Annotated in this window: 45 protein-coding genes; 23 read left to right on the top strand and 22 right to left on the bottom strand. The window is 68.7% G+C overall.

Features of this window, described 5'->3' with window-relative positions:
• Window positions 1–17: 17 nt before the first annotated feature.
• A complete protein-coding gene (locus ACZ3HV_RS22540) occupies window positions 18–740 on the bottom strand; it encodes a LysR family substrate-binding domain-containing protein (protein ID WP_465686939.1) in 723 nt (240 codons plus the stop codon).
• Between the two features lie 32 nt (window positions 741–772).
• Between ACZ3HV_RS22540 and ACZ3HV_RS22535 the strand changes: the two genes are divergently transcribed.
• Entirely contained in the window at window positions 773–1,147 is a 375-nt protein-coding gene (locus tag ACZ3HV_RS22535; RefSeq protein WP_465686938.1) for a DUF5997 family protein, read from the top strand.
• 8 nt (window positions 1,148–1,155) lie between these two features.
• On the opposite strand, the gene ACZ3HV_RS22530 is transcribed toward ACZ3HV_RS22535, so the two are convergent.
• Both ACZ3HV_RS22530 and ACZ3HV_RS22525 read right to left on the bottom strand, forming a co-directional pair.
• Complete coding sequence (locus ACZ3HV_RS22530) at window positions 1,156–1,896, bottom strand: alanyl-tRNA editing protein (protein WP_465686937.1); 741 nt, start codon at window positions 1,894–1,896, stop codon at window positions 1,156–1,158.
• A 75-nt stretch (window positions 1,897–1,971) separates the two neighbouring features.
• The gene (locus tag ACZ3HV_RS22525) at window positions 1,972–3,138 is read right to left on the bottom strand and encodes an ROK family transcriptional regulator (protein WP_465686936.1); all 1,167 of its coding nucleotides are present in this window, start codon (window positions 3,136–3,138) and stop codon (window positions 1,972–1,974) included.
• 281 nt (window positions 3,139–3,419) lie between these two features.
• Here ACZ3HV_RS22525 and ACZ3HV_RS22520 point away from each other — a divergent pair, with 281 nt between their 5' ends.
• From ACZ3HV_RS22520 to ACZ3HV_RS22500, 5 genes are read left to right on the top strand one after another with little or no spacing between them, the layout of a single operon-like run.
• Complete coding sequence (locus ACZ3HV_RS22520) at window positions 3,420–4,526, top strand: extracellular solute-binding protein (protein WP_465686935.1); 1,107 nt, start codon at window positions 3,420–3,422, stop codon at window positions 4,524–4,526.
• A gap of 4 nt (window positions 4,527–4,530) precedes the next feature.
• Window positions 4,531–5,208 carry an amidohydrolase family protein gene (locus ACZ3HV_RS22515; protein WP_465686934.1) on the top strand — a complete coding sequence of 226 codons (678 nt, stop codon included), beginning with the start codon at window positions 4,531–4,533 and terminating at the stop codon, window positions 5,206–5,208.
• The gene (locus ACZ3HV_RS22510) at window positions 5,205–5,954 is read left to right on the top strand and encodes an amidohydrolase family protein (RefSeq protein ID WP_465686933.1); all 750 of its coding nucleotides are present in this window, start codon (window positions 5,205–5,207) and stop codon (window positions 5,952–5,954) included. Before ACZ3HV_RS22515 ends, ACZ3HV_RS22510 begins: the two co-directional genes overlap by 4 nt.
• Window positions 5,951–7,096: a DegT/DnrJ/EryC1/StrS family aminotransferase gene (locus ACZ3HV_RS22505; protein ID WP_465686932.1), complete on the top strand. Its 1,146-nt coding sequence runs from the start codon at window positions 5,951–5,953 to the stop codon at window positions 7,094–7,096. Before ACZ3HV_RS22510 ends, ACZ3HV_RS22505 begins: the two co-directional genes overlap by 4 nt.
• Window positions 7,097–7,106: 10 nt before the next feature.
• Window positions 7,107–8,447, top strand: coding sequence for a sulfatase-like hydrolase/transferase (locus ACZ3HV_RS22500; protein WP_465686931.1), 1,341 nt, complete (start codon window positions 7,107–7,109; stop codon window positions 8,445–8,447).
• Window positions 8,448–8,484: 37 nt separating this feature from the next.
• Here ACZ3HV_RS22500 and ACZ3HV_RS22495 read toward each other — a convergent pair whose 3' ends face one another.
• Window positions 8,485–9,642 carry a pyridoxal phosphate-dependent aminotransferase gene (locus ACZ3HV_RS22495; protein WP_465686930.1) on the bottom strand — a complete coding sequence of 386 codons (1,158 nt, stop codon included), beginning with the start codon at window positions 9,640–9,642 and terminating at the stop codon, window positions 8,485–8,487.
• 23 nt (window positions 9,643–9,665) lie between these two features.
• Between ACZ3HV_RS22495 and ACZ3HV_RS22490 the strand changes: the two genes are divergently transcribed.
• Window positions 9,666–10,517, top strand: a complete 852-nt coding sequence (locus ACZ3HV_RS22490; protein ID WP_465686929.1) for an NAD-dependent epimerase/dehydratase family protein — start codon at window positions 9,666–9,668, stop codon at window positions 10,515–10,517.
• Here ACZ3HV_RS22490 and ACZ3HV_RS22485 read toward each other — a convergent pair.
• Window positions 10,510–11,868 carry an FAD-binding oxidoreductase gene (locus tag ACZ3HV_RS22485; RefSeq protein WP_465686928.1) on the bottom strand — a complete coding sequence of 453 codons (1,359 nt, stop codon included), beginning with the start codon at window positions 11,866–11,868 and terminating at the stop codon, window positions 10,510–10,512. The genes ACZ3HV_RS22490 and ACZ3HV_RS22485 overlap by 8 nt on opposite strands.
• Window positions 11,869–12,051: 183 nt before the next feature.
• Here ACZ3HV_RS22485 and ACZ3HV_RS22480 point away from each other — a divergent pair, with 183 nt between their 5' ends.
• Entirely contained in the window at window positions 12,052–17,568 is a 5,517-nt protein-coding gene (locus ACZ3HV_RS22480) for an ATP-binding protein (protein WP_465686927.1), read from the top strand.
• A gap of 10 nt (window positions 17,569–17,578) precedes the next feature.
• Window positions 17,579–19,702, top strand: a complete 2,124-nt coding sequence (locus tag ACZ3HV_RS22475; RefSeq protein ID WP_465686926.1) for a transglycosylase domain-containing protein — start codon at window positions 17,579–17,581, stop codon at window positions 19,700–19,702.
• A gap of 2 nt (window positions 19,703–19,704) precedes the next feature.
• On the opposite strand, the gene ACZ3HV_RS22470 is transcribed toward ACZ3HV_RS22475, so the two are convergent.
• Complete coding sequence (locus ACZ3HV_RS22470; RefSeq protein WP_465686925.1) at window positions 19,705–21,618, bottom strand: primary-amine oxidase; 1,914 nt, start codon at window positions 21,616–21,618, stop codon at window positions 19,705–19,707.
• A gap of 76 nt (window positions 21,619–21,694) precedes the next feature.
• On the opposite strand from ACZ3HV_RS22470, the gene ACZ3HV_RS22465 reads away from it, so the two are divergent.
• A complete protein-coding gene (locus tag ACZ3HV_RS22465; RefSeq protein WP_465686924.1) occupies window positions 21,695–23,140 on the top strand; it encodes a gamma-aminobutyraldehyde dehydrogenase in 1,446 nt (481 codons plus the stop codon).
• Between the two features lie 4 nt (window positions 23,141–23,144).
• Here the strand turns inward: ACZ3HV_RS22465 and lysA are convergent, their stop codons facing one another.
• The 6 genes from lysA to ACZ3HV_RS22435 all read right to left on the bottom strand — a co-directional run bounded on the left by lysA (window position 23,145) and on the right by ACZ3HV_RS22435 (window position 30,476).
• Entirely contained in the window at window positions 23,145–24,392 is a 1,248-nt protein-coding gene (lysA, locus tag ACZ3HV_RS22460; RefSeq protein WP_465686923.1) for a diaminopimelate decarboxylase, read from the bottom strand.
• Complete coding sequence (locus ACZ3HV_RS22455; RefSeq protein WP_465686922.1) at window positions 24,389–25,744, bottom strand: pyridoxal phosphate-dependent decarboxylase family protein; 1,356 nt, start codon at window positions 25,742–25,744, stop codon at window positions 24,389–24,391. The genes lysA and ACZ3HV_RS22455 overlap by 4 nt, the downstream gene beginning before the upstream one ends.
• Window positions 25,745–25,746: 2 nt before the next feature.
• The gene (locus ACZ3HV_RS22450) at window positions 25,747–26,667 is read right to left on the bottom strand and encodes a universal stress protein (protein WP_465686921.1); all 921 of its coding nucleotides are present in this window, start codon (window positions 26,665–26,667) and stop codon (window positions 25,747–25,749) included.
• On the bottom strand, window positions 26,664–28,121 hold the full coding sequence (locus ACZ3HV_RS22445; protein ID WP_465686920.1) for an amino acid permease: 1,458 nt from the start codon (window positions 28,119–28,121) through the stop codon (window positions 26,664–26,666). Before ACZ3HV_RS22445 ends, ACZ3HV_RS22450 begins: the two co-directional genes overlap by 4 nt.
• A gap of 111 nt (window positions 28,122–28,232) precedes the next feature.
• Window positions 28,233–29,258: an agmatinase gene (gene speB, locus ACZ3HV_RS22440; RefSeq protein WP_465686919.1), complete on the bottom strand. Its 1,026-nt coding sequence runs from the start codon at window positions 29,256–29,258 to the stop codon at window positions 28,233–28,235.
• A 24-nt stretch (window positions 29,259–29,282) separates the two neighbouring features.
• On the bottom strand, window positions 29,283–30,476 hold the full coding sequence (locus ACZ3HV_RS22435) for a serine hydrolase domain-containing protein (RefSeq protein ID WP_465686918.1): 1,194 nt from the start codon (window positions 30,474–30,476) through the stop codon (window positions 29,283–29,285).
• Between the two features lie 17 nt (window positions 30,477–30,493).
• Between ACZ3HV_RS22435 and ACZ3HV_RS22430 the strand changes: the two genes are divergently transcribed.
• Entirely contained in the window at window positions 30,494–31,540 is a 1,047-nt protein-coding gene (locus tag ACZ3HV_RS22430) for a serine hydrolase domain-containing protein (protein WP_465686917.1), read from the top strand.
• A 13-nt stretch (window positions 31,541–31,553) separates the two neighbouring features.
• Here the strand turns inward: ACZ3HV_RS22430 and ACZ3HV_RS22425 are convergent, their stop codons facing one another.
• A complete protein-coding gene (locus tag ACZ3HV_RS22425; protein ID WP_465686916.1) occupies window positions 31,554–32,456 on the bottom strand; it encodes a serine hydrolase domain-containing protein in 903 nt (300 codons plus the stop codon).
• 87 nt (window positions 32,457–32,543) lie between these two features.
• On the opposite strand from ACZ3HV_RS22425, the gene ACZ3HV_RS22420 reads away from it, so the two are divergent.
• Window positions 32,544–33,983 carry a biotin carboxylase gene (locus tag ACZ3HV_RS22420; RefSeq protein ID WP_465686915.1) on the top strand — a complete coding sequence of 480 codons (1,440 nt, stop codon included), beginning with the start codon at window positions 32,544–32,546 and terminating at the stop codon, window positions 33,981–33,983.
• Between the two features lies 1 nt (window position 33,984).
• Here ACZ3HV_RS22420 and ACZ3HV_RS22415 read toward each other — a convergent pair whose 3' ends face one another.
• Together ACZ3HV_RS22415 and ACZ3HV_RS22410 are read right to left on the bottom strand one after the other, a co-directional pair.
• Entirely contained in the window at window positions 33,985–34,320 is a 336-nt protein-coding gene (locus ACZ3HV_RS22415) for a hypothetical protein (protein ID WP_465686914.1), read from the bottom strand.
• A 97-nt stretch (window positions 34,321–34,417) separates the two neighbouring features.
• On the bottom strand, window positions 34,418–36,385 hold the full coding sequence (locus ACZ3HV_RS22410) for a hypothetical protein (RefSeq protein WP_465686913.1): 1,968 nt from the start codon (window positions 36,383–36,385) through the stop codon (window positions 34,418–34,420).
• 234 nt (window positions 36,386–36,619) lie between these two features.
• On the opposite strand from ACZ3HV_RS22410, the gene ACZ3HV_RS22405 reads away from it, so the two are divergent.
• The gene (locus ACZ3HV_RS22405) at window positions 36,620–40,051 is read left to right on the top strand and encodes an error-prone DNA polymerase (protein WP_465686912.1); all 3,432 of its coding nucleotides are present in this window, start codon (window positions 36,620–36,622) and stop codon (window positions 40,049–40,051) included.
• A gap of 244 nt (window positions 40,052–40,295) precedes the next feature.
• Here the strand turns inward: ACZ3HV_RS22405 and ACZ3HV_RS22400 are convergent, their stop codons facing one another.
• A complete protein-coding gene (locus ACZ3HV_RS22400; RefSeq protein WP_465686911.1) occupies window positions 40,296–40,463 on the bottom strand; it encodes a hypothetical protein in 168 nt (55 codons plus the stop codon).
• Here ACZ3HV_RS22400 and ACZ3HV_RS22395 point away from each other — a divergent pair.
• Window positions 40,441–40,941: a hypothetical protein gene (locus ACZ3HV_RS22395; RefSeq protein ID WP_465686910.1), complete on the top strand. Its 501-nt coding sequence runs from the start codon at window positions 40,441–40,443 to the stop codon at window positions 40,939–40,941. The two genes, ACZ3HV_RS22400 and ACZ3HV_RS22395, sit on opposite strands and share 23 nt — an antisense overlap.
• Window positions 40,942–41,233: 292 nt before the next feature.
• On the opposite strand, the gene ACZ3HV_RS22390 is transcribed toward ACZ3HV_RS22395, so the two are convergent.
• Window positions 41,234–41,815 (bottom strand): GNAT family N-acetyltransferase, encoded by a 582-nt coding sequence (locus ACZ3HV_RS22390; RefSeq protein WP_465686909.1) that lies wholly within the window; start codon window positions 41,813–41,815, stop codon window positions 41,234–41,236.
• Between the two features lie 163 nt (window positions 41,816–41,978).
• Window positions 41,979–42,797, bottom strand: a complete 819-nt coding sequence (locus ACZ3HV_RS22385) for an LLM class flavin-dependent oxidoreductase (protein WP_465686908.1) — start codon at window positions 42,795–42,797, stop codon at window positions 41,979–41,981.
• A gap of 191 nt (window positions 42,798–42,988) precedes the next feature.
• Here ACZ3HV_RS22385 and ACZ3HV_RS22380 point away from each other — a divergent pair, with 191 nt between their 5' ends.
• The gene (locus ACZ3HV_RS22380; protein ID WP_465686907.1) at window positions 42,989–43,429 is read left to right on the top strand and encodes an SRPBCC family protein; all 441 of its coding nucleotides are present in this window, start codon (window positions 42,989–42,991) and stop codon (window positions 43,427–43,429) included.
• 5 nt (window positions 43,430–43,434) lie between these two features.
• On the opposite strand, the gene ACZ3HV_RS22375 is transcribed toward ACZ3HV_RS22380, so the two are convergent.
• On the bottom strand, window positions 43,435–44,211 hold the full coding sequence (locus tag ACZ3HV_RS22375) for an inositol monophosphatase family protein (protein ID WP_465686906.1): 777 nt from the start codon (window positions 44,209–44,211) through the stop codon (window positions 43,435–43,437).
• A gap of 124 nt (window positions 44,212–44,335) precedes the next feature.
• Here ACZ3HV_RS22375 and ACZ3HV_RS22370 point away from each other — a divergent pair, with 124 nt between their 5' ends.
• The gene (locus tag ACZ3HV_RS22370) at window positions 44,336–45,094 is read left to right on the top strand and encodes an SDR family oxidoreductase (RefSeq protein ID WP_465686905.1); all 759 of its coding nucleotides are present in this window, start codon (window positions 44,336–44,338) and stop codon (window positions 45,092–45,094) included.
• Between the two features lie 56 nt (window positions 45,095–45,150).
• On the opposite strand, the gene ACZ3HV_RS22365 is transcribed toward ACZ3HV_RS22370, so the two are convergent.
• Entirely contained in the window at window positions 45,151–45,633 is a 483-nt protein-coding gene (locus ACZ3HV_RS22365) for a MarR family winged helix-turn-helix transcriptional regulator (protein WP_360380052.1), read from the bottom strand.
• A 96-nt stretch (window positions 45,634–45,729) separates the two neighbouring features.
• On the opposite strand from ACZ3HV_RS22365, the gene ACZ3HV_RS22360 reads away from it, so the two are divergent.
• From ACZ3HV_RS22360 to ACZ3HV_RS22345, 4 genes are all read left to right on the top strand, one after another.
• Window positions 45,730–46,302 carry an NADPH-dependent F420 reductase gene (locus ACZ3HV_RS22360; RefSeq protein WP_465686904.1) on the top strand — a complete coding sequence of 191 codons (573 nt, stop codon included), beginning with the start codon at window positions 45,730–45,732 and terminating at the stop codon, window positions 46,300–46,302.
• Between the two features lie 130 nt (window positions 46,303–46,432).
• The gene (locus tag ACZ3HV_RS22355; RefSeq protein WP_465686903.1) at window positions 46,433–49,513 is read left to right on the top strand and encodes a hypothetical protein; all 3,081 of its coding nucleotides are present in this window, start codon (window positions 46,433–46,435) and stop codon (window positions 49,511–49,513) included.
• Window positions 49,513–51,777 (top strand): hypothetical protein, encoded by a 2,265-nt coding sequence (locus ACZ3HV_RS22350; protein ID WP_465686902.1) that lies wholly within the window; start codon window positions 49,513–49,515, stop codon window positions 51,775–51,777. The genes ACZ3HV_RS22355 and ACZ3HV_RS22350 overlap by 1 nt, the downstream gene beginning before the upstream one ends.
• Window positions 51,778–51,787: 10 nt before the next feature.
• The gene (locus tag ACZ3HV_RS22345) at window positions 51,788–52,792 is read left to right on the top strand and encodes a DUF2278 family protein (RefSeq protein ID WP_465686901.1); all 1,005 of its coding nucleotides are present in this window, start codon (window positions 51,788–51,790) and stop codon (window positions 52,790–52,792) included.
• Here ACZ3HV_RS22345 and ACZ3HV_RS22340 read toward each other — a convergent pair.
• Complete coding sequence (locus ACZ3HV_RS22340) at window positions 52,789–53,421, bottom strand: LysE family translocator (protein ID WP_360380064.1); 633 nt, start codon at window positions 53,419–53,421, stop codon at window positions 52,789–52,791. The two genes, ACZ3HV_RS22345 and ACZ3HV_RS22340, sit on opposite strands and share 4 nt — an antisense overlap.
• A 93-nt stretch (window positions 53,422–53,514) precedes the next feature.
• On the opposite strand from ACZ3HV_RS22340, the gene ACZ3HV_RS22335 reads away from it, so the two are divergent.
• The gene (locus tag ACZ3HV_RS22335) at window positions 53,515–54,816 is read left to right on the top strand and encodes a BNR-4 repeat-containing protein (RefSeq protein WP_465686900.1); all 1,302 of its coding nucleotides are present in this window, start codon (window positions 53,515–53,517) and stop codon (window positions 54,814–54,816) included.
• A 23-nt stretch (window positions 54,817–54,839) separates the two neighbouring features.
• Window positions 54,840–55,976 (top strand): MFS transporter, encoded by a 1,137-nt coding sequence (locus ACZ3HV_RS22330; protein WP_465686899.1) that lies wholly within the window; start codon window positions 54,840–54,842, stop codon window positions 55,974–55,976.
• Here ACZ3HV_RS22330 and ACZ3HV_RS22325 read toward each other — a convergent pair.
• Window positions 55,945–56,526: a TetR/AcrR family transcriptional regulator gene (locus ACZ3HV_RS22325; RefSeq protein ID WP_465686898.1), complete on the bottom strand. Its 582-nt coding sequence runs from the start codon at window positions 56,524–56,526 to the stop codon at window positions 55,945–55,947. The genes ACZ3HV_RS22330 and ACZ3HV_RS22325 overlap by 32 nt on opposite strands.
• 81 nt (window positions 56,527–56,607) lie before the next feature.
• Between ACZ3HV_RS22325 and ACZ3HV_RS22320 the strand changes: the two genes are divergently transcribed.
• Window positions 56,608–57,671: serine hydrolase domain-containing protein (locus ACZ3HV_RS22320; RefSeq protein ID WP_465686897.1), on the top strand; the 1,064-nt coding region annotated here is incomplete at its 3' end.

Raw genomic sequence — 57,671 nt, 5'->3', positions numbered from 1 at the left:
GAAGACTCAACCGAATGCTAGCGCCGGCGCGAAGGCTTCCGCCGCCCGCCGCCCGGAGCCTGCTTCCCCGACTTCGGCTGACTCTTGTCCGGGGTCTTCCTGGTCGCCTTCTTGGGGGTCGTCGTGGCCGGCTTCTCAGCCGGTCCGCGAGTGCTGTTCACCGTCCGTCCGCGGACGATGCCGATGAACTGCTCCATCAGCTCCGACGGCTCGCCCTCCGGCCAGGTCAGCGCGACCTGCGACTCCGGGGCGTCGGTGAGCGGCCGGTAGGTGAGGTCCTTGCGGTGGTGCAGCCGCGCCAGCGACTGCGGTACGACGAGCAACCCGGTGCCCATGGCAACCAAAGCGACCGCATCGGCGGTGCTGCCCGGTCGCTCGTCGATCACCCGTCCCGGTGGGCGATCCCAATCGAGTACGTCGTCCTGTGGGTACAGCATGAGCTCGTCGGCGAGATCCTCGGTGGTGACCTCGTCGGCCGCCGTGACCAAATGATCCTTCGGGATCACGACGACCGTCTGCTCGACGTACAGCGGAATGGCGTGGAGGCCGTCGCGGTCGATCGGCAGGCGGAGCAGGGCGGCGTCGGCCTGGCCGGCACGGATCAAGGCGGGTGCGTCGGCGGCGGTGACCTGGATCAGCTCCAGTGGGACCCGGGGCAACCGCTCGGTCCAGATCCGCACCCACTTGGCGGGTGTCACGCCGGGCACGTAGCCCAGCCGGAAGGAGCGTTGTCCGGTCACCCAGTCAGGTTACCGGGCGTTACGCTGCTCCCATGACGGCGCGCAAGACTCCCCAGACCATGAAGCCCGCGACGGCGGCGAAGAAGCTGGACGTGTACCTCCAGGCGACTCCGGAGGAGTTCCAGGCGGGCATGGTGTCGCGCGACGAACTGAACGCGCTGCAGTCCGACCCGCCCGAGTGGCTGCGCGAGCTCCGGCGGACCGGTCCGCACCCGCGGTCGGTCGTGGCGGCGCGGCTGGGCGTGTCGATCAGCGGCCTGGCCCGGGCGGGCATCACCGAGGCACTGACCACGGACGAGATCGAGGAGATCCGATCGGAGAACCCCGACTGGCTGGAGCGTGAGCGCGCCACCCAGGCCGAGGTCCGCCGTCAGGAGGCCGAGCTCAAGAACAAGTCACGCTCCTGAGCTGACCTTCAGCTGAGGCGGACCCGGAGGCGGCGGAAGCCCCGGCCCTTGCTCTCCATCTTGACCACGTCCATCCGGCCGATCAGGGCCGTCGAGGCGACGTGCGTACCGCCGTCGGCCTGGGTGTCCAGGCCGGCGATGTCGACGATCCGGACCACCTCGATATCGGGTGGGAGCAGGTTCGTGGCGGTGCGGATGATGTCCGGGATCGCGAACGCCTCGTCCCGCGGCAGATTGCTCACGGTGATCCGGCGATCGGTCCGGATCTCCGCGTTCACCGCCTCGGCCACCCGATCCTTGAAGTCGGGCGGCACCTCGGCGAGATCGAAGTCCATCCGGGCGGTGAGCGGCTCCATGTTGCCGCCCGTCACCAGCGCGCCGAAGTCGCGGAACACCACCCCGGTCAGCACGTGCAGTCCGGAGTGCGTCCGCATCAACGCCGTACGGCGTTCGTCGTCCAACGCACCGCGGACGGCGGTGCCGGCCGGCGGCACCGGATCACCTTCCTCCGGCACCAGGTAGAGATCGTCACCCTTGACCGTCCCGGCGATCCGGGTCCGCACCCCGCCCCACAACAACACGCCCTGATCCGGCGGCTGCCCGCCACCGCCTGGATAGAAGGCCGACCGATCGAGCACGATCCCGCGCTCCGGATCGACGCCGACCACCGTCGCTTCCCACTCCCGCACCGACGCATCCTCGAGGTCCAGCCGATGCGTGTGCCCGTGCCGATTCATCTCGCCGCCCATGATCATCCGAATCTAGCAACCGGCCCTTACGTTTGTTAAGCCATCGAACGTGGCGTCGCGCCATGGTTGACCAGGTCAGGTCAGGCGGTCCAGTGCCCGGGTGATGGCGAGGTGAACGGCCCCGAGGACGGTGGCGTGCTCGCCCAGCGCGCCGACGGTGATCTCGGTGTCCCAGGCGAGCGCGGTCGTCGCCCGGCGGACGCCGGGAAGGAGCAGTTGGTTCTGGCCGACTCCACCGCCGAGCACGACCAGTCCGGGGTCGAGCACGCTCATCACCCCCACCGCCAGGCGGCCGATGTCGGTGGCGTGCTGATCGACGATCCGGCGCGCGGTGGACTGGCCTCGGGCCGCGGCCTGGAACAGTGCCTCCGCGTCCTTCGGCATCGGGCCGCTGCTCGCGTTCCAGCTCGCCGCGCAGCGGGCCATCAAGGCCTCGGAACCGAGGTACTCCTCGAGGCCGGCGCGGGCCGGTTGTTCACCCGGCGACCACGGGAACGGCATCATCGCCACCTCGCCGGACGCACCGTGCGCGCCGTGCATCAGCTTGCCGTCGATCACGATGCCGAGGCCGATCTTCACACCCACTTGGAGATACACGAAGGTGTCCTGGTTCTGCGCCGCGCCGAGACGGTGCTCGGCGATCGCGGCGCAGTTGACATTGTTCTCCACGATGACCGGTACGCCGTCCCGCACCGGCAGGGCGGCCGCGAGTTGCTCGACGCCATCGGGTTGCAGCCCGTCGGCGTTGTCGCTCGCCGGCGTGGTGGTCGGCTTGGTCGGTGCGGCCACGACGACGTCGCGCAGCGGGCCGTGATCGTCACCCACCTCGGCGAGTACCTTCTCGCACAGCTCCGTCGTGGCGGACACCGCCGCGTCGGTGGCGTTGCGCCGGCGGGCCGAGACACGCTCCTCGCGGGCCGCGATCTGCTCGCCGTCCAGCGAATGAACCACGACCCGCGCCCGGGTCGCACCGATCTCGACCCCGAGGACGTGACCGGCGCCGGCCGCGAGGGAGTACAGCACGGCGGCGCGACCGGTCGCGCCGCGCGAGGAACCGCTGTTGCTGACGAGATCGAGGTTCATCAAGTCGGGCATCACCGCCGACATCGTCGGCCGCGACAAGCCCAGCGCCTGAGCCAGTTGGGGGCGGGTCGCCGGTCCGTGCGTCGCCAGCCGTCGCAGCACACCGCGGGAGCTGTCCGGCAGGTCCAGTCGGCTCGGAGGCGTCGGCGCTGGGCTCACAACAGGCTCCTGACATCGAAACGTCCTCGCGCAATGCTGGTCCATATTAACGCAACCGTCGGCGATTGCTGGGCCTACGGGAGTTCGTTAAGCTACCGAACATTGCCCAGCTCTGTCGATCTTCACGTTGGCGCGGGAGGACTTCCCGGGTGTGCTGCGGCAGATCGGCGAAAGGGGGTACGCCGGCGTCGAGACGTTCGGCCTGCACTATCTCATGGCGCTCTCGAGTTGACTCCGGTATTTTCGGTCATGGCCGTAAAGGCTCAGCCCGAGGAGATCCGATGAAGGTCAGCCGGTTGGCAGGAGCACTTGCGGTGCTGGCGGTGGCGGCGGTGAGTGCTTGTGGGGGTTCGGGGGAGTCGTCGGCCAAGGCGGTCGTGACGGTGTGGATGTACCCGGTGATCTCCCAGGAGCAGGCGGCGACGGCGTACTGGACGCAGATCGAGAAGGACTTCGAGGCGGCCAAGGCCGGCATCGACAAGGTGCTGGAGGCTGACAAGGGCAAGTTCCTGCCCGGTGCGCTGGACGCGCTGACGGTCGACGGCAAGCTCTACGCGGCGCCGATCTATCACACCGTCACGACGACGATCTACAACAAGTCGCTGCTCGACAAGGCCGGGATCACCAAGCCGCCGGAGACCTGGGACGAGATGAAGGCGGCCGCGCCGAAGCTCAAGCGGGCCGGCGTCGCGACCCTGGACTACTCGGCCTCGCCGGAGACCTCGCTGAACCTCAGCTTCTACCCGCTGCTCTGGCAGGCCGGCGGCACGGTGTTCGCCGAGGACGGCAAGAAGGTCGCGTTCAACCAGGCGCCGGGTGTCGAGGCCCTCACCTTCCTCAAGACCCTGTACGACGCCGGCGCGATTCCGAAGAGTGCCTTGAGCAACGCGAACGTGGTCGCCGACCAGGCGCTCGGCAAACAGCAGGTGGCGATGGGCTTCACCAACACGCTGATCGACGCCAAGACGGTGACCGCCGGCTGGGGTGCCGCGAACGTGATCGTCGGCGTACCGTTGGAGAACAAGAAGCGTGTCGGATTCGGCCTGCCCGGTGGACTCGCGGTGAACGCCGGGTCGAAGGACGTCGGGGCCGCGGGGAAGTTCCTCACCTTCATGACGCAACCGAAGCAGGTCATCAGCCTCGGCACGGCGGCCAACTTCCTGTCGCCGCGGACCGACGCGCCGGTGCCGGCCACCGGCGAGCAGTCGAAGAAGTTCGAGGAGGCCTTGCAGTATGCGTACTCCGGTGAGGTCAACCCGGCGGCCCGGCAGGTGATGGCGCTGGTCGCGGTCGAGATCCAGGCGGTGCTGACCGGTAAGAAGACACCGCAGCACGCCCTCGACGACGCGGCCAAGCAGTCCGACGACCTGCTGTCCAGACAGCGCTGACCGCATGCGAGTGATCGACGTCAACCGCATCGTCGGTCCGGTGCCGACGGGCGACGTACCGAGTGCGGACGCGGCGGGGCTACTGGCCGAGCTCGACCGGTTGGCCATCGACACGGCCTGTGTCGTGCATTCGCACGACCTGTACTACGACCCGCTGGCACTCGCCGAACTCCCGGACGATCCACGGTTGGTCCGCGTGCCGGTCGTCGTGCCCGGGCCGTTGGGTACGGCGGTGCCGACGACGGCGAAGCTGGTCCGGTTGTGTCCGGCTGAGCACCGGTTCGTGTTCGCCGGGCCGCACGGGGTCGTCATGGCCCGGGAGTTGTCGGAGCGTGGCATCACAGCCCTGGTGGCATTGGAGGATCCGGGCGCGATCCGCCGGCTCGCGACCGAGGTGCCGGCGTTGCGGATCGTGCTGATCAACACCGGCTACCGCGCGCTGCGGGAGCTGGCTGAGCTGATGGACGTCCATTCCGGGATCAGAGTGGACACCGCGACGCTGTGCGGCCATCTGCAGGTCGAGTGGGTAGCCCAGCGGTACGGCGCTCACCGGGTGCTCTTCGGCACCGGGGCGCCGCTGACCGACGATGCCGGACCGCGGTTCCAGCTCGATCATCTGGAGCTCCCCGCGGCCGACGTCGAGTTGATTGCCGGTGGCAACGTGATGGAGTTGCTCGGATGATCATCGACGCCCACGGGCACCTCGGGGCGTGGTTCGCGTTCGCGATCCCGGACAGCTCGACGGCGAGCCTGGTCCGGGTGATGGACCGATGCGGCGTGGCAACGATGTGTGTATCGCACCTGCTCGCGATCGGCCCCGACTCACGGGCCGGGAATGCTTTGCTGCTTGACGAACTGGAGCAGTATCCCGGCCGCTTCCTCGGGTACGCCGTCTATGACCCGCACGACCCGGAGGCGTCAGTACGGGCGGCCGACCTGCTGGCGACACCGGGGATCGTCGGGCTCAAGCTGCACCCGGACACCCATGAGCATCCGTTGGACGGGCCGGGATACGAAGCGGCGTTCACAGTGGCGGCCGAGCACGACTGCCTTGTGCTCGCGCACGGGATGTTCTCGTCGCCGTGGTGCGGTCCGGATCGGTTCGCGACCGTCGCCGCACGGTATCCGTCGGTCGAGCTGCTGATGGGACATGCCGGGCTCTACCCGGCCGGCTTTCCCGCGGCGGCCGAGGTGGCGCTGAAGTACCCGAACGTGACGCTGGAGATCTGCGGCTCGCGGACGACCGCACGTCACGTCGCCTGGCTGGTCGAAGAGGTCGGTGCGGACCGGATGGCATTCGGCTCCGACGCACTCTTCCTCGATCTCCGCGTCGGCCTCGGCCGGGTGCAGCTCGCACCGATCTCCGCGGACGACCGCGATCAGTTGCTGTCCGGCACGATGACCCGGCTCCTGGAGGGACGCAGATGAGGCTCGCGATCGATGGCGGTACGCCGGTACGCACGGCCGGCTGGCCATCGTGGCCACCGCCCGCGACCGCCGAGCAGCGTGAACTCCTGCTCGAGGTGCTCGACAGCGGCGCGTGGGGATCGACCGCCGGGACCAAGGTCGGTGAGTTCACCCAGGCCTTCGCCGCGTCGATCGGAGCGCCGTACGGCGTGTCGGTCGTGAACGGCACGGTCGCGCTCTTCCTCGCTCTCCGGGCCCTCGGGGTCGGCCGGGACGACGAAGTGATCGTGCCCGCGTACACGTTCGTGGCGAGTGCGACCGCGGTGGTGCTGGCCGGCGCGCGACCGGTGATCGCGGACGTCACGCCGGAGACGTTGCATCTCGATCCGGTGGCGGTGGAACGGCTGATCGGTCCGCGGACGAAGGCGATCATGCCGGTGCATCTGGCCGGCGGCCCAGCGGACGTCGATGCGTTGCAGGAGTACGGCGTACCGATCGTCGAGGATGCGGCGCAAGCGCATGGGGCAATGTGGCGGGATCGGCCGGTCGGGACGCTCGGGGATGCAGCGTGCTTCAGCTTCCAGTCCAGCAAGGCGATGACGGCCGGCGAGGGCGGGCTGATCGTGACGTCCGACCAAGCGGTGTATCGCAAGCTGTGGGCACTGCACAACGTCGGCCGGCGCATTGAGGGTGGATGGTACGAGCATCCGGATGTCGGCTGGAACCTGCGGATGACCGAGTTCCAGGCCGCCGTCCTGCTGCCCCAACTCGCCCTGCTCGACGAGCAACTCAAGACCAGGGAGCGTGCGGTCGACTACCTGCGCCAGGAACTCGACATCCTTCCGGCGCCTGCGGGTACGACGAGGAGTAGTCACCATCTCGCGTTGGTGCGCTACGACCCGCATGCCTTCGGTGGACGCAGTAAGGCCGAGTTCATCGCCGCGATGGTCGCCGAGGGTGTCCCTCTCGACGCCGGCTATCGCTCGCTTTCCCACGAGACGGCACTGAGCGCCTACTCCGATCTCCAGCCCTGCCCGGTGGCCGAAGCTGCCGAGGACTCGGTGGTCTGGATCCGCCAGAGCCTCCTGATGGCCGACGACGAAGCGCTGGCCGATATCGGTCAAGCGGCCCGAAAGGTTCGGCAAGCGTTCTCCGGTGGCTGAGAATGCTTCCATGTCGTCCCGTCCGAACGTCGTCGTCTTCCTGACCGACCAGCAACGCTGGGACACCACCGGCCTGCACGGCTGCCCGCTGGAGCTGACCCCGAACCTGGATCGCGTCGGCCGAACTGGCACCCACTTCGCCAGTTCCTTCACCTGCCAACCGCTGTGCACTCCGGCGCGGGCGACCCTGCAGACCGGGCTCTACCCGACGACGGCGGGGCCGTGGCGCAACGGGATCCCGCTGCCTGACGACTCGAAGACGCTCGCCCACCACTTCGGTGCAGCCGGCTACGAAACGGCGTACATCGGCAAGTGGCACCTCGGCGACCCAGCCGTGCGCGGACCGGTCGAACCGCGCTACCGCGGTGGTTACGACTATTGGCTCGCCGCCAACGCACTCGAGCACACGTCGGACGCGTACGACACGATCGTGTACGACGGGACCGGCGCGCAGGTGAGGTTGCCCGGCTACCGGGTGGACGCGCTCACGGACGCCGCCATCCGCTACCTCGCCGTACCGAGGGAGCAGCCCTTCTACCTGTTCGTGTCGTTGCTCGAACCGCATCACCAGAACCGGCGCGACGACTATCCCGCGCCCGAGGGGTACGCCGAGCGCTACCGCGCTGCGTGGACACCGCCGGACCTGGCGACGCTCGGTGGTACGGCGTACCGGCAGTTGCCCGGGTACTACGGGATGATCAAGCGGATCGACGAGGCGTACGGACGGCTGCTGGAGGCATTGACCAGTCTCGGACTGCGCGACGACACGATCGTGGTGTTCACGTCCGACCACGGGAACCACTTCACGACGCGCAACGACGAGTACAAGCGGTCGGTGCACGACGCGTCGATCCGGGTGCCGACGGTTGCAACCGGCGGTGTCTTCACCGGCGGCGGGCAGGTGAATCAGTTGATCAGCCACGTCGATCTCCCGCCGACCCTGCTCGACGCCGCAGGCCTGCCGGTGCCGGGGGAGATGCAGGGGAGCTCGGTGGTGCCGTTGCTGCACGATCGCGATGCGGACTGGCCGGACGATGTGTTCGTGCAGGTCAGTGAGTCGGAGACGGCCCGCGCGGTGCGGACTCAGCGGTGGAAGTACGGCGTGACCGCGCTGGATGACGCGCCCGCGGCCGAACGGTACGACGAGGCGTATCTCTACGACCTGATGGCCGATCCGGACGAGCTCGACAACTTGATCGGCTACCAGTCACACGCGCACGTCGCCGACCGGCTCCGCGAGCGACTCGTCCGCCGGATGACCGCCGCGGGGGAGAAAGAACCTGCGATCACGCTGAGCCCCGAGCGGCCGTCGGGTCAAAGGCTGATCCATCCGGAGGAAGCGCTCAGCTGAAGAGATGAAATGCGTGGGGGTGGGGTGGAGGAAGCGCTCAGCTGACGAGGGCTGTGAAGGCGTCCAGGGCGCGGCGGATGTTGTCGACCGAGTTCGCGTACGAGAAGCGGAGGTGGTTCTCGCCGTACGCGCCGAAGGAGGTGCCGGGGAGGACCGCGACGCCGGCTTCCTCGAGGAGGCGGTCGGCCAGCGTCGCCGCGGACTGGCCGAGCTCGCTGACGTTCGGGAACGCGTAGAACGCGCCCTCCGGTTCGACGCAGGACACACCCGGTACGGCGTTCAGCCCCGAGACGATCACCTCGCGGCGTTCGCGGAAGGCCTCGAGCATCCGTTCGACGTCGTCCCACGGACCTTCGAGGGCCGCGATGGCGGCGTACTGGCTGAAGGCCGACGTACAGGAGACGGAGTTGATCAGCAGACGCGTCACTGGCTCGACCAGAGGCTGCGGGAAGACACCGAAGCCCAGCCGCCACCCGGTCATCGCGAACGTCTTCGACCAGCCGTCGAGGAGGATCGTCCGCTCGGCCATGCCGTCGAGATCGAGGACGCTGTGGTGGTCGCCGTCGTACCGCAGTGCCCAGTAGACCTCGTCGCTGAGGACGACCAGGTCGTGCTCGATCGCGATGTCGGCGATCGCCCGCAGTTGCTCGGGGGTGGAGGCGCTGCCGCACGGGTTGTGCGGCGAGTTGAGGATCAGCAGCTTGGTCCGGTCGGTGATCAGCGACCGTAGTTCGTCGGGGTCGATGACGAACCCGTTCTCCTCACGCAGCGGCACCGGCACCGGCTTCGCGCCGGCGAACGCGGCGATCGACGCGTACATCGGGAAGCCGGGGTCGGGGTAGAGGACCTCGTCGCCTTCCTCGCACAACGCCATGATCGTGAAGAACATGATCGGCTTCGCGCCCGGTGTGATCACGACCCGGTCCGGCGAGGTGGTCAGCCGGCCGGTGCGCTCGAGCGACTCCGTCACCGCGGTCCGCAGCTCCGGGATCCCGGGCGCCGGCACGTAGTGCGTGAACCCCTTGTCCAGGGCCTGCTGCGCGGCGGTGATCACATGCGCCGGAGTGTCGAAGTCCGGCTCACCGATCTCCAGGTGCACGATCTCGCGGCCGCTCGCCTCCAGCGCCTTCGCCTTGGCCAGCACCTCGAACGCAGACTCGGTCCCCAGTCGTTCCATCCGCCCGGCAAGCTTCACGACGTCCACCCTAGTCTGAGCGCATGACACGTGTAGCGGTGACCGGGAGCAGCGGCAAACTTGGCCGGGCAGTAGTCGATCACTTGGCGGACCACGGGTGGGACGTGGTCGCGCTCGATCAGGCGGCACCGGCGCGGGGCGATGTCGTGTCGACGCGACTCGACCTGACCGATTTCGGCCAGACCTACGAGGCGATCGCCGGGATCGACGATCGGCACGACGGCGTCGACGCGGTGGTGCACCTGGCCGCGATCCCGGCCCCTGGACTGCGGCCGAACGCGGCGACGTTCGAGAACAACATGACCGCCACGTACAACGTGTTCTCGGCGGCGCTGCGGGCCGGCGTCCGGAACATCGTGTGGGCGTCGAGCGAGACCGTGCTCGGACTGCCGTTCGACGAGTTCCCGCCGTACGTGCCGGTGGACGAGGACTACCCGCCGCGGCCGAACAGCACCTACTCGCTGGTGAAGACGCTCGAGGAGGAGCTGGCCCGGCAGCTGTGCCGGTGGCATCCGGACCTCAAGCTGATCGGGCTGCGGTTCTCGAACGTGATGTACCCCGAGGACTACGCGCGCTTCCCGTCGTTCGACGCCGACGCGCAGGCGCGCAAGTGGAACCTCTGGGGGTACATCGACGCTCGCGACGGCGCGCAGGCGGTGCGGAAGGCGCTCGAGTACGGCGTGACCGGGACGGACGTGTTCATCGTCGCGAACGCGGACACGGTGATGTCCCGGCCCAACGAGGAACTGCTCGCCGAGGTGTTCCCCGGCGTACCGGTGAAGAAGCCGTTCGGCCCGAACGAGACGCTGCTGTCCATCGACAAGGCCCGCCGACTCCTCGGCTACGAGCCCGAGCACACCTGGCGGACTAGCTAGGCCCGTACGGGAAGACCTTCTCCGGGTCGTACGTCGCGCGGACCTCGGCGAGGCGGGTGAACGTGTCGGCCGGCCAGGATGCCTGGTAGGACCCGGGCAGCGTGAAGGCGCCGGCGAAGTTCACCGTCATCTCAGGGGAGATCCACGGCGCGAGCCTGGTCAGGATGCCGTCGATCGTTGCCGGCAGCACCTGTTCGAACAGGCTGGGGTCCGGTGCGCCGATCATCACCAGCGTGCCGGCTCCACCACGACCGCCGACGGCACTGCCTTCGGGTACGTCGCGCTGGGTCGCTCCACCGAGATGACGCAGCTCGACCGCGACCAGTGGCAACTGCTGGTCCGGGCCGGCAGCGTCGAGGAACGCCTCGATGAAGTCGGCGTCGAGTGCGGTCAGCATCAGGCCACGGTCGAACACCGCGGTCGGGTCCTTCGGGTCGTTGTGGATCAGGGCGATGTCGGACGCCGGCATCTCGCCGACCGCGTCGATGAGCGTCGTCCCCGCGTCCCGGATCGGCTGGAACAGCTGCCTGCCCTCGGCCGCGTCGCCGACGAACGCGAAGCGGACGTTGAGGACCGTCTTGCCGCGCAGTGGTTCGGGGATGAACTCGAGCGGCGGCAGCCGGAGGATCACGGCGGAGGAGTTGGCGGTCTCGGGCAGCGTGCCGGTCCAGCCGGCCCACGCGGTCAGCACAGGAGCGATGTGCTCGGCCTCGAAGAACACGGAACCGCCGTACAGCGTGGTCAGCTCGACCAGGGCGAAGTCCATCGACGTGACGAGGCCGAGGCCGCCCTTGCCGCCGCGCAAGGCCCAGAAGAGATCGGGGTGCGCGGTCGCTGTTGCGGTGACGACCTCGCCGGATCCGGTCACGACGCGGAAGCCACGCGCCCAGTCGGACGAGAAGCCGTACGTCCGGGCCAGAGGGCCCAGTCCACCGCCGAGGGTGTAGCCGATGCAGCCGACCACGTCGGACGCACCGGTGACCGGGGCGAGCCCGTGCTCCGCGGCGGCCGTGACCACCTCGGCCCAGACAGCGCCCGCGTTGATGTGGGCCACCTGCTCGTCCGCGTCGACGCTGACGCCGGTCAGCCGGGACGTGGTGACCACGATCCCGCCGGTGATCGCCGTCGCCGACCCGTGTCCGGTCGCCAGCACGCGGACCGGCGTACCGGTCTCGGCCGCGGCCCGTACGACGGCGACACCGTCGGCCTCGCTGGTGATCCCGACCACGACGTCCGGACTGTGCACGACCGCGGTGTTGAAGCCGGCCAGCTCCGCCGCGAATTCCGCGTCCTCCGGTGCCAGCACCGGCCCGGCCACCTCGGCCCGCAACCGCTCGATCAACCCACCCATCGGTACCCCTCCCCAAAGTTCCCGACAGTCTTGCGGCCGAAAGGGTCACGAAACCGGTCACCGCGAGTGACGACGCACCGGAAAGAGGGACCCGACTCGACGGTAGGGGTCCAGGGCTGAAAACCTGTGCCAGCGGTTGGCGATCCTGGCCGCAGACGGCAGGGTGAGACACGGAGGCGGTCGATGTTCAAGCGTATCGCAGTGGTGAACAGAGGCGAGGCCGCGATGCGGCTGATCAACGCTGTTCGCGAGGTCAACGCCGAGGGCGGTGACCCGATCGAGACGGTCGCCCTGTTCACGGATGGTGAGCGGACTGCGACCTTCGCCCGCGAAGCGGACATCGCGTACCCCCTCGGCCCGGCGTCGGCGCGGCCGTACCTGGACCTGGCCCTGCTGGAGCGCGCCCTGCGCGAGACTAAGGCCGACGCGGCCTGGGTCGGCTGGGGATTCGTCGCCGAGGACCCGGCGTTCGCCGAACTGTGCGAGCGGATCGGCGTGACGTTCATCGGACCGTCGCCGGAGGCGATGCGCAGACTCGGCGACAAGATCGGGTCCAAGCTGATCGCCGAGGAGGTCGGCGTACCGGTCGCGCCGTGGAGCCGCGGACCGGTCGAGTCGCTGGAGGCGGCGCTGCGGGCGGCCGAGACGATCGGCTACCCATTGATGCTCAAGGCAACGGCCGGCGGCGGTGGCCGCGGCATCCGGGTGGTCCGCTCCGCCGACGAGCTGACCGACGCGTACGCGCGGACCAGCGAGGAAGCCGCCCGTGCGTTCGGCAGCGGCGTCGTGTTCCTCGAGCGGCTCGTCACCGGAGCCCGGCACGTCGAGGTGCAGGTGATCGCGGACGGTCAAGGCACCGCCTGGGCGCTCGGTGTCCGGGACTGCTCGGTGCAGCGCCGGAACCAGAAGGTCATCGAGGAGTCCGCCTCCCCGCTGCTGGCCGCCTCCCAGGTCGACGACCTGAAGGCATCGGCCGAGCGCCTGGCGCTCGCGGTCGGCTACCGCGGCGCGGCGACGGTCGAGTTCCTGTACCACCCGGGTGAGAAGAGCTTCGCCTTCCTCGAGGTGAACACCCGGCTCCAGGTGGAGCACCCGATCACCGAGATGACGACCGGGGTCGACCTGGTCAAGGCCCAGTTGCACGTCGCGAACGGCGGCCGCCTGGAGGGCCCGAGGCCCGTCGAGAGCGGCCACGCCGTCGAGGCCCGGCTGAACGCCGAGGATCCGGACCGCGACTTCGCGCCGTCGCCGGGGCGGATCGCCGTCCTCGATCTGCCGGCCGGCCCGGGTGTCCGGGTGGACACCGGAGTGAGCGCGGGGGACAGCATCCCGGCGGACTTCGACTCGATGATCGCGAAGATCATCGGTTACGGCCGGACCCGCGACGAGGCACTCGCCCGGCTGCGCCGAGCTGTCGGTGCGACCACCGTGCTGATCGAGGGCGGTGCGACCAACAAGAGCTTCATCCTCGACCTGCTCGCCCAGCCCGAGGTGATCGACGGCAGCGCCGACACCGGCTGGATCGACCGGGTCCGCGGCGAAGGCCGGTTGGTGTCGCACCGGCACTCCGGTGTCGCGCTGGTCGCAGCCGCGATCGAGGGCTACGAGGACGCCGAGCAGGTCGAGCTGACGCGGTTGCTCGAGACCGCGCACGGCGGCCGTCCACAGGTGCAGCACGAGGTCGGCCGCGCGATCGACCTGAAGCTGCGCGGCGCGAGCTACCGGGTAACGGTGGCGCGGATCGGCCCGTCCCGGTTCCGGGTCGGTGTCGGCTCCGGCAACGACCAGTTCAAGGTGGTGGACGCCGATCTGGAGCGGCTGGACAGCTACACCGGTCGCCTGACCGTCGGTGGTCAGCGGTTCCGGCTCGTCACCGCGACGCATGGGCCGGTCCACCTGGTCGAGGTGGACGGCGTGACCCACCGGGTCAGCCGCGACGAAGGCGGCGTACTGCGGTCACCCGCGCCCGCGCTGGTGGTCGCGACGCCGGTGCAGACCGGCACCGAGGTCGAGGCCGGTGCGCCGGTGCTCGTGCTGGAGAGCATGAAGATGGAGACGGTGCTGTACGCGCCGTTCAAGGCCACCGTGAAGGAGCTGCTGGTCGCCACCGGCAGCCAGGTCGAGACCGGGGCGCCGCTGCTCCGGCTGGAGCCGGTCGCGGACGAGGGCGCGGAGGAGGTCGCCGCGCCGGTCGGGAACGGCGTACGGCTGGACCTGCCGAACGGGTCGGGGGAGAAGTCCGCCGCGGAGCGGGTCGAGCGCGGTCTGGACGACCTGCGCAGCATGCTGCTCGGGTTCGACATCGATCCGCGTGACGAAGGCGGCATGCTGGCCGGGTACCTGATCGCGCGGGCCGAGCTCCCGGAGCCGCCGGTCGTCGCCGAGATCGAGCTGCTGAAGGTCTTCGCCGACTTCGCCGAGCTGAGCCGCAACCGGCCGGCCGGTGAGGAGATCAACACCGAGCACCGGGTGCACAGCCCGCGCGAGCACTTCCACACCTACCTGCAGAGCCTCGACCCCGAGCGCGGCGGCCTGCCGAGCGAGTTCCGGGCCCGGCTGGCCCGGGTGCTCGGCCACTACGGCGTCACGGATCTCGAGCGCAGCACCGAGGTCGAGGAGGCCGTGTTCCGGATCTTCCTCGCCCAGCAGCGCTCGACGCCGGACGTGCTGCTGGTGACGTCGCTGCTGCAGCGCTGGATCGACGAGCCGCGCCCGGAGGCGCCGCTGGACGAGTCCGCGCACGACCTGCTGGACCGGCTCGTGCTGGCCACCCAGCTGCGCTTCCCGGTGGTCGGCGACCTGGCCCGGAGCGTCCGGTTCCGCTGGTTCGACCAGCCGCTGGTGGACGCGGAGCGGGCCTCGATCATCGCCGGTGTCGGCGACGAGGTCGCGGACCTGGCGGCGCACCCGGAGGCACCGGACCGGCAGGAGCGGATCGACGCGCTGGCCGCGATCCCGGAGCCGATCGTCCGGTTCCTGGCACAGCGGCTGGAGCGCGGCTGGGGTGAGCCTGAGCCGATGCTCGAGGTGCTGATCCGCCGGCACTACCGCGAGTACGAGCTGCACGACCTGCGCGCGTTCGCCGTCGACGGGCGGCCGTTCGCGACCGCCGACTACACGATCGACGACCGGCCGAGCCACCTGGTCACCACGGTCGGCACGGTGGCCGAGATCGCCGACCCGGACAGCGGGCTTTCCCAGGCGCTGACAACCCGGATCGACGCCCGCCCGGCCGGCCACGAGGCCGTGGTCGAGCTCTACCTCTACGGCTCGGATCTGCCGGAGTCGCAGCAGGAGGCGTCCGACCGCTTCCGCCGGATGGTCGCCGAGCTGCCGATCGCCCAGCGCGTACGCCGGTTCTCGGTGGCGATCGCGCCCGGTGCGGACCGGCCGGTCCTGTACTTCACCTACCGCCCGGCCGGCGGCTCGGTGGCCGAGGACGACAACGTCCGCGGTGTGCACCCGATGGTCGGCCGCCGGTTGAACCTGTGGCGCCTGCGCGACTTCCGGATCACCCGGCTGGAGAGCCCGGAAGACGTCCTGCTCTACTACTGCGTCGCGCGCGACAACGAGGCCGACCAGCGGCTCGTCGCGCTGGCCCAGGTGCGCCAGTTCGCGGTGGTCCGCGACGATGACGGGCAGGTGACCTCGCTGCCGCACGCGGAGCGGGCGATCGCGAACTGCCTGGAGGCGATCCGCCGGGCCCGCACCGAGCGGGGAGCGGCCGGGGCGAAGCTCGACATGAACCACGTCTGGGTCCAGATCTGGCCGGTCGTCGACGTACAGGTCGACGAGGTCAGCGCCCTGCAGCGCAACATCGCGCCGCTGACCGCCGGAGCCGGCATCGAGGAGGTCCTCGTGCAGGGCCGGGTCGCGGCGCCGGACGGCACTATCAACCCGGTAGCAGCGCGGTTCTACTACCAGCACGGCGCGGGCGTCGTCACGTCGATCGAGCTGCCGCCGACCGGCCGGCTGCTGCCGCTCGACGACTACGCCCAGAAGGTGCAGCGATCCCGCCGGCGCAACACGATCTACCCCTACGAGGTCAGCGACATGGTGGCCGGCGTGGGCGGCTCGTTCGTCGAGCACGACCTCGACGACGCCGGCGCTCTGGTCCCGGTCGAGCGCCCCCGCGGGCTGAACAAGGCCGGCATCATCCTCGGAATCGTCCGTACGCCGACCGCACGGCACCCGGAGGGTGTCACGCGCGTGGCGCTCAGCGGTGACCCGACGAAGGCGCTCGGCGCGGTGGCGGAGCGGGAGTGCGCGCGGATCATCGCGGCCCTCGACCTGGCCGAGCGGATGCAGGTCCCGGTCGAGTGGTACTCGCTGTCGGCCGGAGCCCGGATCTCGATGGACTCCGGCACCGAGAACATGGACTGGGTCGCCAAGGCGCTGAAGCGGATCGTCGAGTTCACCCAGGCCGGCGGCGAGATCAACATCGTGGTCGCCGGGATCAACGTCGGCGCGCAGCCGTACTGGAACGCCGAAGCGACGATGCTGATGCACACCAAGGGCATCCTGGTGATGACGCCGGACAGTGCGATGGTGCTGACCGGTAAGCAAACGCTGGACTTCTCCGGCAGCGTGTCCGCGGAGGACAACTTCGGCATCGGCGGCTACGACCGGGTGATGGGCCCGAACGGCCAGGCGCAGTACTGGGCGCCGGACCTGAAGGGCGCGCGGGACGTGCTGATGGCGCACTACGACCACTCGTACGTCGTTCGCGGCGAGGCGGGTCCACGGCGGGCCGACACGTCGGACCTGGTCGATCGCGACGTCACGACGTACCCGCACGACGTGCCGGACAGCGACTTCAAGACGGTGGGTGAGATCTTCTCGGCGGCGACGAACCCCGACCGGAAGAAGGCGTTCGACATCCGCACGCTGATGCGGTCCGTCACCGACCAGGACCACCCGGTGCTGGAGCGCTGGGCCGGCATGGCCGACGCCGACACCGCGGTCGTGCAGGACGCCCGGCTCGGTGGGTATCCGGTCTGCCTGGTCGGGATCGAGTCCAAGTCCGTGCCGCGGCGGGGCTTCCCGCCCGCCGACGGGCCGGACACCTACACCGCGGGCACGCTGTTCCCGCGGTCGTCGAAGAAGGTGGCCCGGGCGATCAACGCGGCCAGCGGCAACCGCCCGCTGGTGGTACTGGCGAACCTGTCCGGCTTTGACGGATCACCCGACTCGATGCGGAACCTGCAGTTGGAGTACGGCGCCGAGATCGGCCGCGCGATCGTGAACTTCGAGGGCCCGATCGTGTTCTGCGTGGTGTCGCGCTACCACGGCGGCGCGTTCGTGGTCTTCTCGAAGGCGCTCAACCCGAGGATGACGGTGCTCGCGGTCGAGGGCTCGTTCGCCTCGGTCCTCGGTGGTGCGCCGGCGGCCGCGGTCGTGTTCGCCGGTGAGGTGGACGCACGGACGGCCTCCGACCCACGGGTGGCGTCGCTGGCCGAGCAGGTCCGGGAGGCGATCGGCGCGGAGCGGGCCGCCCTCGCGACCGAGCTGGCCGAGGTGCGAACCGCTGTCCGGGCCGAGAAGCTCGGCGAGGTCGGCACCGAGTTCGACCGGGTGCACAGCATCCGGCGCGCACTCGAGGTCGGATCGGTCGACGCGGTCATCACGGCGGCGGAACTGCGCCCAAAGTTGATCGAGGCAATCATTTCCGGCCTAGCCGGGAACGCCCCGCTGGCTTAGCCTTGAGGGTATGCGTGCCGAGAGGGGCGGTCGCAGTCGGGCTCGGTCGTTGATCACGTTCATCGGCGTGAGTGTGCTGTCGGGCGCCCTGGCGGCGGGGCTCGCGGTGCCGTTCGCCGGGTTCGCCGGGCGCGGTTCGGAGCACGTGGCCGAGACCGTGCAGAACCTGCCGCGCGAGCTCGACGTCGATCCGGTCGCGGTCCGGAGCCGGATCCTGGCCGCGGACGGCACGCTGATCGCCACCCTGTACGAGCAGAACCGGGTCCCGGTGCCGCTGGCCGCGATGAGCCCGATCATGCTCAAGGCGATCGTCGCGATCGAGGACTCCCGGTTCTACGACCACGGCGCGCTCGACCTGAAGGGCACGCTGCGCGCGATGATCCGCAACCAGACCGAGGGCGAGGTGCAGCAGGGCGGCTCGAGCATCACCCAGCAGTACGTGAAGCTCAGCCTGGTCGAGAAGGCGAAGAGCGCCGCGGCCCGCCGGCGGGCCACCGAGGTGTCGTACCAGCGCAAGCTGACCGAGCTGCGCTACGCGATCGCGGTCGAGAGCGAGCTGAGCAAGGACGAGATCCTCGAGCGTTACCTGAACCTGGTCAACTTCGGTGACGGCGCGTACGGCGTCCAGGCGGCCTCCCAGCACTACTTCCGGACTACGGCCGACAAACTCACGCTGCCGCAGGCCGCGCTGCTGGCCGGCCTGGTGAAGAATCCGACCGGCTACGACCCGACCAACGACCTGACCCGCGCCAAGGCCCGCCGGGACCTGGTGCTGCGGCGGATGCTCGAGCTCGGCGTAATCTCGCTGCACCAGGCCAAGCAGGCGCTGAAGGCCCCGGTGATCAACCTGTCCAGGGTCGAGCCGGTGCCGAACGGCTGCGCCAACTCCCGGTACCCCTTCTACTGCGACTACGTCGTCTCCAAGCTGCTGGAGAACCCGGCCCTCGGCGCGACCATCAGGGACCGCGACCACTACCTGAAGACCGGCGGGCTGACCATCCGGACCACGATCGACCCGCGGATCCAGGCGGCCGCGCAGGCGTCGATCGAGGCGCACAGCAAGCCCACCGACACCGCGATCGCGGCGATCACCATGGTTCAGCCGGGCACCGGCGTGGTGAAGGCGATGGTGCAGAGCAAGCCGTACGGCAACGGCCGGAACCACACGAACTACAACTACAACGTCGAGAAGTCCTACGCCGGCGGGTACGGCGGGTTCCAGAACGGCTCGACGATGAAGGCGTTCACGATCGCGGCGGCCCTGCAGAAGGGCATCCCGATGGACTACCGGATCAATTCGCCGCAGCAGATCAACCTGAGTGGGAAGAAGTTCACGACCTGCACCGGCTTTACCCGGGACCCGGACTACACCCCGCAGAACTCGACCCACAGCGGTGACCTGACCATGGTCGAGGCGGCCCGGTTCTCGACCAACACCTACTTCCTGCAGCTGTCCCAGCGGGTCGGCCTGTGCCCGATCGCCGGGGTCGCGGCCCGGCTCGGGATGTACAACGCGCAGACCGGCCAGCCGCTCGACCAGGTCGTGTCGATGACGCTCGGCGTCGGCTACGTGACTCCGCTGATGCTGTCGAACGCGTACGCGACGTTCGCGGCCCGCGGCAGGTACTGCAAGCCGCTGGTCGTCGCCACGGTGCGGGACAAGTCGGGCAAGTACATCGACACCCCGCAGATCGAGTGCAAGCAGGCCATCCCCCGGCAGGTCGCCGACGGCGTCAACCGGGTGCTCAGCGCGGTGATGATGCCCGGCGGGACCGGTGGCCGGCTGCGCTTCGGCACCCGGGACATGGCCGGCAAGACCGGCACGATCCAGCAGAACCTGGCCGTCTGGTTCGCCGGCTACACCCCGAACCTGGCGGCCGCCGCGGTCGTCGCCGACGCGAATCTCCCGTACACGAACCTGATGTACCGGCACACCCTGGACGGGCGCGACATCGCCGACCCGACCGGCTCCGGCACCGCCGGACCGCTCTGGCAGACCGCGATGCAGGGCGCGCTGCGCGGCATGCCGGTGAAGCGGTTCGTCTCCCCGCCCTCCAGGCTGGTCAGAGACCCTGACTCCGCCGCCAAGCCGGGCGAGAACAAGCCCAAGCCCAACGAGAACCGGCCGGGCTGACGCTACCCCTCGTGCGCGGAGTGGTCGCAGACCTCGCCGTCGGCCTTCAGCGTCGGCGGCACGTCGATGGACGGGTTCTGGTCGAAGAACCCGAACGGCTTGAGCCAGAACGCGATCGTGTCGGCCGGCATCACCGGCCAGTCCTCGATCCGGGTGACGTGGTGGATGCCGAACACGTACCAGAGCACGACGTCGGTGTTCTCCAGCGCCTCGTCGTCCGCGATCCACCGGGTCATCCCGTCGTCGACCGTCGACTGCGTCGGGTAGTCCCCGCACGGCCAGCGTTCCTCGTCGTGGTGCTTGGTCACCCAGACGGTGTGCCCGATCACCGGTGCGCGCAGGTATTGCGGCGTATCGGGGTCCATCAGGGGCGGAATCGAGGCACTCGGGACGAGCTTGTACGCCGGGTTCGTGCCGACGGTGTTCACCCGGTTCGGGTTGACCACCTTCCAGGACCGTTGGGTCGACCAGTTGAAGTCACGGGCTGACTCGGACTCGGAACGGATCGGAGTCGCCTCGGTGACGACCGCGAGTCCGTACGGGTTGTCCGGCGAGACCGGCAGCGCCCGGGAGTCGACCTCCTGGACGGTGTTCCCGTCGCCGTCCACGTCGAGGTCGAGCCGCGCGACCAGGAAGTGCTGGTGGAACGGCGCATACGTTTGTTTGTCGACCACGGTCCCGGTCGGTGGTGGCTCACCGTCGGCGGCGAACGGCGTGGTCACCATCAGGCCGGTCGCCCGGACCTCGCACTCGATGTTGCCGTCCTGGTAGAAACGCCAGTAGATCAGGTACTCGTAGTTCGCCACGGTCGCGTGACAGGACACGACCATGCGGCGCATCCGGCGGACCTCGGCGCCCGTGGTGTGGTCGACGTGCTTCCAGAGGACGGCGTTGTCCTCCTCGTGCAGGCAGATCGCGTTCTTGATCGTGAACGGCTCGCCGTGCGTATCGTGCAGTACGGCGTCCAGGTAGACGATCTCGCCGAGACAGTCGCAGCCGAGCTCGAGCGACGTGGTCATGAACCCGAGACCCCACTCACCGATGTCGAACGCCGTACGCCGGTAGTGGTCGAACGACGTGTCCCGGTAGGGGACCACCATCTCGGTGAACGACATCCGGTAGGCGATCTCGCGATCGTCGTACGTGACCTGGTAGATGACCGGGCCTTCACGGTGGTTGAAGCCGAGTCGCATCGACCATTTCTGCCACGTGAGCTCGGTGCCGTCGACGGTGAACGAGACACCTTCGGGCTGCGTGACGTGCAGCGGCTTGAGGTCCGTGCGCAACGAGCCGCTCCACACACCGGGTGCGTACTCCGCGTCGACGTCCGGCTGCCCGTGGTCGTGATCGTTCTCGAGCTCGAGCAGTTCCAGGGTGTTCAGGTCGACGACGACCTTGAGGCCGGACACCGGATGCGCGTACGGATTGCCGTCGGGCGTCTCGCGGTACCAGATGTCGCACCAGCCGAGCCGCCGGTCGCGGTACTTCTCCGGCATCAAGGCCTTGCCGTACGTCCACACCTCGATCAGGACCAGCGACAGATCGGTGATGCCACGCTCGGCCAGGGCGGCGATCACGTCGGGATGAGCCTTCATCGCCTCGTCGACCTCGTGGTACTCGTCGACGGTGAAGTTCGGCGTCACCCCGGGGACCTGGGTCCACGACACCACGCGGTCCTCGGTCAGGTCGACCACGGCTTCCCAGGTCTGGTTGTCGGCCCGGTTCCACAGGACGGCGAACGCCGTCCGAGGAATGTCGTCACCGGGCCGCCACGCCTTGACGGCGTCCTTGGCCGGCTCGAGCAGCTCGATCGCGGCGAATCGCCATGACCCGCCGAGCTCCTCGTCCCGGCGCAGGATCGCGGCCGTCTGCCGGAACTCGTGCTCGTCCAGCGGCTCGAGTGGATGCGTCGCCATGGGCTTCTCCTCGTCAGTGGGTGAGCCTAGATTGAGGGCACGGGGGACGATTCGTTGGCCGTGCGAGGGGGTTGTCATGCCGGAGAAGAAGGTCTTCCACAACGTCATCGACGGAAAGGTCCAGGCCGCCGCGTCCGGGGCGATGATGGACATCGTCAACCCGTCCACCGGCGAGGTGTACGCGTCCGCGCCGAACTCGGACGAGAACGACGTCGATCAGGCCTTCCAGGCCGCGGCGACCGCGTTCGAGAGCTGGCGCTGGTCGACACCGAGCGAGCGGCAGCACGCGCTGCTGAAGCTCGCCGACCTGATCGAGGCCGGCGCCGAGGAACTGATCGCGATCGAGAGCGAGAACACCGGCAAACCGGTGGTCCTGACCCGGTCGGAGGAGATCCCGCCGATGGTCGACCAGATCCGCTTCTTCGCCGGCGCCGCACGGGTGCTGGAGGGCAAGTCGGCCGGCGAGTACATGCGCGGGTTCACCTCGTCGATCCGGCGCGAACCGATCGGCCCGGTCGCTCAGGTGGCGCCCTGGAACTACCCGATGATGATGTCGGTCTGGAAGTTCGCGCCGGCGCTGGCCGCCGGGAACACAGTGGTCCTGAAGCCGTCCGACACCACCCCGGCGTCGTCGTACTGGATGGTCGAGAGGATGCAGGAGATCTTCCCGCCCGGCGTCTGCAACCTGGTGTGCGGCGACCGTGACACCGGGGCCGCGCTGACCAGGCACAAGGTCCCGCAGCTCGTCTCGATCACCGGTTCGACGCGGGCCGGGATGGCCGTCGCGATGGCGGCTGCGGCCGACGTGAAACGGGCCCACCTCGAGCTCGGCGGCAAGGCGCCGGTGGTGGTCTTCGACGACGCCGATATCACGGCCGCGATCGAGGGCATCTCGGTGGCCGGCCTGTTCAACGGCGGCCAGGACTGTACGGCGGCCACCCGGGTGCTCGTGCAGGAAGGTATCTACGACGAGTTCGTGCAGGAGCTCACCGACGCCGCCCAGGAGACCAAGACGGGGTACGACCCGGCCGACGAGGACATCCTCTACGGGCCGATCAACAACGCCAACCAGCTCGGGCACGTGGCCGGCCTGGTCGACCGTGCGCCCGAGCACGCCCGGGTAACCACCGGCGGTCACCGGATCGGCGAGCGTGGCTACTTCTACGAGCCGACGATCGTCGCCGACCTGAAACAGGACGACGAGCTGATCCGGACCGAGATCTTCGGCCCGGTCCTGACCGTGCAGAAGTTCACCGAGGAGGACGAGGCATTGCGGCTGGCGAACGGCAGCGAGTACGGCCTGGCGTCCTCGGTCTGGACGACCAACGTGAACACCGCGGCCCGGATGTCCGCCCGGCTCGACTTCGGTTGTGTCTGGGTGAACACCCACATCCCGCTGATCGCGGAGATGCCGCACGGCGGTTTCAAGCACTCCGGCTACGGCAAGGACCTGTCGATGTACGGGCTCGAGGACTACACGCGGATCAAGCACGTCATGCTCCATCACGGCTTCGAGGGTTGATCACTCAGTCCACGTCGCGGGCCATCAGGTCGTCCCACGTCTCGCGCCGGACGACGAGACGTGGGACCCCGTCGTTCGCGAAGACCACCGGGATCCGGCGGTTGCCGTTGTAGTTGTTCGCCATCGTGTAGCAGTAGGCACCCGTGGCGGGGACGGCCAGCAGGTCACCGACGCGCGGATCGGCGAGCGGTACGCCGTCCACCAGGACGTCGCCGCTCTCGCAGTGCCGGCCGACCACGGTCACGGTCTCCGACGGCCCGTCGAAGCGACCCACGATGCCCGCCTCGAACCGCTGCTCGAACAACGCGACCTCCAGGTTGTCGCCCATGCCGCCGTCCACCGCGACGAAGGTGATCATGCCTCGCTTCACCGTCGTGACCCGGTAGATCGTGGTCGCCGTCGTACAGACCATGCTGCGTCCAGGCTCGATGATGAGCTGCGCCGCCGCGGGGAGGTGCTGCTTCGCCGCGCCGATCAGGGCGTCGAGGTACGCCGCCACCGTGGGCGGCTCGTCGGCCCAGGTGTACCGGGCGCCTAGCCCACCGCCCAGGTCGTACACCTCGAACTCGCCGAGGCGCGCGACCGGTGCGACCGACTCCGCGAACGGCTCGACGTCGAGGATCTGCGATCCGATATGGACGTGCAGCCCGCGCATCCGCAGCCGCGGGCTGTGCTCGATCCGCTGGATCAAAGCGGCCGCGTCAGGTGGTGCGAGACCGAACTTCGAGCCCTCGTGGCCGGTCAGCACGTGCGCGTGAGTGTCCGCGGTGACGCCCGGGATGATGCGCACCAGCACGTCCTGCGGACGGCCTGTCGCTTCCAGCCGGTCCACGTCGTCGGCGTTGTCCACCACGACCAGGCCGATGCCGTGCTCGACCGCGAGAGCGATCTCCTCGTCGCTCTTCGCGTTACCGTGCAGGACGATCAGGCTCGGGTCGGCACCGGCCTTCAGCGCGGTCAGGATCTCACCGCCGCCCGCGACGTCCAGGCCGAGGCCTTCCTCGACCATCACCCGCTGGATCGCCGTACACGGGAAGGCCTTGGACGCGAAGACGGCGCGGGCGTTCGGCCAGCGGGCCGTGAGCTCGTCGCGGTACTCGCGGGCGCGGGCCCGGAGTGCCTGCTCGGCCACGACGAGGACCGGCGTACCGAACTCGGTGGCGAGGTCGTCCGCGCGGCAGCCGCCGACGACCACGGTGCCGTCGGCATCGAGCCGGCTGCCGGCCGGGAACAGCGAGAGCAGGTCGTTCATGGCGCGGTCCGGGCCAGCACCTCACGGACCACGTCCAGGCTGGTGCCGGGATGGAGGAAGGCGAACCGGCCGATCGTTTCGCCCTCCCACTTGCTCGGTGGGATGAAGGCGACCTCGTCCTCGTGCAACCGCTGCGCCCACTTGTCGTAGTCCTTGCCGGACCAGCCCAGCCGACGGAACAGGACGACGCCGAGGTCGGGCTCGCGGATCAGCTCGAGGTGTGGTTCGGCCTTGATCAGCTCGGCGGTCTCCCGAGCCAACCGGGCCGCGGCCTCGATCGCTTCCCGGTAGGCGTCCACGCCGTACACCGCGAGCGAGAACCAGAGCGGCAGGCCACGAGCCCGACGGGTCAGGTGGTAGGCGTAGTCGGTCGGGTTCCACTCGCCGTCGGAGACGTGGATGACGTCCAGGTACGACGCATCCTGGATGTGGGTGGCTCGTGCGAGCTCGGGCTCCCGGTAGAGCAGGGAACAGCAGTCGAACGGCGTGAACAGCCACTTGTGCGGGTCGAGGATGAACGAGTCGGCCTGCTCGATCCCGTCGTACTTCGGCCGGAGTGAGCGCGCGAAGATGCCGGAGCCGCCGTACGCGCCGTCGACGTGGAACCACCAGCCGTGCTCGTGGGCGATCGCGCCGCAGCCGGCCAGGTCGTCGATGATGCCGGCGTTGGTGGTGCCCGACGTACAGACGAGGGCGGCGATGTTCGACGGGTCGGGATCCGCGGCGACCGCGGCCCGGACGGTGCCGGCGGTGAGCCGGTGGTCGGGCGTGTCGACGACGAGGGCGTCGAGCTCGAGCAGGCGCAGCGTGTTGACGATCGACGAGTGCGCGTCGGTGCCGACGACGACCCGCAGTCTCCGGTCGGCGCCGAGCCGTTTCTTCGCGGTCTCCCGGGCGACCGCGAGCGCGGACAGGTTGCCGGCCGAACCGCCCGACACGAAGCAGCCGCCGGCGCTCGCGGGCAGGCCGGCCTCGTCGGCGATCAACCGCAGCACGGTGTTCTCGGCCGCGATCGCGCCGGAGGCCTCCAGCCAGGAGATGCCCTGGATCGACGCGCAGGACACCAGCATGTCGAAGAGCAGGCTCGCCTTGGTCGGCGCGGCCGGGATGAACCCGAGGAACCGCGGGCTGTCCGCCGAGATCACGCTGGGCGCGATGACGGAGGCGTAGACACCGAGCACCTCGTCCGGCTGCCGGGGCGCGTCCCGGATCAGACCGTCGAGCCGCTCGTAGATCTCGTGTGCGGGCAGGGTGTTGCGGTCCAGTGGCACCGGGTTCATCCGCAGCCGGTTCTCGGCGTACGCGAGGACACTGCGCACCATCTGCTCAGTCGTCTGGTCGACCTCGTGCATGGTCAGTCCTCAGTAGCTCGTTCGGCGAGTTCCTCGGCCCGGCGGCGTGGCACGACCACGACCGGGACGGGGGAGTGCCGCAGGATCTTCGTCGCGCGGGAGCCGAGGAACACCCGGGCGACCGGGCCGAGCTCACTCGACCCGAGCACCATGACGTCTCCCGGCTGCCAGCCGACTTCCTCGATCGCCTCCACCCAGCTGGAACCGGAACCGATCACCGTGTCGACCTGTCCCGGTCCGCCCGGCAGATGCTTCACCTGGGCGAGCGTGCCGGCCACGGTCTTGTCCAGCTCCGTGCGCCACTCCTGCATGACCAGGTCCTCGGAGTCCGTGCCCAGTTGCGTCGTGTACGCCGGGCGGGACCACACCGCGAACGTTGCGATCCGCAACGATGCGCCCACGTCCGCCGCGACGGTCGCCGCCGCCAGCACCAGATCCTCGGCGCTGTGGGACCCGCCGAACGCCGCGGTCACCCGAACCGCCTTGGCGTCCGGAGGACACCGGAATCCACGGGTGGCCAGGGCGAGCGACACATGTGAGCTGTGCACCAGCCGGTCCGTGACGCTGCCGAGCGCGATGTGCCCGAACACCCCGGCGGAGGAGGATCCGAGGACGATCAGCCGGGCGTCGTGCAGCTCGGCCATCTCGAGCAGGCCGGCCGGCGCCGAGCGCGCGCTGTGCCGGACGAAGGCCGTGGGCACGTCGGTGGGGAGGAAGGACTTGGCCCGCTGGAGTGCCTGATCGGCTTCCTGGGCAAGGAATTCGCGGTACTCCGCATCCACCTTGGCCATGCCGGGGATCCACGGCGCCGGGACGACCGTGCAGACGATCAGGTCGTCGCCCGCGGACCGGGCCAGCATGCCCGCCAGGTGCAGGGCCGCCTTCCCCCGCTCGTCGGAGGCGTAGCCGACGATCATCGTCATGGCTGCTGCCCGTCGTCCTCGTCGTGGATCAGCCCGACGTGCTCGTGCCGGCCGAGGTGCGAGTGCTTGAAGCCGTAGAAGAAGTACCAGGCCAGGGCCACCGCGAGCCAGATCAGGAACACGTAGATCGTCACCGCGCGCAGGTCCTTGATGATCCAGAGACAGCCCAGGATCGACAGGATCGGCGTGACGGGATAGCCCGGCACCTTGAACCCGCGCGGCAGCTCCGGATGGGTACGGCGCAACACGATCACGCCGATCGACACCACCAGGAACGCGACCAGCGTGCCGATACTCGTCATCTCGGCCAGGAAGTTGATCGGGATCAACCCGGCCAGCAAGGCGATCAGCACGGCGACGATGATGGTGTTCGGCACCGGTGTGTGGGTGCGTGGATTCACCTTGTGGAACAGCTCCGGGATCATCCCGTCGCGAGCCATCGCGAACAGGATCCGGGTCTGGCCGTAGATGACGATCAGCGTGACGCTGAAGATCGAGATCACCGCGCCGGCGGCCAGCACGGTGGCCGGCCAGGTCGACCCGGTCACGTTCTCCAGGATCGCCGACAGACCGGCGTCCTGATTCTCGAACTCTCCGGACGGCTGCGCGGCGACCGCGACGATCGTGACCATCATGTACAGCCCGGTGACCGTGACGAGCGCGATCAGGATCGCCAGCGGCATCGTCCGCCGTGGATTCTTCACTTCCTCACCGGCGGTGGAGACCGCGTCCAGGCCGATGTAGGAGAAGAAGATGATGCCGGCCGCGGAGGTGATCCCGCTGAGGCCGAACGGCGCGAAGTTCGACAGGTTGTCCGAGTCCCAGCCCTGCAGCCCGAGGATGATGAACAGCAGCAGGATGCCGATCTTGATGCACACCATCACCGCATTGGTTTTGGCGGACTCGCTCGCGCCGCGGATCAGCAGCAGCGTGCAGAGTGTGACCAGGATGACCGCGGGCAGGTTGAACACGCCACCCTGCTCGGGCGCCTGCGAGAGGCTGTCGGGAATGGTGAAGCCGAAGAGGTTGTCGAGTAGTTCGTTCAGGTACTGCGACCAGCCGACCGCGACGGCGGCCGCCGACACGCCGTACTCCAGCAGCAGGCAGGCGGCCACGCCGACGGCCGGCAGCTCACCGAGGGTCGCGTAGGCGTACGAGTACGACGAACCCGACACGGGGACCGCACTCGCCAGCTCGGCGTAGCAGATCGCGGTCAGTCCGGCCACCGTACCGGCGAGCACGAACGACCAGATCACCGCGGGTCCCGCGACCGGCACGGCCTGCGCGAGAACGAAGAAGATACCGGTGCCGATGGTGGCGCCGATACCGAACATGGAGAGCTGGAACAGTCCGATCGAGCGGACCAGTTCGCTCTGCCCGCTGTCGGTCCCGGTCTCCTGCGCCATCTCCGGAACCGGCTTGCGGCGGAACAACTGCCGTGCCGTCATCGCCATGGTGCCTCCCCTCGACGGAGGTGCCCGACCGTCCCCGCCACTCCACCCTTCTCTCGGAGTGTGGCACTCGTCTCTCGGAGTGTGGCACTCGGCAACCGCGCTGGGAACAGGTCAGTTCGGCTTTGGTCGGTCACTTAACAAAGGCTGCGTGGGATCCCACCGGGTCCCGTCCCGTGCGTCCTGGCGTTTCCGCGCGATCGCGGACACCGCCTCCAGTACCACGCGGTTGGCCAGCGCCGCGGTGATGTCGGCGTGGTCGTACGGCGGGCTCACCTCGACGACATCCATCCCGGCCACGGGCAGCTCGAGGCAGATCCGGCGTACGGCGTCCAGCAGTTGACGGGCTGTCAGACCGCCGGGCTCAGGGGTCCCGGTGCCGGGTGCGTGGCCGGGATCGCAGACGTCGATGTCGACGGACAGGAAGACGGCGTCGCACTCGTCGGTGGCGATCGCGAACGCCTCGGTCATGCACTCGTCCAGGCCGCGGTGGCCGAGCTCGGTCATCTCGTAGGACCGCATGTTCTGTTGGGCCATCCAGTCCAGCGTGTCCGGCGGCGGCCAGTACCCGCGCAAACCGATCTGCAGGAAGCGGTCGCCGCGCAGCGCGCCGGACTCGATCAGCCGGCGCATCGGTTGCCCGTGGCCCCAGAGCGAGCCGAACTCGATGTTGCCGGTGTCCGCGTGCGCGTCGAAGTGGATCATCGACACGCGGCCGTGGCCGAGCACGTTCGCGACCCCCTTCGCGTCCGGGAACGCGATCGAGTGGTCGCCGCCGAGCACGATCGGGATGGCGCCCGTACGGGTCACCTTCTCGACCGCCGCCTCGAGCGCGGGCAGGGCGACCTCGATGTCGCCGGAGTACATCTCCACGTCACCGGCGTCGACCACGTTCAGGTCGACCAGGCCGTCGGTGCGTAACGCCAGGCTCGGCCGCGAGCCGTCGTGGCCGAGGTAGTCCCGCATCCGGATCGCCATCGGCCCGAACCGGGCTCCCGGGCGGTGCGAGGTCCCGCCGTCGAAGGGCGCGCCCAGGATGACCACCTGCGCGTCGGCGTACGACGCCGGATCGTCCAGATCACAGACCGGGACTCCGAGGAACGTGAAGTCCGGGCCGAACTGCTGGCCGTAGCGGCTCATCTTCGGAGTTTCGCACCCCGGCCCTCAAGCGTCCAGACGCGCGCCGATCGCCGCGAAGGTCCGCAGGGTGTCGATCAGGTACGTCGCGTTCTGCGGGTCCGGCCAGCTCGACAACTTCACGCCGACGGTCCGGGTCTCGCGGTGGACGTAGACCATCTGGCCGTGAATCCCCAAGCAGACAAGGGCTGTCCCGCGATGGTTCGGCACGAACCAGAACTGGTTGCGGTACCACCCGCCCGGAAGGACGGGCTCGTTGTCCGTGCCCGCGAAGGCCTCTCGTACGTCGGCGGGTGGCTGCCAGGAATCCGCGAGCCACTTGGCCGGCACGACCTTGCCACCGTCGTCGAGCAGCAGTTGCCCGAACCTCGCCAGGTCACGAGCGATCGCGGAGATGCCACCGTCGTGGACCGCGGAGCCGACCGGATCACAGGTGATGTCGGCATCCTGCTCGGCGCCCATCGGGATCCACACCAGGCTCGACACGAGGTCCGCCATCCGGGTCCCGGCCCCGCGCTCGCACACCCAGCCGAGCATGTCGGTGTCGGCCGATCGGTACGTGAAGGATCCGCCGTGGTCGGTCGCCGTACCCAGTGTGGTCAGGTAGCGGTACATGCCGACCGGATCACTGTCCAGGCTCGGCCGCCAGCCCATCGACCGCTCCATCACCCGTACTTCCGAGTCGGCGGCCTGGTAGGTCTCGCTGAACGCCACACCGGTCCGCATGTCGAGCAGTTGGCGCACGGTGGCGTCGCCATAGCCGCTTGTCGCCACCTCCGGGACGTAGTGCGTGAGCTGCGCTTCGACGTCGAGCACGCCGCGGTCGGCCAGGATCCCCGCGACACAGCCGACGATCGACTTGGATACGGACATCACGAGATGCGGGGTGTGTGGAGTCATGCCGGCCAGGTATTGCTCCTCCACGACGACGCCGTCGTGCATGACGATCAGGGCGTCGGTCCAGGTGTCGGCGAACACGCCGCCCGCGCGCGTGGTCGATCCGTCGAGGCGGCTGACCGGGGTTGCCTCCACAGTTGGATCGAGTGCTGTGGTCAGCGTACGGACGTGGGCAGGGTCGGCCGGGATGGCGTGTGTCGGCATCAGTTCGCGCATGTGCCGGAAGGCCCAGCGGACGTTCGGCGGGTCCTGCCAGCCGGACAGGTCGACGAGGGTCTCGTCCGACGGCGGAAAGCCGGTCATCCGGTCGTCGGTGGCGCCCATGCGTCTACCATCGCATCATGCTCTGGCCGGGCACACTGCCGACCCAGCGTGTTTCCCGCGGGAACGGCCCGGTCCGGGAGCTTCCGTCGCGTCCTTCCGACGTGCTCTCGGTTCCCGTGCGGAGGTATGACGGCACGCGCGCGACCGTGGCCGACGTACTGGCCGGCACGCACACCGACGCGTTCGTGATCGCGCGGAACGGTGCGGTGATCGCCGCGGGTGGCGTGCTGGATCAGCCACAGGCGGTGTTCTCGATCACCAAGTCGGTCGTCGGCTGCGTCGCCGGGATCCTGGCCGATCGCGGCGTACTGGATTTTGATCGGCCGGTCACTCACTACGTGGGGGAGTTGGCAGGAAGCGGTTACAACGATGTGACCGTGCGGGACGTGCTCGACATGCGTAGTGGGGTGCACTTCGAGGAGGACTACACCAACCCGCAATCCGATGTCCGGCGGTTGGACCAGTGGCTGGCGGACAAACATCGCCTGTACGACTTCCTCACGACATTGCGAGCGGAAGCACCCCATGGCAGCCGCTTCCTCTACCGGTCGGCGGAGACCGACGTACTCGGCTGGGTGTGCGAGCGTGCGGGTCGCGCACCGATGGCCGAACTGGTGTCGTCGCTGGTGTGGGCGCCACTGGGCGCGGAGCACGATGCCGAGTTCCTGACCGATGTGTCCGGGACCGCTGTGCATGACGGTGGTCTCGCGGTGACAGCCTCCGACCTGTTGCGCTTCGGGCTGATGCTGGCGGCTCAGCCGAAGTGGTTGCGCCGAGCATGGGCAGTCGACGCGCAGGCTCGGCGCGACTTCCTGGCATCCCCGGCCGAGGCGTCCTTCCCCGGTGGCTGGTACCGCAACCAGTTCTGGTTCCGTCCCGCCGCACCCGGCAATGTCCTGCTCTGCTTGGGAATCCACGGCCAGATGCTGTACGTCTGCCGCCGTACCCGCACCGTCTGCGTCAAACTCTCCAACTGGCCCGACCCCCAGCACCCAGCCCACCTGCAGGACACCTTGCGCGCCTTCGACGCCCTGACCCCGTTGCCCCGCAACTCGATCATCTGACCCGCCTGTGCGGTCACCCCAGCCGGTCGAGGATGAACTCGTGAATCGCGTCGAGTAGCTCCGCCTCCACTTCCGAGTGCGCGGTGACCGTGACGGCGGTCCGTGTCCCGGGGCTGATGAGCGCGTATTGGCCGTAGCGGCCGTCCATCCGGTAGACACCGGCTCGATCGATCCAGACGCCCAGGCCATATCCGAGGGTGAACCGCTCGCCCCAGTCGAGAGTGCTGGTGTCGACGCGCTCGGCGGGCATCCGCTGGACGTAGGTCGCCGGCAGGAGCTGTGCGCCCTCCCATTCGCCTTCCTGCAGCAGCAACCGGGCGAAGCGGGCGAGCTCCTCGGTGCGAAGGAAGAGGTCGCTCTCGGCGAACGGGTAACCGCGGGGACAGGTGTGCCACGGCGGGTTGTGCAGGTCCAGTGGTGCGAACAGGCGCGGCAGGAGATACGCGCGTACGTCGGCTCCGGTCACGCGCTCGACGAGTCGGCCGACGGCGTACACACCCGAACCGGTATAGGCGAACCGGCTCCCGGGCGCGGCGTCGAGCGGCGCGGCAACGATCTCGTGGAGCAGGTCCGGCGCGTCGATACGCTCGTCGGCGAACCACTCATGACTCGTGCCGCTGGTCATCGTCATCAACTGGCGCACCGTGAGGTTCTCGACCCCGTCCGCGGCCACGGCCCGGAGCTCGGGGAAGTGGTCGAGGAGGCGGTCGTCGAGTGTGAGACGTCCTTCGGCCTCCGCGAGCCCGACCGCGACCGAGGTGAACGTCTTCGCGATGGAGTAGAGGTTCACCCGGTCGTCGGATCGAACCCGGCGCTCGATCGGCGGCTCGCCCGCGCGGTACAGGTGGACCCCGTAGACGCCCAGGCCCCGCTCGCGATCGGCGCGGAGGAAGTCGTCGAGAACGTCGTCGCGCACCGTCGCACCGTACCTCCGCGAAGCCTCCAGGACCATGACAGAACGCCCTTGCGGTCCTACTGTGAATGGACCAGGGGAGGGTGGGGGATGAACCAGAAGCTGAACGGGATCGCCGAGATCCGCACGTTCTTCCGGACCAACACCCAGCCGATCTACTTCTTCGGGCCGACCGCGTTCAACCTGCTCGGCATCGACCGCTGGGTGCGCAACTTCCAGTACGTCGTCTACTACGACTCCTGGGACGGGACCCACCCGCGGGTGTTCGCGCCGAAGGACCAGCCGTACGTCGAGTTCGAGTCGAGCGAGCAGATCAACAACTACCTGCTCCGCGATCCCGAGGTGCAGGCACACCTGCGCAAGCGCGGCGGTACGCCGATGGTCGTGATGGTGTTCTTCGACGAGGAGACCGAGGAGATCTGCCGGGAGCTCGGCTACCAGCTGATCATGCCCTCGGACGAGCTGCGCCGCCGGCTCGACTCCAAGATCGTCACGACCCAGCTCGGCAACGAGGCCGGCGCCCCGTCGGTGCCCAACGTGATCGGTACCGCGTCGTCGTGGAAATCGTTGAAGGAGCTTGCCGCTTCGGCCGGACTCGGTCGTGACCTGGTCGTGCAGACGCCGTACGGCGACTCCGGCAAGACCACGTTCTTCATCACCGGGAAGAAGGACTGGGAGAAGTACGCCGAGGACATCATCGGCGAGCAGCTCAAGGTGATGAAGCGGATCGACAACAAGGCGGCCGCGGTCGAGGCCTGTATCACTCGGCACGGCACGATCGTCGGGCCGTTCATGACCGACCTCACCGGCTATCCCGAGCTCACGCCGTACAAGGGTGGTTGGTGCGGGAACGACCTCTTCCCGGAGGCGCTGACGCCGGTGCAGCGGGCGCTCGCGATCGACCACGTGCAGCGGCTCGGCGACCGGCTCGCTCGCGAGGGGTACCGGGGCTTTCTCGAGATCGACGTACTGGTCGACCTGGCGACCGACGAGGTGTATCTCGGGGAGCTCAACCCGCGGATCTCCGGTGCCTCGTCGATGACGAATGTGACCGCCGGCGCGTATGCCGACGTACCGCTGTTCCTGTTCCACCTGCTCGAGTTCATGGACGCCGACTACGTCGTCGACGTGGCCGAGATCAACGAGCGCTGGCGTGACCTGGCCGCGGTGGACGTGTGGGCGCAGCTGATCATGAAGGAGCCGGCCGACCAGGTCGAGCGGATCCTGGAGGCACCACGGACCGGGACCTGGCACCTCGGCGAGGACGGTACGCTCGAGTTCGTTGGGGCCGCCAACGACTGGCACGACGTGACGCATGAGGACGAGGCCTTCTTCCTCCGCGTCTACGGTCCGGGTGACTACCGCTTCAAAGGCGCGGACCTCGGCATCCTGGTCACCAAGGGCCGCATGCAGACCCCCGAAGGCCTGACGCCTCGCAGTCGCCGCTACATCAGCGGCATCCGCGCCCAGTACGCCTCCGAACCCCTCGCCGAGCCGCCCGTGCTGGTCCCGATCGGCTACGTCAAGTAGTTCAGAGTGGTCTGAGGTCCGATCCGGGGATCCAGGAGACCTGGCCGTCCTTGTCGCAGAAACGGCCGAGCCACTCACCGTTGTCGCGGATCCAGACGTCGAGCTCGCCGGTGGTCCACTCGGCCCGCTGGACCGGCTGGGCCGGGTCGATCTTGCGAACGGCGTCGGCCGGTCGCGGACCGTGAGCGTCGTACTGAACGTCGAGATCGCTGGCTACCCTACGGGCCTCCGTTTCGTCGTCGATACCGATCGCACGCCACCCGTTGACCGCTCCGTCCCAGACGCCGAATCTGTTCGATCCGTCGTCGGACGGGCGCACCGTGAACCGACCAAGCATGTTTTCAGATTACCCCGTCTTCGAACACATGTTCTAGTCTTGATGTCCACGGGAGGTGTGTGCGATGGAGATCAGCGGTAGCCGCCGGCGAGGCTGCTCAGTGTGGTCGGCTGAGGCTCCGCCAGGAACGGCCGATCCGGGTTCGGCGGAACGCGGACCAGAGTGGATGCCTGGCCGCACGGCGGATCAGTCGGCGCTGGGCGATTCGCCGTACGCCGCGGGTCGTCGGGCGCCGGCAGGGTTGGGGTGGGTTCGCCGGACCTGGCGCCGCGGCCATGGAGAGGTCGCGTTCTGCTGCGCGGACGGCGGGCGGGAGGTGGCTGTCGATTTCGGCCAGGTGTTGCTCGAAGGATGCCCTCCACAGCGCTTGCCGGAGTGCTGCCTCATCCACGGCGGAACTGGTGCCGGCTGCCGAGGCCGCCCACAGCGTTTGGATGGTCTGTGGTTCGAATCCCTCCAGCTCCGAGCCGGTGATGAGCGCTCCGATGAGGTCGCGATCCGGCGCGTCGGCGAGGCGTCGGAGCAGAGCCTTGGCCCTGGCCCGATTGCCCGGTTCCGGTTTGAAGAACGGAACGTCCGCCCACTCGGGGATCAGCCGACGGACCAGGTCACGGTGCAGGGCGTTCTCGAGCCGCTGGGTGGGATCGAGCGCGAAGGCGCCGCGGACGAAGGACGGGATGAGCAACGGCGAGACCACGCCGCTACGCTCACCTGTTGTTCCCCAGCGGCGGAGCCGTTCGACCAGGTAGAAGTAGTCGAGCATGGTCGCGTTCTCGATGCCGCCGTGAACCGCTTCGCGCAGTACGAGCTCGATCTGTGCGGAGACGGCGGCGCGCGCCTCGTCGGACGGGCCGGTCGCGGTCACCAGCCGACTCTGCAGACGGCTGACGAACGCCGCGAGCTTCGGCTCGAGCGGCAGGGCGTCGAGCTGGAGGACATCGGCCGGGTAGAAGTGCCCGTGCGCGAGCTCGCCACCCGCGCCCCCGATCGCGAGGTGCGCGACGCTCGACAGGCTGCTGGGTGGAGTGTGAAAGAGGTAGCTGGCCGGTCTGAGGCCATCGGCGTACCGGTGCCACCGGAGGGCGCGGCTGACGAGGGCAGGAGTGGCCGGCCGAGCCTGTGGAGATTGGGCTGGTGCGGTGCGAGGGGTCACGGCGTGCTCTACCTGGAAGGGGAGCAGACCGACGAGGTCCTCGGCGACCTGGAGCTCGCCCGGCACCGCGTCGTAGCTGTTGAGGCGCAAGTCCACACCGGCGGACAGAAAGGCCGCAGCGACCACACGGGAGTCGCGGCCGCCGCTGAGATCCACGGTCGGCCTTCCCGGCCAGAGGTGATCGACCGACCTCGCCACAGCGCACAGCGCCTCAGCGGTTTCGTCGGCGGCGTCCAGACTGTCGCCGGACCAGACACTGCTGATCTCGACGCGGCTGACGGTGCGGCGGCGCTGCCTGCCCTCGGCCACGATCCGGGTCGCACCCGGCACGGCCAGCACACCCTCGTACGGCGTGGTGTCGTCCATGAACCAGCCGCAAGCTGCCGCATAGCGCCAACCCCGCTGAGCCGCCCTGGCCATGACGCCGGCGAACAAGAGCGCCGCGACCGGCCGATTGCTCCAGACCCAGCCGTCAGGCAGCCGAAGCTGGAACAGGCGTCCCACTCCGATGGAATCGGTGAACAGCTCGAGTCGTTCGTCCGCCGGGTCCAGGACGGCCATCGTGAACGGCGGTGCCAGATCCAGGAATCGGCCGGGCGCCTGAAGAACTGCTCGCGCCAATTGTCCAGGAGCGTTGTGCAGTGGGACGTCTCCGACGATCCGTTCATACCCGAGGGGCGCATGCAGACTCGCGACCCGGAGATCGCCGCCGTCCTGCCAGGACGGCCACAGGCAGTCGCGTTCGCTGCGATCCCAGACGTGCAGCCCGACTGTCCGCGCATCATGTCCCTGGTGGGTGACTGCCTCATGCCAGAGGCTGCCGTAGTAGGCCTCGACCCGCTGTCGGCCCGCAGCGGCCCGTTGATTGTCGTCGCCGGGTCGGTCGAAGAAATAGGCGATCACAGTCTCCACAATGCGCAGGATGCTAACGCCGCAACAGCCATCGGCAACACCCTCCGTGAATTGTTGAATTCTGTCCCTTGCACCGAGTTGAGCACGAAGAAAAGAAACGTTTGACTAAATCGTCGCGGATTTCGCCATATCTGCAAAGCACCGTGGCCGGGCGATCGGCAGTCGCGGGAGGCTCTCGGCTCCATCATCCTTAAGGGAACACATGTTCTAGTATGAGGGGGAGGAGGTGCTGCGATGGGCTACAACAATCCGCCGATCAAGTGGTCGGAGCTGGAGCGGAAGCTGTCGGACCGGTCCCGGCCGGGCAGTCACGGTGACCGGCCGGTGACGGCTGACGGCGGGGACAGCCCGGCATGGTCGCAGCACCGTGGTCCGTATGTGCCCTCGAAGGCCGTCGCTGTCCGCCCGGAGCACGTGGTGCCCTACGCGGAGCTGCACGTGCATTCGAACTTCTCCTTCCTGGACGGCGCCTCCCAGCCGGAGGACCTGGTCGAGACCGCGGTCCGGCAGGGTCTGCACGCGCTGGCGCTGACCGATCACGACGGGTTCTACGGCGCGGCCCGGTTCGCCGAGGCCGCGGCGGCGTACTCGTTGCCCACCGTGTTCGGGGCGGAGCTGTCGCTCGGGCTGACCGGCCCGCAGAACGGAGTGGCCGACCCCGAGGGGAGCCACCTGCTGGTGCTGGCGGAGGGGCAGGAGGGGTATCACAAACTGGCCGGCGCGATCACCGAGGCGCAGTTGGCCGGCGGGGAGAAGGGCAAACCGGTCTACGACCTGGAGGAGCTGGCGGCGTCCGGCCGGGATCACTGGCTGATCCTGACCGGCTGCCGGAAGGGGCTGGTCCGGCAGGCGTTGGAGCTCGGTGGACACGCCGACGGGCCGGCCGCGGCGGGGCGTGAGCTGGACCGGCTGACCGGGTTGTTCGGCCAGGACCGCGTGGTGGTCGAGCTGATCGACCATCACCTCCCCGCGGACACCAGCCGGAACCGGATCCTGGCCGGCCTGGCCGCCGACCGCAGCCTCCCGGTGGTTGCCACGAACAACGTTCACTACGCCACCCCGGCGCAGCACAAGCTGGCCGCCGCGCTGGCAGCCGTCCGGGCCCGGCGGGACCTGGACACGATGGACGGCTGGCTGCCGCCGAGCGGGATGGCGTTCCTGCGCTCGGGCGAGGAGATGGCGGCCCGCTTCCATCGGTACGACGGGGCCGTGGCGCGATCGGTGACATTGGCCGACCAGGTCGCCTTCGACCTGGCCCGGGCGAAGCCGAAGCTCCCACTGCGCGACGTGCCGAAGGGGGAGACGCCGATGTCGTGGCTGCGGCATCTGACCTTCGAGGGCGCCGCCAAGCGGTACGGGACCCGGAAGCAGCGCCCGGACGCGTACGAGCGGCTGGAGCGCGAGCTGGCCGTCATCGAGGAGAAGGAGTTCCCGGGGTACTTCCTGATCGTCGAGGACATCGTCCGGTTCGCGCACGACCACGGGATCCTCTGCCAGGGCCGGGGCTCGGCGGCGAACTCGGCGGTCTGTTACGCGCTCGGGATCACCGCGGTGGACAGCATCCTCTACGACCTGCCGTTCGAGCGGTTCCTCGCCACGACCCGGGCCGAGGAGCCGGATATCGACGTCGACTTCGACTCGGATCGCCGTGAGGAGGTGATCCAGCACGTCTATCAGAAGTACGGCCGTCGCAATGCCGCCCAGGTGGCGAACGTGATCTCTTATCGTCCGAAGTCCGCCGTACGCGATATGGCGAAGGCCATGGGGTATTCGGTCGGTCAGCAGGACGCGTGGTCGAAACAGGTGGACGGGTGGAGTCCGGAGATCACCTCGACCGAGCACGACATCCCACCGCGGGTGGTGACGATGGCGACCGAGCTGCTGAAGTTCCCACGGCACTTGGGGATCCACTCCGGCGGGATGGTGCTGACCGAGCGCCCGGTGGGGGAGGTGGTGCCGATCGAGCACGCGCGGATGGAGGACCGCACGGTTCTCCAGTGGGACAAGGACGATTGTGCCTGGATGGGGCTGGTGAAGTTCGACCTGCTCGGGCTCGGGATGCTGGCCGCGTTGCAGTACTGCATGGAGATGGTCCGCGAGCAACTGGGGGAGTCGTGGCTGTTGCACACGATCCCGAAGGAGGAAGCCGGGGTCTACGACCAGCTGTGCCGGGCGGACTCGGTGGGCGTGTTCCAGGTCGAGTCCCGGGCCCAGATGGCGACGCTGCCCCGGCTGAAACCGCGGCGGTTCTACGACCTGGTCACCGAGATCGCGCTGATCCGGCCCGGTCCGATCCAGGGTGGCGCGGTCCATCCGTACATCCGCCGCCGGACCGGTGAGGAGCCGGTCACCTACCTGCACCCGAAGCTGCGGCCGGTGCTGGAGCGGACCATGGGCGTGCCGCTGTTCCAGGAGCAGTTGATGCAGATGGCGATGGCAGTCGGCGAGATCGACGGCGACGAGGCCGATCTGCTCCGCCGGGCGATGGGATCCAAACGCGGGATCGAGAAGATCTCGTCCCTCAAGGAGAAGCTGTACGCCGGGATGGCGGGCAACGGGATCACCGGGGACCTGGCCGACGAGATCTACGCCAAGATCGAAGCTTTCGCGAACTTCGGTTTCGCCGAGTCGCACTCGATCAGCTTCGCCCTGCTGGTCTACTCCAGCACCTGGCTGCGGCTGCACTACCCGGCCGCGTTCCTGGCCGCGTTGCTGCGGGCGCAGCCGATGGGGTTCTACTCACCCCAGTCCCTGGTCGCCGACGCCCGCCGGCACGGCGTGGAGGTGCGGCGACCACATCTGCACCTGTCCGGAGTCGACGCCGGGCTCGAGGTGCTGGTGGACGGGCAGGAGCTCACCGCGCCGACCGGGTCGCCTTCGTGTTTGGTGGATCCGCAGCCGGTGGTCGGTCCGTTCGATCCGAAGGCGCCGGCCGATACCACCTTCCATCGCCGTGACGGCGCGTTCGCGGTCCGGCTCGGGTTGTCCGAGGTGCGCACGATCGGCGAGAAGGGCGCGAAGCTGATCGTCGAGGAGCGCGAGCGCGGTGGGCCGTTCACCGAGATGGCCGACCTCGTCCGGCGTACCGGGATCACCGCCGCGCAGGTCGAGGCGCTCGCGACCGCGGGAGCCTTCGACTGTTTCGGCCTCGATCGCCGGCAGGCATTGTGGGAAGCCGGTCGCGCCGCCGAGGAGCGGCCCGGTCAGCTCGCCGGGATCACCGCCGCCGGTCCGCCGCCGACCCTGCCCGGGATGAGCGACATCGAAGCCGACATGGCCGACCTGTGGTCCACCTCGATCACCACCACCAGCCACCCGATGCAGCGCGTCCGCGACCAGCTCCGCGCCGAAGGCATCCTGTCCGCGGCCCAGCTCCGCCAGGCCCCGAACGGAGCCCGCGTCCGCGTCGCCGGCGTCGTCACCCACCGCCAGCGCCCCGCCACCGCCTCCGGCGTCACCTTCATGAACCTCGAAGACGAAACCGGTATGGCCAACATCGTCATCACCGTAGGCTGCTGGCACCGCCACGCCGCCGTAGCCCGCAACGCCGGCGCCCTCATCATCCGCGGCCGCGTGGAACGAGCCGGCGAAGTCACCAACCTCTCCGCCGACCACCTCCAACGCCTCCCCCTAGCCTCCCAAACCAAATCCCGAGACTTCCGCTAACCCCGCTCCACCCGACCGTCCTGTCAGCCACCTCCGCCCAACGGACACCGCTTCGCGCCGGCTGACTTTTCGGCCGCCTCCGGCGGCGCGCGAGCCGGAGACACGGTGCAACGCCCCAGCGGACAGACGGCCTGGGCCGGTGGAGCTCCAAGGAGGCTGTGCTGAGCTCATCCGCACCGGGGGAAGAGCGCGTCCCGGCGTGTGCCATACGGTCGGCGCGTGGGGGTGGTGTGCACGTGATAGGTCACGCGCTGGTATCCGTTCCGAGGCCGGCCACCCGGATAGGTTGGGACCGCTCGATCGCCGTGGGGTTCGCGGTCGGGTCGGCCTGTTTCTTCATCGGGCCGTTCCCCGGGTTCGTCCAGCTGGTGGGTACGGCGGCCGACGGCGTGGTCTTCTTCGTCGGCTCCATCTTCTTCACCCTCGCCGCTGCCATGGAATTGCGGGAGGGAACCGTCCGCCGCGGGCATCGCTGGGGCCGTGACCCGTCCTGGTGGAGTGCCGCGATTCAGTTTGTCGGCACTCTTCTGTTCAACCTCAGCACGTTCTCCGCCATGCAAGAAAGCTTGTCGACGCAGCAGGAGAACCGGCTGGTCTGGACGCCCGATGTGTTCGGCTCAGCATGCTTTCTGGTGTCCGGCGCGCTGGCCTACCGAGTCACGGCCGGACCGGGCCTCCTCCCGAGGCGGATGGACCGGGCGTATACGACGGTCGCCGTGAATCTGCTCGGATGCGTGCTGTTCGGGATCTCGGCTCTCGCCTCGTTCGTCGTACCATCCACCGGTTCGATACTCGACCTGGCCGCCGCAAACTGGTGCACCGCGCTCGGCGCCCTCTGCTTCTTCATCGGTGCCCTCCTGAGCTGGCCCACTTCGCCCGACGCGAGCTAGGTCTGCCGCACCACACTGGACTCACAGACTGTGAAGCGGCGGCGTCGCAGGCTGCGTCATGATCAGCCCTGCGCGCGTGGCAGCTCGCCGATTCAGTTGCCTCGTCGCGGCATCCAGGGCACCGTGTAGCTGCTGATCCGTCGGTCGCGAGGCGCCGGATGATCACAGCTGGACGCGGGCCCTCGAGGTCCTCGCCGGCATGCAATTGGTCGGGATCCACCGTGATTCCGGTGAACCCCTGACATCTGCACTCAAGTCCTGGTGCCGCCTGCTCGTTCCGAGCGGTTCCTGATTAGGTGTCGGTGTGCAGGCGGCCGTGGACGTGCCAGTTGTGCCAGCCGTCGGCGTGTTTGATCGCCTGCCGTAGCGTGCCCTCGAGCCTGTAGCCGGTACGGTCGGCGACCCGGCAGGAAGCCGTGTTGGCGGTGGAGTGCTGGATGTTCAGCCGGTTGAACCCGATCAGCCCGAAAGCCCAAGCGGACAAGGCATCCACTGATCTCGCGGCGATGGCATGGCCCCGGGCCGCCGGGGTCACCCAGTAGGACAGGCCGGCTGAGCCCTCGGCCAGAGAGATGTTGCGCAGTCCGACCTGGCCGAGCGGCTGGTCGTCGCCATCGACGACCGCCCAGCTCGCCGCTGTCTCGGTGTCCCAGCGGTCAGCCCACTGCCCGGCCCACTCACTTGCCTCCTCGAGAGTGTCGAGTCGCCGGACATGCCAGCGCTGAATGTCAGGACAGGCGAACGCGGTCCGCACCATGGCGGCGTCGCTCCCCTTCCACGGCCGAAGTACCAGTCCGTCGTTGGTCGCCAGACGCGGCTGTGCGGCGTCCCGCAAAGTTCCCTGAGGCAAGGCCGGATCCACGAGCAGAGGCATGCCGCGATGTTAGTGCGGACAGACAGAACCCTGGGTGTCCCGGTCAGTCCCCAGACAGCTCATGCGAGGTCGGGTGGGGGTCCGACGCCGGCAGCAATCCGCGGCAGGTGTCGTGTCGTGCAGCCCACCAAGCCTGGAGGTACGACGATGCACGACACCTTCCTCAGAGATTGGTTGGGGGGCCGGCGGCGAGGCGGGCGCGGACCTCGTGCATGCGTTCGGGGGAGTGGTGAGGCATTTGCCAGCGGGTTTCCAGCCACCAGGTGGCGCCTGCTTCTGACCAGGGTTTGATGAGAGTGGAGGCCGCGGTTGGGTTGTCGGCGGGGGTTTCGCCTTCGGCGATGATGTCGAGGGTGGGGGAGGCGCCGTAGTCGGTGAGCCAGGTGCGGAGGTTGCGGAGTTCGGTGGGGGAGTCTTGGTCTGGTGGGTATTGGGGGAGTACGCCGTCGACGCGCAGTACTCGGCGCATTGACTTGGGTCTTGGCCAGGCGGCTACTACCCAGATCGGGATGTGCTCTTGGACCGGGCGTCCTACCTGGGCTAGGTCGTCGCGGGCGCACGTGTAGTTGTAGTGCTCGCCGTGATAGGTGGAGCGGCCGGCCCAGAGTTCGCGGATGAGATCGATGCCCTCGTCCATCATGGCTGCTCGGGTGCGGAGGTCGAGCTCCTCGCCGGTGAGTGGGAGGTCGGTCTCGACGGCGCCGAGGCCGATCGCCAGGGTCGCGCGGCCGGAGGAAAGCTGGTCCAGGGTCGCGACCTGGCTCGCCACCTTCCACGGTCGGCGCCAGGGGAGCGGGGTCAGCATGGTGCCCAGGCGGATCCGGTCGGTCCGGGCGGCGATGGCGGACAGCAAGCTCCACGCGTCGACGCCGTACGCCGCCTCCCAGACGAACACGCCGTCCCAGCCGGCCTCCTCGGCGAGCACCGCCTGCTCGAGCTGCTCGACTGCCGTTCCGCCCGGAAGTATCACACCGAATCTCATGTCACCTTCCTACCCACTCCCACCGACAGAACGGCACCCACCTTGCGGTCGGACCGGTGGTTAGGGCGCGGTTCGCCTGATCTGGTTGGGGGAAGTTGCCGCGTGGGAGGAGCGGTGGCTGGGGTGGGGCTCGCCCGGGAAGTCGCGGCTTCGGGCGACGGCTCGGCGTACCTTCGAGTGGAGGAGGGGCGATGGGCGTTGACGTGTTGACGGAGGTTGTGATTGATCGGCCGGTGGTGGTTGTGGCCGAGTATGTGACGGATCCGTCTCATGCGCCGGAGTGGTACGCGAACATCGAGTCGGTTCGATGGCGGGGCGAGTTGCCGGTGGTGGTTGGGGCGCAGATGGAGTTTGTTGCGCGGTTTCTGGGGCGGCGGCTCGTCTATACCTATGAGGTCACCGAGTTGAATGCGCATCATCGGCTGGTGATGCGGACCGCGCAAGGGCCGTTCCCGATGGAGACCACCTACGAGTGGGCGCCGGTTGTCGGCGCGGCGACGCGGATGACTCTGCGCAATCGTGGCGAGCCGTCAGGTTTGGCCGGGATGGCCGCGCCGTTGGTGTCGGCCGCGGTGCGGCGCGCCAACGCCAAGGATCTGTCCACGCTCAAGACGTTGCTCGAATCCCGCTGAGCTCGCTAGGCGTGCAGGGCGATGAGGTCGAGGAGATGCTGGTGGGTTTCGGAGTCCGCGGCGGCGACGAGGCCGGGGGTGGTGTGGAGCGGGTTGCCGCGGAAGTCGCTGACGGTGGCACCGGCCGCTCGGCAGAGGATGATGCCGGCGGTGAAGTGGACGCTGTCGCGGAGGGTGCCGTCGGTGATGTACGCCGCTTGGCGCCCGACAGCGGCCCAGGCGAGCGCGAGGGTGGTGGACGAGACCCGGAGCGCGAAGGCCTCGCGGATCTTCTCGTCCGTTAGCAGTTGGGCGCCGAGGAACTCCGTCCCGGGCGGTCCGTCGATGTCGATGTTGACCATTCGCGAGGTCGCGGACGAGACGGCTGGGGTGTCGACACCGTCGCTGCGGATGGCGACCGTGGTTCCGTCGGTCCAGAAAATCTCGCCGGTGAGTGGCTGGGCGACCGCGGCGACGTCCCCGGTCGGGCTTTGCAGCGCGACATTCACGGAGAACAAGGGGTTCTGGGCCGCGAAGTTGAGGGTGCCGCAGAGCGGGTCCACCAACCAGGTGCGAGCCGCCTCACCACTGGCGCCGTACTCCTCGCCGATCACGGCGTCGTCGGGACGCTCGCCCTGGATGACGGCGAGGATCGCGCGTTCGGCCTCCAGGTCCGCCTCGGTGGCGAAATCGGTCGCCGACTTCGCGTACCGCTCCAGCACGCCACCGAAACGATCCCGGACCACAGCGGCGCCGGCCTCGGCTGCCGCGATCGCCACCTCGGCATCACGCAGTTCGCTCATACGGCCATCCAACCTCACGCAGTACGCCGAAGTCACCGGCGAGCCGGCCGCGATGGTGGACCTTGCCGTCGACAACGTCCTGGCTATCCTCGACGGGAATCCCGATCCCCGTGGCGGTGACTGTATGAAGGTCGACGGTCTCTTCGACATCTCTGGACGTACGGCGCTCGTCACCGGATCCAGCCGGGGTATCGGCCGGGCGCTGGCCGAGGGACTGCATGCCGCCGGGTGCACCGTCGTACTGAACGGGCGCGACGAGGTGGCGCTCGAGCGAGCGCGGACTGAGCTGGACGGATCGTTCACGAGGGCGTTCGATGTCACCGACTCCGCGGCTGTTGCGGCGAATGTGGCAGCGATTGAGGATGAGGTCGGGCCGATCGACATCCTGGTCAACAACGCCGGGATGCAGCGGCGGGCGCCGCTGACCGAGTTCACCGACGAGGACTGGCACCGACTGATCGAGACCAATCTCACCAGCGCGTTCCTGATGGGCCGCGAAGTAGCCCGCCGGATGGTTCCGCGCGGGCACGGGAAGATCATCAACATCTGCTCGGTGCAGAGTGAGACCGTGCGCCCGGGCATCGCGCCGTACGCCGCGACCAAGGGCGGACTGAAGATGCTCACCAAGGGAATGTGCGCGGACCTCGGCCCGGCCGGGATCCAGGTCAACGGTCTCGGGCCTGGGTACTTCGACACCGAGCTCAACAAGGCGCTGGTTGCGGACGAAGAGTTCAGCGCGTGGGTCCGCAAGCGCACGCCGGCCGGTCGGTGGGGTCAGCTGGAGGACCTGATCGGCGCGCTGATCTTTTTGTCCGCGCCGGCGTCCGACTTCGTCAACGGCCAGGTGCTGTACGTCGACGGCGGCATGCTCTCCGTGCTCTGACGAGAGAGCGGGCGGACGCTCGCGTGGTGGGCCGCCGGGGTGGGGGTGACTCGGGGCTAGCGGCGGTAGACGGCGGTTAGGTTGCCGTCGGGGTCTACGGACTTGAGGATGGCGCCGGTGATCTCGGCGAGTTGGGAGATCTGTTCGGGGGTGAGGACGTCGATGACGTGTTCGCGGACGGTGGCTACGTGGCCGGGGGCGGTGGCGCGGATCTTCTTCCAGCCGGTCGGGGTGAGGCGGGCGTTGGTGGCCCGGGCGTCCTCGGGGCAGGGGAAGCGTTCGATCAGGTCGCGGTCCTCCAGGCGCTTCACGACGTGGGACAGCCGGGGGAGGGTGGCGTTCGTCTGCTGGGCGAGCGCGGTCATCCGCAGGGTGCGCTTCGGCGCCTCGGAGAGCATCGCCATCACGTAGTACTCGTAGTGAGTGAGGCCCGCGTCCCGCCGCAACTGGGTGTCGAGGACCCCGGGCAGGAGCTCGAGTACGGCGGCCAGCCGCACCCAAGCAGTCATCTGGCCGTCGTCCAGCCATCGCGTCGTCATGCCGACCATTCTGCCAGCACCAGATGGTTGTAGCTACAACCATCTGGTGCTATTGTGATGGTTGAAGGTACAACTATTCCAGTTCAGGAGAGAGTCATGACGCACGTCAGCATCATCGGCAAGGGCAACATGGGCCAGGCGATCTCGGCCGTCGTGGAGCAGGGTGGCAGCACCGTCGAGCTGTTCGACTCCGGTGACTCCGCCCGGCCTGTCACCGGCGACCTGGTCGTACTCGCGGTGCCGTATCCGGCACTTGCTCAGGTGCTGGCCGAGCGCGCCGACCAGCTGGCCGGCAAGGTCGTGGTCGACATCACGAACCCGCTGAACTTCGAGACCTTCGACTCCCTGGTCGTCCCCGCGGACGGTTCGGCCGCCGCCGAGCTCGCCGAGAAGCTGCCGGAGTCCAAGGTGCTCAAGGCCTTCAACACCACCTTCGCCGTCACCGTCGCGACCGGACAGGCCGGCGAGGTGCCGACCACGGTCCTGATCGCCGGTGACGACGCCGAAGCCAAGGACCTGCTGGCCGCCGTCGTCAGCAAGGGCGGCCTGCGCGCCGTCGACGCCGGACCGCTGAAGCGCGCCCGTGAGCTCGAGGCCCTCGGCTTCCTGCAGCTCACCCTCGCCGTCGGCGAGAAGGTTGCCTGGACCGGCGGTTTCGGCCTGGTCTGAGCAGCACAACGTCTGAAGCAGGACAACGTCTGAAGCAGTACGACGTCAGAGCGGTACAACGTTGACCCGGGAACCCGTTGTATTAGGCGGGCCTCCCGGGTCTCCGTAGGTTATGGAGAATCTCTTTCGCTTGATGCTTCTGCGGCCCGCGGTCGGACAGGACCCGGAGCAGCCGTCGATCGAACTCGAGCAGGAGTCCGGCTATCAGGACGCTCTGCGGGCAGTCGTGGCATCCGGGGGTGGGCGCCAGGGAATCGAAGCGGTGTCGGCCGAGTTCGCCGGCTCCGACGACTTCGTACCAGGGATCGGCGACACGCCACTCGGCCGCCGGCTCGACGAGCTCGCGGACGGGATCGACGCACTCGAAGCCACCGGTGACGTGTCGTGGGAGGAGATCGCCAACGCGATCGAGGACGAGTTCGGCAGCTCCGCGGCTGACGTGGTGGACGGCGACGCGTACAAGGAGACGGTACGGCGCCTGCGGGACAGCCTGATCGCGATCAAGGTGCTGCAGCAGCTGCACAGCCGCCCGATCGAGCGGCTCACCCGGCAGCTGCGCACCGCCGAACTGATCGCGGATGTCGCGGCCGAGCACACCCCGGGTATGACCGCCCGCCGCCGGCGCCGTTCGCTGCGACTCCCGGTCGAGCTCGAGCTGAAGTCCCGGCTGTCGACCAGCGACGCGCAGAAGGAGCTGGAGGAACAGCGCCAGAAACTCCTCGACGACCGCCGCAAGCGCGTCGACGAGCTACTCACCGAACACGAGGCGCTGCGTGGCGCGGTCTCCGAACTGGCAGGGCTCGAATCCATTCACTTCCGCGCCACCGAGCTCGTCGCGAGCGAACACACCACCGCGCCGGACGTGACGGTCCTGACGAATGCGGTGAGCAGCGCGGCGACGTACACCCAAGTGCTCCGCGCGCAGCACCTGAAGGGCCAGGTGGGCCGCGAGTTGGAAAATGGAGGCGAGCCCGATGAGAGAGCTGGGGCGCTGCAGATCAGCACACCGTACGCCGAACTCGCGCAGACTCTCGTGGCAGCACCGGATGTGGTGCTGTCCGCTCGCGCGGGGTTCACGCCGGTCGCACTCGCCGAGCTTGGGTTCGTGCTCAAGCCCACTGCGGCCGACCGGTTGTCGAAGACGACGCAGGCCGTACTGAAGAAGCGCGGCGTCGACCTCGGTACGACGCCACTGGACAAGATCACCCAGCGGCTGCAGGCCGACCTGGCGACGACCGTGAGCGAGCTCGAGCTCGTCGCAGGGCATCCCGAGAAGCGCTCGTTCGTCCGGTTCGGCGACGCACTGATCTCGGTCACGACACCCGTCACCACCGGGTGGGGTGTGCTCGGAACCGGCGGGGTCCTCGGCTTCCCGCCGTTGCCGATGAGCGGAAGCGTGCCGCAGACCAAGGGTGCCGTGGCGCCGGCCGGGGTCGCGGATCTGTTGCTGGTCAAGCAGCAGCTGACCGGCTACGAGGCCGTCGACGTCGCGCATATCGAGAACGTGCTCAAGGGTGAGCTGAAGTCGCGTGAGCACACCCGCCGCGAGGAGAGCGAGACGATCACGGTCTTCGAGACCGAGACGAGCACGACCGACGAGCACGAGCTGGAGACGACCGACCGGTTCGAGATGACCCGGGAGGCGAGCGAGACGATCAAGGAAGACGTCGCGCTCAAGGCCGGCCTGAGCATCTCCGGCAGCTACGGCCCGACCGTCGAGTTCGCCGCCAGCGCGGAGGGTTCGTTCTCCCGCTCCAAGGAAGAGGCGACCAAGTCGGCGACGACGTTCTCCCAGGACGTGACCGAGCGGACCTCGCGCAAGATCGCCCAGCGCGTGCTGAACCGTACGACGATCCGCACCCTGACCGAGACCATCGAGAAGAACGTCCACACGCTCGACAACACGACCGGCACCGGGCACATCTCCGGCGTCTACCAGTGGGTGAACAAGGTCTACCAGGCCCAGATGTTCAACTACGGCTTGCGGATGATGTTCGACTTCATGGTCCCCGAGCCCGCGGCGTTCCTGATCGCGGCGATGGAGTCGGCGCAGAACAGCGCACTCACGCTGACCAAGCCGCCGGACTTCACGCTCACCCCGGCCCAGCTGACCGAGAGCAACTACGCGTACTGGGTCAAGGTCTGCGGAGCCACCGACGTCGCGCCGCCGCCGGAGCTCTTCCGCACCAAGTCCGCCGACTTCAAGGGCGGTGGCGGGGACAGCAAGACCAACTACAACCACTCCGCCCAGATCACCATCGACGACGGCTACCGCGCGGTGTTCGGCAGCGTCGGCATGGTCTGCAACATCTGGGAGGCCGACTTCAGCGTGGATGTCGTCCTCGGGCGCCGGACCCAGCGGATGGGCAACGGCCAGTGGCTGTTCACGACACCGCTGGACGACGAGCGCGACTCGATCCCGCTCGCGATCGACAGCTTCCACGTCTCGCAGGTCGCGGTCGCGATCGAGGTGAAGTGCCAGCGGACCGACCGGGCGCTGGACAAGTGGCGGCTGGAGACCTACGCGAAACTGCTTGCCGCGCACAACGCGCAGGTGTCGGACTACGAGGAGAAGCTCGCCCAGCTCAAGCTCCAGGCGGGCGTCGCGATCCGCGGCCGCAACCCGGGGACGAACCAGATCACGATCCGCCGGGAGCTGCAGAAGAACTGTCTCAGCATCCTCACCGACCAGCATTTCGACCTGTTCGACGCGGTCGTCGACTCACCGGTCAACGGTCTGCCGCAGATCGACGTACCCGAGGCGGCCGCCGAAGGCGCGTACGTGCGCTTCTTCGAGCAGGCCTTCGAGTGGGAGCACATCACCTGGGTCAGCTACCCGTACTTCTGGGGCAGCAAGAACCAGTGGGACGAACGGCTCGGGTACGACGATCCCGATCCGGCGTTCGTGGACTTCCTGCAGGCCGGCTTCTGCCGGGTGAGCGTGCCGGCCCGGCCCGGCTTCGAGGGGGCGATCGACCACTTCCTCACCTTCGGCGAGATCTGGAACGGCGGCCCGCTGCCGACGATCTCCAGCCCGCTGTACCTGCCGATCGCCGACGAGCTCGCCGAGCGGCTCGACCGGCCCGGTGACGAGGTACCGCAGGGTGAGTCGTGGATCGTCCGCGTGCCGACCAACCTGGTCAAGCTCCGCGCCGACGACGCGTTGCCGGTCTGGGAGCAGAACGAGGACGGCGACTGGGTCGAGGCCTGATGGGCGACATCTCCAGGCATCGGGACATCTTCCTGTTCACCAGGGAGACCGTCCCGGCTGCGGTCCTCGGCGGCGCCCGGCTGACCGCGGACGACCTGACCTATCTCGAGCTCGGCAACTATCTGACCGACGTCTCCCAGTTCCGCGACCCGGTCACGTACATCTTCGCCAAGCAACGGATCTGGCGGGACTTCGTCATCCCGCAGACGAAGGATCAGACCCAACTGCTGCGCGGCCTGGCGGCTCTGGGCGCCGGTGCCGCGCTCGCGGCGTCGCAGTACCTCAAGAGCTTGACGTCGGGTACGGCGGCCGACGTGATCGAGGGCGCCGGGATCGGAGTGGCCGCGATCGGCGGCATCCTCGCCCTGCTGCCCTCGGACACGTACGCCGACCTGGCCGGTGCCGACACCTGGATCGACACCCTGCTCGGTACGCCGATCGATCGGGCAGCCGCCAATGACGCGAAGCACTACGGCTATCTGGGCGAGTTCTTCCGGCTGTTCATCGAAGGGGCGACCCACTTCCTGTTTGCTCAGGACGTACAAAAGCGTTCGGACGGCACCTGGGGCACGATCAAGCCGATCCCCGCCAACCGGGTCGATGAGGTGTACGACGAGTTCTTCACGCAGTACTACCCGCATGAGCACACCGACCAGCCGCCGTACGTATGGGACGCGAGCAAGCGACCCTCGAAGCCGCTCTACCAGCCGAGCCGTCGGCAGGCGAACCTGAAGGACGGCGACGTCGGGGTGATGAACGCGGTGGATGCCCACTACGTCACCTACCTGGCCGAAGGGCTGGCCGGGCTCGAGGACGACTGGCGGGCCTTGAAACGCGAGGACTCCGCGGGTCGGCAGCGGCTGCTCGTCCGGCTCGGCAAACTGCTCCACGGCGTCGAGGACTGGTTCTTTCATTCCAACGTGGTCGAGCTGGTGGAGCTGCGTGGCTCCCGGCCCGCCCAGCTCGACGGTGAGAGCGACGAAGACTTCCTCAAGCGGTTCGTGGCCGACGTCGCCAAGCGCCGTCCCGAGTTCGTCGCCGCGGACGCGACCGAGCGGCTACGGTTGCAGCGCAAGCTCTACCGTCGCCTGCGCTTCCCGGCGTACGACGCGGGCACGAAGACGCAGAGCGCTGGTCGGCTGAGCACCAGCCGGATGTCGACCCCTGGTCTGCGGCACGCCTACCCGGCATTCCCGTCGGCGCAGGACACAGCGCACACCTTGCTGCACGCGCTGGAGAATCTCGAACACAAGACCACCGGTGAACCCGGTGAACTGCCGACTCCGATCAAGGACGCGCTCGCGCAGTTCAACCTGGAATCCCTTGGCACGTTGGCGAAACCTCTGGTCGTCGCCGGCGCCACCCACAAACTCCGGGAGTGGGTCCCGTTGATTCTGACCCTCCTCAGCGAGGACGAGCGTCGCAGGCTGGCCGCCAACGTGGCCCCCGAGCACTGGCCGCTCGTGGCGGGCGCGGCGAAGCCGGAGCGCAAGGGCGACAAGACCGAGGTGGATCTCCAACTCGAACGCCACGCTGCCGCCCTCGAACCGCGGAAGCGGGACGACGGCCGGACCGAGAGCAACTACGACCAGTTCGTGCGCTACCTCCACGAACGCGGTCATCTGAACGAGCGCGGCCGCCAAGCACTACTCGCCGCGTTCGCGATCGACCACAAGGCCGAGCAGCTACCGACCGCGGCGCCCGGCGCAGGCGGGTTCCTGATGCGCTTCGCCGTACAGGATCTCCAGGTTCTGCTGGACGAGGGCGACGCGGCGACCGCGGCGCTGAACAAGAAGGCCGACTCCGTGTTCGGGCAGGCCTCCGACAACGGCGCCTTCAACGAGATCGTCGGGTCGCACTCGCTGATGTCGAAGGACACGCTGACCTCGGTGCCGTTCTTCGAGGACGCGCGGGTGCTCGCGAGCGTCGCATCGTCCAGCGTGTGCACGATCCTCCTGCAGCAGGTCGCCCTACCGAAGGCCGATCGCAGGCTGGCGTGGGAGGAGGTGCTGCATCACCTCATCCGGTTCCCGCCCTCCAATGGTGGCTGGGAGCGTCGTGCCTTGGCGATGTACGCCGCCAAACAGCAGATCCCGCGGTACGCCGACCTGCCCGAGTTCGCGCGGCTCGTCGAGGGGTCGCTGCGGCCGGTCGGCGCCCAACCGGAACCGAAGCAGCCGAAACCGAAGCAGTCCAAGCGTGCGGACCTGGAAGAGCGTTACCGGCGGCTCGAAAGCGAGCTGTCGAACTATCGGTACCCGTGATGGAGGAGCCATGCCGTTGAAGTCGTACGGCGTACTGGTCGGCCGAGCGGTCGGCGCACGCCGGGAGAGTGGATCGGACACCCCGCACTACCAGATCCAGCTGGTGGAACCGGACGGGACGAACTACCGGATCGCGGTGAACGTGAAGTCGCAGGAGTACCCGTCGGAGCTGCTGTACCGGGTCGACGAGGACTTCCGGCATCCGGTCACCGCACAGCTGACCGGGCTCGCGCCGGGGTGGCATCGGCTCGACACCGGACCGGCCGGAGTGAACCTGGACTATGTGCGGCAGACGCTGTTCGATCGCACGTTGTTGCGGCCGCTGCCCGCCGATGTGCAGGGACCAGGCAACGATCTCGGCGACCTGCTCGACGACCAGGTGCAGCGGGCGATCCGGGAGCCGGCCGCGGTGGTGTACGCGTTCGGTGAGCGGTGGGGGCCGGAGGACGGCGTACCGGACAAGATCTTCGGGTTCCGGCCCGGCAACGGCGTGCACGACATCCACATGAACCAGGGGAACGTCGGCACGTTCCGCAAGGACGACGGGGTCTGGCAGGACGGCGCGCTGATCATCGGGTTGCCGGACCAGCAACGCTGGGTGGGGATCTTCCTGGCGTTCCAGAGTCAGTCGTGGCACACCGACGACAAGACCGGCCACACCATCGTCGACGCACCGGTCGAGGAGTTCGGTGCCGAGGCCGTACGGATCGTCGCCGCGTTGATCAACCCGGTCGGCCCCGCGCCGGAAGCCGAGACGATCACCGTGCTCAACGCGTCACCCGATCCGGTCGACCTGACCGGCTGGCACGTGGTCGATCGCGCGTTGCATGTCGGCCCGATCCCAGCAGGTGTCCTCGAGCCCGGTGCGACGCTGTTGATCCACCTCCCGCCGACCGTCCAGTTGGGCAACAAAGGTGGCGAGATCACTCTCCTCGACAACGCCGGGTTGAAGGTGCACGGCGTCGCCTACACCGCCGAGCAAGCCCAACGCTCCGGCTGGACCGTCGTGTTCTAGCGCAGCAGCGCCAGCCGGACGCCGAGGCCGATGAAGATGCCGCCCGTGGCGGTGTCGATGTTGCGTCGCGCCGTACGACGGGTGCGCAGCCAGCTACCGATCCGGCCGGAGAGCAGCCCGACCGTCCCGTCGACGAGGAACTCGAGCACGATCAGGATGGCGCCGAGGACAACGAACTGCAGCCAGACCTGACCGCGCTGGGGATCGACGAACTGCGGCAGGAACGCGATCGTGAAGGTCACCATCTTCGGGTTCAGCAGGTTCGTGGTCAGGCCGGCCAGATACGCCCTTCGCCCGGACATCGCGGCGCCGGCGGAGGGTGCGTCGTCGACGGCGTCGTTCCGGTGCCGGATCATCTGCACACCGAGGTAGATCAGGTACGCGGCGCCGACGATCCGGACGGCGGTGAAGGCCACCGGCACCGCCGCGAACAGCGCGACCAGCCCGGCCGCTGCGAGCGCCACATGCACAGCCTCACTGGTGGCAACGCCGGCTGTCGCGAGCAGACCGGCTCGCGGTCCGCTGCGCATCCCGCAGCCGAGGATGAACAGCATGTCCGGACCGGGCGTGATCATCGCGATCGTCGTCGTCAGCAGGAAGGCGAGCAGAAGGTGCTGGTCGATCAGCATGCCGCGAGTCTTTCACGCACCACCGACAGGATCTGACCACATGCTGGCAAGCGCTTGCCAGGCAGGTGTGGTTGTCTGACAAACTGTCGGCCCATGAGCCTGCCTCGGGTGATCAATGACAACGGTGCGTGGTGCTGGTTCCAGGACGAGCGGGCGGTGGTGGATCCGGTCGGCCAGTTGCTGGTGGTCGGGTCGATCGCGGCCCCGGAAGGTGCCGGGGGAGCCGAGCGGGCCGGCAATGTCGAGCTGACCGTCGTCGATCTGCGGTCCGGTTCGAGTGAGGTCGTCGTACTGCATGAGCGGTTCGAGGCGGACGACCACGATGTGCCCGCGTTGTGGCGTCGTCGGGATGGCCGCTGGCTGGCGGTGTACACGAAGCACAAGACCGACGACCTGACGCGGTGGCGGGTGAGCGAGCCTGGTGATCCGCGGACGTGGGGGCCGGAGCAGACGTTCGACTGGAGCGAGTTCACCGGCGGTCGCGGAGTCACATACTCGAACCTGCATGAGCTGGACGGACGGCTGTACTGCTTCGCGCGTGCACTCAACGACGACCCGTGCGCGCTGGTCTCCGACGACGAGGGCGACACCTGGACCTATGCGGGCAAGCTGTTCACCCGGCCGAAGGTCGGCTACGTCAACGGCTACACGCGGTACGTCTCGACGCCGACTCGCGTCGACCTGGTGACGACGGATCACCATCCGCGCGACTACGACAACTCGATCTACCACGGCTACCTCGAGGCCGGCGCGCTGCACCGAACAGACGGAACCGTGGTCGACCCGGTCGCGCTCGACGGCGAAGCGCCGTCGCAGGTGGAGCTGACCACTGTGCTCGCGGCCGGGTCGAAGTGGGACGGCGAGCCGATGACGCACTGCTGGACGATCGACATCCGGCGCGGAGCGGACGGGTCGCTGGCGGCTGTCCTGCTGGCTCGCCATGACACTCCGGAGAATCCCGCGGATGCGTTCGCGCGGCAGCATCCGGTGCTGGATCACCGCTTCTTCTACGGTCGCCTCGCTCCCGGCGGCAAGTGGCAGGTCCATCAACTGGCCAAGGCCGGAGCGGGTCTGCTGATCCACGAGAACGACTACACCGGGCTCGTCGCGATCGATCCGTACGACCTGGACTCGCTCTACGTCTCCACGCCGGTCGACCCCCGCGACGGGACCGCGCTGGCGCACCACGAGATCTTCCACGCCCGTACGGCGGACGCGGGTGCAACCTGGACGTGGACACCGGTGACGGAGGACTCCGAGACCGACAACCTGCGCCCGATCGTCGCGCCCGGTGATCCCGCGCGCGTCCCGCTGCTCTGGTTCCGCGGCGATATGACCGCGTCCCAGCACTACGACTGCGAGATCGTGCTGCGGGACACTCCGAGACAGGGATAGTACCAAGCGGTACCATCTCGTCCATGGATGTTCCGGTACGGCGGTTGTGGGTCGCGGTGCTGTGCGGATACCTCGCGTTCGGGGCGACGTTGCAGGCCTTGCCGACGTACGTGCCGGAGAAGTTCGGCGGGGGTGCGCTGGAGAGTGGGACCGCGGTGGGGATCGCCTTCCTGGCGACTGCGTGTGCGCGTCCGTTCGCGGGGTGGCTGGCGGATGCGGGGTGGTCGCGTCCCGTCGTACTGGCCGGGGGAGTTCTGGCGGCTGTTGGTGGCCTTGGGCAAATGGTGGCGCCGGACCTGGTGGTGTTGCTGGCGGCCCGGCTGGTGATGGGAGCGGGGGAGGCGGCGTTGTTCTCGGGCGCGCTGCCGTGGGTGCTGGCCGGGACCCGGATGTCGCAACGCGGACGGCTGGCGGGGTGGTTCGGGCTGTCGATGTGGGGCGGACTGGCAGCTGGGCCGGTGATCGCGTCGCTGGTGGGGGACCACCGGGTCTGGTGGGTCGTGGTGGGGCTCGCCGTCGCGTCGGCGATCCTGGTGTCGACAACGCGCGCCGATGCGAGCCGGGTCGAGCCGCTGGTCCGGATCCGCCGGGTCCGCGATCTGGTGCCGGCCGGCGTACCGTTGCCAGGAGCAACCATCGGGCTGGCGGCGTACTGCTACGGCACGGTCGCGGCGTTGCTGGTCCTGCGCCTGCGGGCCGACGACATCGCGGTCGACCACGTCGCGCTCACGGTGTTCGCGGCGGCCTTCCTGGTGGTGCGGTTCGCGGGCAGTCCGCTGGTCGATCGGTACGGCGGTCGCACGGTCGCGGTGTGGACCGTCGCGCTCGAGATCGTCGCCCTGGTCGGTCTTGGGGTCGCGACCGGTCCGGTGAGTGCGCTGGTGTTCACCGCGTTGGCCGGGTGCGGCATGGCGTTGGTCTATCCGGCGTGTGTGTCGATGACCCTGGATCGGGTGCGGGGACTACGTCCGGGGGTGTCGATGGGCGTCATGACGTCGTTCTGGGATCTCGGTGTGATGGTGGCGGGTCCGCTGGGCGGGCTCGTCGCGGAGCAGGCCGGGTTCGCGGCCGCGTTCTTCGTGGCGGCCGGCTTCGCGGCGGTATGCGTTGTCGTGTGCGCCGTGTTCCTCAGGCCGCGTCCAGCAGCGTCTCCACTATGACGCGAGCCTCCGCGCCGAGCCCGGGATCCCGGTCGATCGCACTGATCAGCGTCGCGCCTTCCAGTACGACGACCAGTTGCCGGGCTGTGGTCTCGGGATCGCGGAAGCCGGCCTCGGTCAGCAATCGGCGGAACAGGTCGCGGTAGAAGGCGAGATGCTCCTGGGCGAGGCGCCGCGGCGCGCCGTCCCGGCTGCGATCCTCGGTGGCCGCGTTCATCATCGCGCAGCCGTGGAACCCGGCTTCGGCGTACCAGCCCGCGACCAGGTCGAAGACGGCCAGCACCCGTTCGCGGCCAGGGCCGGCTTGCTCGACGGCGTGGTTGTACCAGGCACGGACCCGCTGGGTGCGATCGATGAGAACCGCCTCGACCAGGCCCTCCTTGGAGCCGAAGTTCTTGTAGATGGTGAGTTTGGACGCGCCGGCCGCCTCGACCACGTCATTGATCCCGGCCGCGTGGATGCCGCGCCGGATGAACACGTCCGTCGCCGCCGCGAGGATCCGGGCCTTCGTCGCCTCCGGGTCCAGTCGTTCTCCGGCCTTGACCGGCATACCGCACCACCTCCTGCCGACCAGAATACCGATCGGTGTTATCTCTGGCGCTAGATAAGAACGATCGGTACTATCGCCGTCATGATCAACGGCTGGACAGCAGCGGGATTCGAGGACGTGGCCGAGGCGTTCGAGCGGAACTTCACCGACCGCGCCGAGCTGGGCGCCGCCTTCGCGGCCTACGAGCAGGGGCAGCTGGTGGTCGACCTGTGGGGCGGCCAGGCGGATCGGGAAACCGGCCGGGCCTGGGATCGCGACACGGTCCAGCTGATGTTCTCCGGGACCAAGGGCCTCGCGGCGGCGTGCGTACTGCTGCTGGTGCAGCGCGGCCAGGTGTCGCTCGACGATCCGCTCAGCCGCTACTGGCCGGCGTTCGGTGCCGAGGGCAAGGGCGGCATCACGATCGCCGAGGTGCTGTCCCATCAGGCCCGGCTGCCCTGGGTCGAGGCCGGGTACGCCGATCTCCTCGACCATGACGTGATGGCCGCACACCTGGCCGCGCAGGCGCCGGCGGCGGATCCGGGGGCCGCGTTCATGTACCACGCGATCACGTGGGGCTGGCTCGTCGACGAGCTGGTACGACGCCTGGACGGCCGGACTGTGAGTGAGTTCTTCGCCGCGGAGTACGCCGTACCGCTCGAGCTGGAGGTGTGGATCGGCCTGCCTGAGGAGCTGCATTGGCGCGCGACCACGATGGTCGCGCCGGAAGGTGTTCTCGTCGACGGACCGTGGACGGAGTTGCATCGGCCGAATCCGCTGTGGGTGCCGGGGGCCGAGAAGATCTGGAACAGCTTCGAGTACCGCACCGCCGGGTTGGCCGCGGTCGGCGGGTTCGGGACGGCTCGCGGGATGGCGCGGTTCTACGCGTCACTCGTCGGCGAGGTGGACGGCGTACGCATCCTGACCCCGGAGACGGTCGAGCTCGGACGCCGGGAGATCCGGCGCGGCATCGAGCCGACGTGGGGGAGCGAGCTGGCGTACGGCGCCGGCTTCGAACTCCAGACCGATCCCGTCGACACCTTCGGTCACCCGGGAGCGGGCGGGGCGCGGGCCAGGGCGCTGGCGGGGCGGGAAAACGGCCCCTCCTCTCTCCCTAACCAAGGGAGGGTTTGGTTCGGCAGACCCCCCCTCCCCCCGCTTGCGGG

The organism is Kribbella sp. NPDC020701 (assembly GCF_055562215.1).
This window is presented reverse-complemented; position numbering and strand designations above follow the sequence as displayed.

Coding starts and splice junctions, on each gene's coding strand:
- ACZ3HV_RS22530 (WP_465686937.1), bottom strand. CDS start 1,896: ATGGGCGGCGAGATGAATCGGCACGGGCACACGCATCGGCTGGACCTC.
- ACZ3HV_RS22470 (WP_465686925.1), bottom strand. CDS start 21,618: ATGGCGACGCATCCACTCGAGCCGCTGGACGAGCACGAGTTCCGGCAG.
- ACZ3HV_RS22370 (WP_465686905.1), top strand. CDS start 44,336: ATGAAGGTCGACGGTCTCTTCGACATCTCTGGACGTACGGCGCTCGTC.
- ACZ3HV_RS22420 (WP_465686915.1), top strand. CDS start 32,544: ATGAACCAGAAGCTGAACGGGATCGCCGAGATCCGCACGTTCTTCCGG.
- ACZ3HV_RS22390 (WP_465686909.1), bottom strand. CDS start 41,815: ATGCCTCTGCTCGTGGATCCGGCCTTGCCTCAGGGAACTTTGCGGGAC.
- ACZ3HV_RS22520 (WP_465686935.1), top strand. CDS start 3,420: ATGAAGGTCAGCCGGTTGGCAGGAGCACTTGCGGTGCTGGCGGTGGCG.
- ACZ3HV_RS22435 (WP_465686918.1), bottom strand. CDS start 30,476: ATGGGCGCCACCGACGACCGGATGACCGGCTTTCCGCCGTCGGACGAG.
- ACZ3HV_RS22490 (WP_465686929.1), top strand. CDS start 9,666: ATGACACGTGTAGCGGTGACCGGGAGCAGCGGCAAACTTGGCCGGGCA.
- ACZ3HV_RS22330 (WP_465686899.1), top strand. CDS start 54,840: ATGGATGTTCCGGTACGGCGGTTGTGGGTCGCGGTGCTGTGCGGATAC.
- ACZ3HV_RS22515 (WP_465686934.1), top strand. CDS start 4,531: ATGCGAGTGATCGACGTCAACCGCATCGTCGGTCCGGTGCCGACGGGC.
- ACZ3HV_RS22475 (WP_465686926.1), top strand. CDS start 17,579: ATGCGTGCCGAGAGGGGCGGTCGCAGTCGGGCTCGGTCGTTGATCACG.
- ACZ3HV_RS22385 (WP_465686908.1), bottom strand. CDS start 42,797: ATGAGATTCGGTGTGATACTTCCGGGCGGAACGGCAGTCGAGCAGCTC.
- ACZ3HV_RS22480 (WP_465686927.1), top strand. CDS start 12,052: ATGTTCAAGCGTATCGCAGTGGTGAACAGAGGCGAGGCCGCGATGCGG.
- ACZ3HV_RS22400 (WP_465686911.1), bottom strand. CDS start 40,463: ATGGAGCCGACGAAGAAGACCACGCCGTCGGCCGCCGTACCCACCAGC.
- ACZ3HV_RS22340 (WP_360380064.1), bottom strand. CDS start 53,421: ATGCTGATCGACCAGCACCTTCTGCTCGCCTTCCTGCTGACGACGACG.
- ACZ3HV_RS22535 (WP_465686938.1), top strand. CDS start 773: ATGACGGCGCGCAAGACTCCCCAGACCATGAAGCCCGCGACGGCGGCG.
- ACZ3HV_RS22500 (WP_465686931.1), top strand. CDS start 7,107: ATGTCGTCCCGTCCGAACGTCGTCGTCTTCCTGACCGACCAGCAACGC.
- ACZ3HV_RS22485 (WP_465686928.1), bottom strand. CDS start 11,868: ATGGGTGGGTTGATCGAGCGGTTGCGGGCCGAGGTGGCCGGGCCGGTG.
- ACZ3HV_RS22450 (WP_465686921.1), bottom strand. CDS start 26,667: ATGACGATGATCGTCGGCTACGCCTCCGACGAGCGGGGGAAGGCGGCC.
- ACZ3HV_RS22430 (WP_465686917.1), top strand. CDS start 30,494: ATGCTCTGGCCGGGCACACTGCCGACCCAGCGTGTTTCCCGCGGGAAC.
- ACZ3HV_RS22465 (WP_465686924.1), top strand. CDS start 21,695: ATGCCGGAGAAGAAGGTCTTCCACAACGTCATCGACGGAAAGGTCCAG.
- ACZ3HV_RS22415 (WP_465686914.1), bottom strand. CDS start 34,320: ATGCTTGGTCGGTTCACGGTGCGCCCGTCCGACGACGGATCGAACAGA.
- ACZ3HV_RS22335 (WP_465686900.1), top strand. CDS start 53,515: ATGAGCCTGCCTCGGGTGATCAATGACAACGGTGCGTGGTGCTGGTTC.
- ACZ3HV_RS22365 (WP_360380052.1), bottom strand. CDS start 45,633: ATGACGACGCGATGGCTGGACGACGGCCAGATGACTGCTTGGGTGCGG.
- ACZ3HV_RS22350 (WP_465686902.1), top strand. CDS start 49,513: ATGGGCGACATCTCCAGGCATCGGGACATCTTCCTGTTCACCAGGGAG.
- ACZ3HV_RS22360 (WP_465686904.1), top strand. CDS start 45,730: ATGACGCACGTCAGCATCATCGGCAAGGGCAACATGGGCCAGGCGATC.
- ACZ3HV_RS22405 (WP_465686912.1), top strand. CDS start 36,620: ATGGGCTACAACAATCCGCCGATCAAGTGGTCGGAGCTGGAGCGGAAG.
- ACZ3HV_RS22375 (WP_465686906.1), bottom strand. CDS start 44,211: ATGAGCGAACTGCGTGATGCCGAGGTGGCGATCGCGGCAGCCGAGGCC.
- ACZ3HV_RS22505 (WP_465686932.1), top strand. CDS start 5,951: ATGAGGCTCGCGATCGATGGCGGTACGCCGGTACGCACGGCCGGCTGG.
- ACZ3HV_RS22345 (WP_465686901.1), top strand. CDS start 51,788: ATGCCGTTGAAGTCGTACGGCGTACTGGTCGGCCGAGCGGTCGGCGCA.
- ACZ3HV_RS22445 (WP_465686920.1), bottom strand. CDS start 28,121: ATGGCGATGACGGCACGGCAGTTGTTCCGCCGCAAGCCGGTTCCGGAG.
- ACZ3HV_RS22380 (WP_465686907.1), top strand. CDS start 42,989: ATGGGCGTTGACGTGTTGACGGAGGTTGTGATTGATCGGCCGGTGGTG.
- ACZ3HV_RS22325 (WP_465686898.1), bottom strand. CDS start 56,526: ATGCCGGTCAAGGCCGGAGAACGACTGGACCCGGAGGCGACGAAGGCC.
- lysA (WP_465686923.1), bottom strand. CDS start 24,392: ATGAACGACCTGCTCTCGCTGTTCCCGGCCGGCAGCCGGCTCGATGCC.
- ACZ3HV_RS22510 (WP_465686933.1), top strand. CDS start 5,205: ATGATCATCGACGCCCACGGGCACCTCGGGGCGTGGTTCGCGTTCGCG.
- ACZ3HV_RS22455 (WP_465686922.1), bottom strand. CDS start 25,744: ATGCACGAGGTCGACCAGACGACTGAGCAGATGGTGCGCAGTGTCCTC.
- speB (WP_465686919.1), bottom strand. CDS start 29,258: ATGAGCCGCTACGGCCAGCAGTTCGGCCCGGACTTCACGTTCCTCGGA.